The organism is Enterococcus sp. DIV2467a, from assembly GCF_050532945.1.
Lineage (GTDB): Bacteria > Bacillota > Bacilli > Lactobacillales > Enterococcaceae > Enterococcus > Enterococcus faecalis.
The window spans coordinates 592501-649950 of sequence record NZ_CP172896.1 but is presented as its reverse complement, the minus strand read 5'-3'; the positions used below and the strand labels follow the sequence as shown (position 1 = coordinate 649950).

62 protein-coding genes, 2 tRNA genes, 1 rRNA gene and 2 riboswitches (1 of these 67 only partly in view) are annotated in these 57450 nt (G+C 38.2%); of the genes, 9 read left to right on the top strand and 56 right to left on the bottom strand.

Annotated features, from left to right (window positions below; genetic code table 11):
* Together IGL80_RS03080 and IGL80_RS03075 are read right to left on the bottom strand one after the other, a co-directional pair.
* On the bottom strand, positions 1 to 895 hold the 5' portion of the coding sequence (locus IGL80_RS03080; protein ID WP_002356358.1) for an ABC transporter ATP-binding protein. The gene continues 464 nt to the left of window position 1, outside the view; only the first 895 of its 1359 coding nucleotides appear in the window; its start codon is at positions 893 to 895; its stop codon lies beyond the left edge, outside the window.
* A complete protein-coding gene (locus IGL80_RS03075; RefSeq protein ID WP_002359429.1) occupies positions 892 to 1455 on the bottom strand; it encodes an ECF transporter S component in 564 nt (187 codons plus the stop codon). Before IGL80_RS03075 ends, IGL80_RS03080 begins: the two co-directional genes overlap by 4 nt.
* Positions 1456 to 1559: 104 nt before the next feature.
* Positions 1560 to 1650, bottom strand: a riboswitch (TPP riboswitch).
* Positions 1651 to 1828: 178 nt separating this feature from the next.
* On the opposite strand from IGL80_RS03075, the gene IGL80_RS03070 reads away from it, so the two are divergent.
* Positions 1829 to 2614 carry a TraX family protein gene (locus IGL80_RS03070; RefSeq protein WP_002356353.1) on the top strand — a complete coding sequence of 262 codons (786 nt, stop codon included), beginning with the start codon at positions 1829 to 1831 and terminating at the stop codon, positions 2612 to 2614.
* Between the two features lie 163 nt (positions 2615 to 2777).
* Positions 2778 to 4139, top strand: coding sequence for an MFS transporter (locus IGL80_RS03065; protein WP_002359427.1), 1362 nt, complete (start codon positions 2778 to 2780; stop codon positions 4137 to 4139).
* Between the two features lie 50 nt (positions 4140 to 4189).
* Here IGL80_RS03065 and IGL80_RS03060 read toward each other — a convergent pair whose 3' ends face one another.
* On the bottom strand, positions 4190 to 5380 hold the full coding sequence (locus IGL80_RS03060) for an MFS transporter (RefSeq protein ID WP_002359426.1): 1191 nt from the start codon (positions 5378 to 5380) through the stop codon (positions 4190 to 4192).
* 144 nt (positions 5381 to 5524) lie between these two features.
* Between IGL80_RS03060 and IGL80_RS03055 the strand changes: the two genes are divergently transcribed.
* Complete coding sequence (locus IGL80_RS03055; RefSeq protein WP_002356348.1) at positions 5525 to 5881, top strand: winged helix-turn-helix transcriptional regulator; 357 nt, start codon at positions 5525 to 5527, stop codon at positions 5879 to 5881.
* Positions 5882 to 5974: 93 nt separating this feature from the next.
* On the opposite strand, the gene thiD is transcribed toward IGL80_RS03055, so the two are convergent.
* The 8 genes from thiD to galE all read right to left on the bottom strand — a co-directional run bounded on the left by thiD (position 5975) and on the right by galE (position 13491).
* Positions 5975 to 6805, bottom strand: coding sequence for a bifunctional hydroxymethylpyrimidine kinase/phosphomethylpyrimidine kinase (thiD, locus tag IGL80_RS03050; protein ID WP_002362487.1), 831 nt, complete (start codon positions 6803 to 6805; stop codon positions 5975 to 5977).
* Positions 6802 to 7437: a thiamine phosphate synthase gene (gene thiE, locus IGL80_RS03045; protein WP_002359423.1), complete on the bottom strand. Its 636-nt coding sequence runs from the start codon at positions 7435 to 7437 to the stop codon at positions 6802 to 6804. Before thiE ends, thiD begins: the two co-directional genes overlap by 4 nt.
* A complete protein-coding gene (locus tag IGL80_RS03040; protein ID WP_002359422.1) occupies positions 7434 to 8252 on the bottom strand; it encodes a hydroxyethylthiazole kinase in 819 nt (272 codons plus the stop codon). Before IGL80_RS03040 ends, thiE begins: the two co-directional genes overlap by 4 nt.
* Positions 8236 to 8724, bottom strand: a complete 489-nt coding sequence (gene thiW, locus IGL80_RS03035) for an energy coupling factor transporter S component ThiW (RefSeq protein WP_002356342.1) — start codon at positions 8722 to 8724, stop codon at positions 8236 to 8238. The genes IGL80_RS03040 and thiW overlap by 17 nt, the downstream gene beginning before the upstream one ends.
* Before the next feature lie 140 nt (positions 8725 to 8864).
* Positions 8865 to 8953: riboswitch (TPP riboswitch) on the bottom strand.
* 147 nt (positions 8954 to 9100) lie between these two features.
* Positions 9101 to 9415, bottom strand: coding sequence for a YbaB/EbfC family nucleoid-associated protein (locus IGL80_RS03030; RefSeq protein ID WP_085366650.1), 315 nt, complete (start codon positions 9413 to 9415; stop codon positions 9101 to 9103).
* A 20-nt stretch (positions 9416 to 9435) separates the two neighbouring features.
* A complete protein-coding gene (gene dnaX, locus IGL80_RS03025) occupies positions 9436 to 11196 on the bottom strand; it encodes a DNA polymerase III subunit gamma/tau (protein ID WP_002359419.1) in 1761 nt (586 codons plus the stop codon).
* Positions 11197 to 11267: 71 nt separating this feature from the next.
* On the bottom strand, positions 11268 to 12518 hold the full coding sequence (locus tag IGL80_RS03020; protein WP_002380784.1) for a UDP-glucose--hexose-1-phosphate uridylyltransferase: 1251 nt from the start codon (positions 12516 to 12518) through the stop codon (positions 11268 to 11270).
* Positions 12499 to 13491, bottom strand: coding sequence for a UDP-glucose 4-epimerase GalE (galE, locus tag IGL80_RS03015; protein ID WP_010708028.1), 993 nt, complete (start codon positions 13489 to 13491; stop codon positions 12499 to 12501). Before galE ends, IGL80_RS03020 begins: the two co-directional genes overlap by 20 nt.
* Before the next feature lie 267 nt (positions 13492 to 13758).
* On the opposite strand from galE, the gene IGL80_RS03010 reads away from it, so the two are divergent.
* Positions 13759 to 13926: a DUF3042 family protein gene (locus IGL80_RS03010; RefSeq protein WP_002356337.1), complete on the top strand. Its 168-nt coding sequence runs from the start codon at positions 13759 to 13761 to the stop codon at positions 13924 to 13926.
* 162 nt (positions 13927 to 14088) lie between these two features.
* Here IGL80_RS03010 and IGL80_RS03005 read toward each other — a convergent pair whose 3' ends face one another.
* The 8 genes from IGL80_RS03005 to IGL80_RS02970 form a co-directional block, all read right to left on the bottom strand.
* Positions 14089 to 15927: an FAD/NAD(P)-binding protein gene (locus tag IGL80_RS03005; RefSeq protein WP_002359415.1), complete on the bottom strand. Its 1839-nt coding sequence runs from the start codon at positions 15925 to 15927 to the stop codon at positions 14089 to 14091.
* A 13-nt stretch (positions 15928 to 15940) separates the two neighbouring features.
* On the bottom strand, positions 15941 to 16291 hold the full coding sequence (locus tag IGL80_RS03000; protein WP_002359411.1) for a DUF488 domain-containing protein: 351 nt from the start codon (positions 16289 to 16291) through the stop codon (positions 15941 to 15943).
* A 121-nt stretch (positions 16292 to 16412) separates the two neighbouring features.
* The gene (locus IGL80_RS02995; protein WP_002356334.1) at positions 16413 to 16811 is read right to left on the bottom strand and encodes a rhodanese-like domain-containing protein; all 399 of its coding nucleotides are present in this window, start codon (positions 16809 to 16811) and stop codon (positions 16413 to 16415) included.
* A 15-nt stretch (positions 16812 to 16826) separates the two neighbouring features.
* On the bottom strand, positions 16827 to 17798 hold the full coding sequence (locus IGL80_RS02990) for an ROK family glucokinase (protein ID WP_002356333.1): 972 nt from the start codon (positions 17796 to 17798) through the stop codon (positions 16827 to 16829).
* Positions 17799 to 18017 (bottom strand): YqgQ family protein, encoded by a 219-nt coding sequence (locus IGL80_RS02985; protein ID WP_002356332.1) that lies wholly within the window; start codon positions 18015 to 18017, stop codon positions 17799 to 17801.
* A 17-nt stretch (positions 18018 to 18034) separates the two neighbouring features.
* A complete protein-coding gene (locus IGL80_RS02980; RefSeq protein WP_002367232.1) occupies positions 18035 to 18745 on the bottom strand; it encodes a rhomboid family intramembrane serine protease in 711 nt (236 codons plus the stop codon).
* Positions 18746 to 18755: 10 nt separating this feature from the next.
* Positions 18756 to 19298 (bottom strand): 5-formyltetrahydrofolate cyclo-ligase, encoded by a 543-nt coding sequence (locus IGL80_RS02975; RefSeq protein WP_002404589.1) that lies wholly within the window; start codon positions 19296 to 19298, stop codon positions 18756 to 18758.
* An 87-nt stretch (positions 19299 to 19385) separates the two neighbouring features.
* Positions 19386 to 20156 carry an alpha/beta fold hydrolase gene (locus IGL80_RS02970; protein WP_002356329.1) on the bottom strand — a complete coding sequence of 257 codons (771 nt, stop codon included), beginning with the start codon at positions 20154 to 20156 and terminating at the stop codon, positions 19386 to 19388.
* Positions 20157 to 20321: 165 nt separating this feature from the next.
* Here IGL80_RS02970 and IGL80_RS02965 point away from each other — a divergent pair, with 165 nt between their 5' ends.
* The 3 genes from IGL80_RS02965 (at position 20322) to IGL80_RS02955 (ending at position 23638) form a co-directional block, all read left to right on the top strand.
* The gene (locus IGL80_RS02965) at positions 20322 to 20897 is read left to right on the top strand and encodes a DUF805 domain-containing protein (RefSeq protein WP_002356327.1); all 576 of its coding nucleotides are present in this window, start codon (positions 20322 to 20324) and stop codon (positions 20895 to 20897) included.
* A 90-nt stretch (positions 20898 to 20987) separates the two neighbouring features.
* Positions 20988 to 22553: a membrane protein gene (locus IGL80_RS02960; protein WP_002404588.1), complete on the top strand. Its 1566-nt coding sequence runs from the start codon at positions 20988 to 20990 to the stop codon at positions 22551 to 22553.
* Between the two features lie 353 nt (positions 22554 to 22906).
* Positions 22907 to 23638: a DUF4950 domain-containing protein gene (locus IGL80_RS02955; protein WP_411158702.1), complete on the top strand. Its 732-nt coding sequence runs from the start codon at positions 22907 to 22909 to the stop codon at positions 23636 to 23638.
* Positions 23639 to 23897: 259 nt separating this feature from the next.
* Here the strand turns inward: IGL80_RS02955 and IGL80_RS02950 are convergent, their stop codons facing one another.
* From IGL80_RS02950 to IGL80_RS02910, 9 genes are all read right to left on the bottom strand, one after another.
* Positions 23898 to 24962, bottom strand: coding sequence for an FUSC family protein (locus IGL80_RS02950; protein ID WP_002359404.1), 1065 nt, complete (start codon positions 24960 to 24962; stop codon positions 23898 to 23900).
* A 255-nt stretch (positions 24963 to 25217) separates the two neighbouring features.
* Positions 25218 to 25469: a hypothetical protein gene (locus IGL80_RS02945; RefSeq protein ID WP_002382470.1), complete on the bottom strand. Its 252-nt coding sequence runs from the start codon at positions 25467 to 25469 to the stop codon at positions 25218 to 25220.
* An 89-nt stretch (positions 25470 to 25558) separates the two neighbouring features.
* Positions 25559 to 25648 (bottom strand) — tRNA-Ser (locus tag IGL80_RS02940).
* Between the two features lie 95 nt (positions 25649 to 25743).
* Positions 25744 to 25893, bottom strand: coding sequence for a 50S ribosomal protein L33 (gene rpmG / locus IGL80_RS02935; protein ID WP_002356321.1), 150 nt, complete (start codon positions 25891 to 25893; stop codon positions 25744 to 25746).
* A 125-nt stretch (positions 25894 to 26018) separates the two neighbouring features.
* A complete protein-coding gene (locus IGL80_RS02930; RefSeq protein WP_002359399.1) occupies positions 26019 to 28154 on the bottom strand; it encodes a peptidoglycan D,D-transpeptidase FtsI family protein in 2136 nt (711 codons plus the stop codon).
* Between the two features lie 164 nt (positions 28155 to 28318).
* The gene (thrS, locus tag IGL80_RS02925; RefSeq protein ID WP_002359397.1) at positions 28319 to 30256 is read right to left on the bottom strand and encodes a threonine--tRNA ligase; all 1938 of its coding nucleotides are present in this window, start codon (positions 30254 to 30256) and stop codon (positions 28319 to 28321) included.
* Positions 30257 to 30652: 396 nt separating this feature from the next.
* Positions 30653 to 30832, bottom strand: a complete 180-nt coding sequence (locus IGL80_RS02920; protein ID WP_002356318.1) for a 2-hydroxymuconate tautomerase — start codon at positions 30830 to 30832, stop codon at positions 30653 to 30655.
* A gap of 165 nt (positions 30833 to 30997) precedes the next feature.
* Positions 30998 to 32443: a L,D-transpeptidase family protein gene (locus IGL80_RS02915; protein WP_002359395.1), complete on the bottom strand. Its 1446-nt coding sequence runs from the start codon at positions 32441 to 32443 to the stop codon at positions 30998 to 31000.
* A 146-nt stretch (positions 32444 to 32589) separates the two neighbouring features.
* Positions 32590 to 33453: an aminoglycoside 6-adenylyltransferase gene (locus tag IGL80_RS02910; protein WP_002359393.1), complete on the bottom strand. Its 864-nt coding sequence runs from the start codon at positions 33451 to 33453 to the stop codon at positions 32590 to 32592.
* Positions 33454 to 33574: 121 nt separating this feature from the next.
* On the opposite strand from IGL80_RS02910, the gene IGL80_RS02905 reads away from it, so the two are divergent.
* Entirely contained in the window at positions 33575 to 34156 is a 582-nt protein-coding gene (locus IGL80_RS02905) for a YdcF family protein (protein WP_002359392.1), read from the top strand.
* A 157-nt stretch (positions 34157 to 34313) separates the two neighbouring features.
* Positions 34314 to 35258 carry an endo-beta-N-acetylglucosaminidase gene (locus IGL80_RS02900; protein WP_002382461.1) on the top strand — a complete coding sequence of 315 codons (945 nt, stop codon included), beginning with the start codon at positions 34314 to 34316 and terminating at the stop codon, positions 35256 to 35258.
* Between the two features lie 278 nt (positions 35259 to 35536).
* Here IGL80_RS02900 and IGL80_RS02895 read toward each other — a convergent pair whose 3' ends face one another.
* The 28 genes from IGL80_RS02895 to rrf form a co-directional block, all read right to left on the bottom strand.
* Positions 35537 to 36367, bottom strand: coding sequence for a DUF6287 domain-containing protein (locus IGL80_RS02895; protein WP_002359390.1), 831 nt, complete (start codon positions 36365 to 36367; stop codon positions 35537 to 35539).
* Between the two features lie 234 nt (positions 36368 to 36601).
* Positions 36602 to 37321: a YebC/PmpR family DNA-binding transcriptional regulator gene (locus tag IGL80_RS02890; RefSeq protein WP_002356305.1), complete on the bottom strand. Its 720-nt coding sequence runs from the start codon at positions 37319 to 37321 to the stop codon at positions 36602 to 36604.
* Positions 37322 to 37407: 86 nt separating this feature from the next.
* Positions 37408 to 38595, bottom strand: coding sequence for a nucleotidyltransferase (locus IGL80_RS02885; protein WP_002359389.1), 1188 nt, complete (start codon positions 38593 to 38595; stop codon positions 37408 to 37410).
* A gap of 80 nt (positions 38596 to 38675) precedes the next feature.
* Positions 38676 to 39416, bottom strand: a complete 741-nt coding sequence (locus tag IGL80_RS02880; RefSeq protein WP_002356302.1) for a class I SAM-dependent DNA methyltransferase — start codon at positions 39414 to 39416, stop codon at positions 38676 to 38678.
* 1 nt (position 39417) lies between these two features.
* Positions 39418 to 39756, bottom strand: coding sequence for a ribosome silencing factor (gene rsfS / locus IGL80_RS02875; protein WP_033072556.1), 339 nt, complete (start codon positions 39754 to 39756; stop codon positions 39418 to 39420).
* 46 nt (positions 39757 to 39802) lie between these two features.
* Entirely contained in the window at positions 39803 to 40393 is a 591-nt protein-coding gene (yqeK, locus tag IGL80_RS02870; protein WP_002359388.1) for a bis(5'-nucleosyl)-tetraphosphatase (symmetrical) YqeK, read from the bottom strand.
* Positions 40371 to 41030, bottom strand: coding sequence for a nicotinate-nucleotide adenylyltransferase (locus IGL80_RS02865; RefSeq protein WP_002359387.1), 660 nt, complete (start codon positions 41028 to 41030; stop codon positions 40371 to 40373). The genes yqeK and IGL80_RS02865 overlap by 23 nt, the downstream gene beginning before the upstream one ends.
* A 17-nt stretch (positions 41031 to 41047) precedes the next feature.
* A complete protein-coding gene (gene yhbY / locus IGL80_RS02860) occupies positions 41048 to 41359 on the bottom strand; it encodes a ribosome assembly RNA-binding protein YhbY (RefSeq protein WP_002356298.1) in 312 nt (103 codons plus the stop codon).
* A gap of 23 nt (positions 41360 to 41382) precedes the next feature.
* On the bottom strand, positions 41383 to 42492 hold the full coding sequence (yqeH, locus tag IGL80_RS02855) for a ribosome biogenesis GTPase YqeH (protein ID WP_002381381.1): 1110 nt from the start codon (positions 42490 to 42492) through the stop codon (positions 41383 to 41385).
* Positions 42489 to 43016, bottom strand: a complete 528-nt coding sequence (locus tag IGL80_RS02850) for a YqeG family HAD IIIA-type phosphatase (protein WP_002356296.1) — start codon at positions 43014 to 43016, stop codon at positions 42489 to 42491. The genes yqeH and IGL80_RS02850 overlap by 4 nt, the downstream gene beginning before the upstream one ends.
* Before the next feature lie 221 nt (positions 43017 to 43237).
* The gene (locus IGL80_RS02845) at positions 43238 to 44026 is read right to left on the bottom strand and encodes an acetyl-CoA carboxylase carboxyl transferase subunit alpha (protein ID WP_002359386.1); all 789 of its coding nucleotides are present in this window, start codon (positions 44024 to 44026) and stop codon (positions 43238 to 43240) included.
* Between the two features lies 1 nt (position 44027).
* Positions 44028 to 44894 (bottom strand): acetyl-CoA carboxylase, carboxyltransferase subunit beta, encoded by an 867-nt coding sequence (gene accD / locus IGL80_RS02840; protein ID WP_002356293.1) that lies wholly within the window; start codon positions 44892 to 44894, stop codon positions 44028 to 44030.
* A gap of 94 nt (positions 44895 to 44988) precedes the next feature.
* Entirely contained in the window at positions 44989 to 46359 is a 1371-nt protein-coding gene (locus tag IGL80_RS02835; protein ID WP_002359385.1) for an acetyl-CoA carboxylase biotin carboxylase subunit, read from the bottom strand.
* Between the two features lie 7 nt (positions 46360 to 46366).
* A complete protein-coding gene (gene fabZ, locus IGL80_RS02830) occupies positions 46367 to 46792 on the bottom strand; it encodes a 3-hydroxyacyl-ACP dehydratase FabZ (RefSeq protein ID WP_002356286.1) in 426 nt (141 codons plus the stop codon).
* Between the two features lie 3 nt (positions 46793 to 46795).
* Complete coding sequence (gene accB, locus IGL80_RS02825; RefSeq protein WP_002359384.1) at positions 46796 to 47284, bottom strand: acetyl-CoA carboxylase biotin carboxyl carrier protein; 489 nt, start codon at positions 47282 to 47284, stop codon at positions 46796 to 46798.
* 1 nt (position 47285) lies between these two features.
* Entirely contained in the window at positions 47286 to 48521 is a 1236-nt protein-coding gene (gene fabF / locus IGL80_RS02820; protein ID WP_002359383.1) for a beta-ketoacyl-ACP synthase II, read from the bottom strand.
* 18 nt (positions 48522 to 48539) lie between these two features.
* Positions 48540 to 49277 carry a 3-oxoacyl-[acyl-carrier-protein] reductase gene (gene fabG / locus IGL80_RS02815; protein WP_002359381.1) on the bottom strand — a complete coding sequence of 246 codons (738 nt, stop codon included), beginning with the start codon at positions 49275 to 49277 and terminating at the stop codon, positions 48540 to 48542.
* 3 nt (positions 49278 to 49280) lie between these two features.
* Positions 49281 to 50210: an ACP S-malonyltransferase gene (gene fabD, locus IGL80_RS02810; RefSeq protein WP_002359380.1), complete on the bottom strand. Its 930-nt coding sequence runs from the start codon at positions 50208 to 50210 to the stop codon at positions 49281 to 49283.
* Positions 50211 to 50242: 32 nt separating this feature from the next.
* Positions 50243 to 51199, bottom strand: coding sequence for an enoyl-[acyl-carrier-protein] reductase FabK (gene fabK, locus IGL80_RS02805; protein ID WP_002359379.1), 957 nt, complete (start codon positions 51197 to 51199; stop codon positions 50243 to 50245).
* 136 nt (positions 51200 to 51335) lie between these two features.
* Complete coding sequence (locus IGL80_RS02800) at positions 51336 to 51563, bottom strand: acyl carrier protein (protein ID WP_002356278.1); 228 nt, start codon at positions 51561 to 51563, stop codon at positions 51336 to 51338.
* A 52-nt stretch (positions 51564 to 51615) separates the two neighbouring features.
* Positions 51616 to 52581, bottom strand: coding sequence for a beta-ketoacyl-ACP synthase III (locus tag IGL80_RS02795; RefSeq protein ID WP_002359378.1), 966 nt, complete (start codon positions 52579 to 52581; stop codon positions 51616 to 51618).
* Between the two features lie 15 nt (positions 52582 to 52596).
* Positions 52597 to 53037: a fatty acid biosynthesis transcriptional regulator FabT gene (gene fabT / locus IGL80_RS02790; RefSeq protein ID WP_002362455.1), complete on the bottom strand. Its 441-nt coding sequence runs from the start codon at positions 53035 to 53037 to the stop codon at positions 52597 to 52599.
* Positions 53038 to 53426: 389 nt separating this feature from the next.
* Positions 53427 to 53657 carry a YkuJ family protein gene (locus tag IGL80_RS02785; protein WP_002379802.1) on the bottom strand — a complete coding sequence of 77 codons (231 nt, stop codon included), beginning with the start codon at positions 53655 to 53657 and terminating at the stop codon, positions 53427 to 53429.
* A gap of 100 nt (positions 53658 to 53757) precedes the next feature.
* Entirely contained in the window at positions 53758 to 54648 is an 891-nt protein-coding gene (locus IGL80_RS02780) for an NAD(P)-dependent oxidoreductase (protein ID WP_002359377.1), read from the bottom strand.
* A 72-nt stretch (positions 54649 to 54720) separates the two neighbouring features.
* Positions 54721 to 55944, bottom strand: coding sequence for a cell wall glycolipid biosynthesis glucosyltransferase BgsB (gene bgsB, locus IGL80_RS02775; RefSeq protein ID WP_010707991.1), 1224 nt, complete (start codon positions 55942 to 55944; stop codon positions 54721 to 54723).
* 46 nt (positions 55945 to 55990) lie between these two features.
* Entirely contained in the window at positions 55991 to 56995 is a 1005-nt protein-coding gene (gene bgsA / locus IGL80_RS02770) for a cell wall glycolipid biosynthesis glucosyltransferase BgsA (RefSeq protein WP_002359375.1), read from the bottom strand.
* A gap of 192 nt (positions 56996 to 57187) precedes the next feature.
* Positions 57188 to 57261 (bottom strand) — tRNA-Asn (locus tag IGL80_RS02765).
* Positions 57262 to 57267: 6 nt separating this feature from the next.
* Positions 57268 to 57383 (bottom strand): 5S ribosomal RNA (rrf, locus tag IGL80_RS02760).
* Between the last annotated feature and the right edge of the window lie 67 nt (positions 57384 to 57450).

Below are 57450 nucleotides of genomic sequence, written 5' to 3'. Positions count from 1 at the left end.
CTGCCAAGAACATTTTCCCTTGATATTTTTGTCTCTGAACGATGGCTTTTAATAAGGTGGATTTTCCCGCCCCATTTGGCCCCGTCAACGTGGTAATTCCTTTAAACAAAAGCGCTTCTTTTTCTTCAAGTAGCACTCGTTTTCCCTGAGACAAACGAAAATTTTTCAATTGGAGCATTGGTTGTTTTACCACAGAAGTTGTAAGCTGAAATGTCTGCGGTTTTGTTTTGATAAACGTCAACGGTTGTTTTTCAAACTGGCCGTTTTTCAACGTGACGACTTGGTCCACAACATCAGCGTAATCGTTGAAATCGTGGTCGCACACCAAAATCGTTTTGCCTGCTTGATGGAGTCTTGCTAAAATTTGAATAAATTGTTTTCGAGAGGTTGGATCAATACTTGCAAAAGGTTCATCTAATAAAAGAATATCTGGGTTCATTGCTAGCAGAACTGTCAACGCCGCTTTTTGTTTTTCACCACCAGATAACGTCGCTAATTCTCGTGTGAATAAGGTTTGAGTCTGAACAAGTTGAAGCGCTGTTTGGATTTTTCGGTTCATTTCTTCAGGCGAGATTCCTAAATTTTCTAAAGCAAAAATCAGTTCTCGTTCCAAGGTTTTCATTGTAAATTGTTGACTGGGGTTTTGAAACAGCATGCCAATTTTTTGCGCCTTTTCACGAGTTGATAATTGTCGACGTTCCATTCCTTCAATCAAAATTTCTCCTTGGTAATCAAGCGGAGCAAATCCGGCAATCAATCGTAAGAGCGTTGATTTTCCACTACCACTATCGCCAATTAATAAGGAAAACGTTCCTTGAGGAATTGCTAAATTTGTCTTTTCAAACAAGGGTTGTTCTCGTGAAAAGGACACAGCTTTTAATTGGATACTATTCATTTTGCCTTCACAGCTAACCCTTGCGCAGACTGATACATTCGTAAAATAACTTTCGTTAAGAAAATACCAAAGAAACAAATGGAAACGAACCGAACGCTAATTAAAGCAATGTTCATCCCCAGACCGTAATTGCCATAACCAAACTTAAAGTATTCATACACATAACTAAAAATAGTCGTCCCAATCGCACTATAAAATAACGTTAGTGTATCGTACCGTTTGTAGCGTGTCACAAAAAAGCCACTTTCACTACCTAGGCCTTGAATCACACCAGAAATTAATACACTAGGTCCGAAATACGAACCATAAAGCATTTCTGCCAAAGCGGCTAAAACTTCCGCCAAAACAGCACTTCCCGCTCGTGGAATCAGCATCGCTGCAATTGGTGCCACCATAGTCCACATTCCAAATAAAAGCTCATTGGCAAAGGGACTCAGTCCTAATGGTAACAGCGCAGCATTCAATAACGCATAGAGGAACCCTGCCCCCATAAAAACACCGCCAAACAAAAAGGCTAAAAAAGCGAGTAAGACGACTTGTTGCAATGACCATTTTTTCAATAAAAAAACTCCTTTCTCTTAACAAAAAGCAAAAGGAGTGACTTAAATAAACCCTGATAAAAGAAAACACACTCATCCTAGGACAGAATGAGTGCGTGAAAAATCAAAGTAAATCGGCATTTCCCTGCGACAGTACTAACTGCATCAGGTTCAATGGGTATCATCTCAGCCATAACAGCACCCCAAATGTTTTTTATTAAAATGTACTTTTACTATAGCATAGAATAATTATAAAAACTAGTCTTGGCACTTTTTTCTTTCATCAAAAGCTGAAGAAATCAAACAATTTTGTAAGATAACTGTTAGGCAAATAAATGGTTGGTTTTTATGAACTTTGTTATATTGTTCTTTATGAAAGAGAGGCGTTTATACTATGGGTAAAACATTAACTGGCTTTCATTTGAAAGTCATTGGGGTTATTTCAATGGTCTTTGACCATCTATTGCAATTTTTTAGTTTTTTAGGCGTGCCTGGTTGGTTCGGATGGATTGGACGAATTGCTGCACCTATTTTCTTATTTGAAAGTTCTGAAGGCTTCATTCACACAAGCAATCGGCGAAAATACATGTTCCGGTTATTGTTAGGCTTCTGGATTATGGGGATTCTGAACGGCATTTTAAATGCGTATTTTTCAACAGGTGGCTTAATTATCAATAATATTTTTGGGACGTTATTTTTAGGTACGGTCTACATGCAGTCTATGGACTATTTTAAACAAAAACAAATTGGTAAAGGGCTTCTTTGGTTTATTGTGCCTTTATTAATCAGTGCCCTACCTCTCGTTGTTTTTAGTTCTCCAGACATATTAAGCAACCCTGCTATCTTAATTGGTTTCCAAATTTTCAATCTGATTGTGCCATCACTAATGATGACAGAAGGTGGGTTTTTATTTGTTCTCTTGGCCGTAGCTTTTTATTTATTCCATGGCAAAAAGTGGTTACAAATTTCAGCAATTGGCGTTGTTGCGTTGATTTCAGCAGCCAGCTATAATTTCCAAGAACTATTCGGGGTGAACCACCAATGGATGATGATTTTAGCAGCGATTCCAATTGTTCTTTATAATGGTGAAAAAGGCCGTGGCATGCGGAATTTCTTTTATATTTTCTATCCAGCTCACATTGCTATTTTTGCAATTATTAGTTTCTTCATGCAACGTTAATTATTTTCTGCTTGACGATTGCCTAAAAACTGTTTACAATGCAACATGTAAACAAATCGTACAGATAACACGCAAGTTGCGTGTCGAGAGAGAGGCGGTTTCTATTCTTATAGAAACTGCTTCTATTTTTTTACGAAAAAATGAAAACTATAGAGGTGATTAAATGGAACAAAAAAACGTACGATTATTCCCTGCCGTTTTAGCGACAGGAATTATGTCTTTTGCTGGCGTATTAATTGAAACAGCAATGAATGTAACCTTTCCGACATTAACAAAGGAATTTGGTGTTTCCACTGGTACCGTGCAGTGGGTGACAACGATTTATTTATTAGTTATTTCTATCATGGTGCCCTTATCCAATTATTTATTAAAAACCTATTCGTTAAGACGCTTATTTATTGTTGCGAATCTTTTCTTTTTGATTGGTTTAGCGATTGATGTCTATTCGCCATCTTTCAGTATCTTGTTATTAGGCCGACTCTTCCAAGGGGCTAGCACTGGGATTGCTTTGCCACTGATGTTTCATATTATTTTGAACTTTACCCCGCTGGAAAAACGAGGAACGATGATGGGGGTAGGCACATTGACCACTTCAATTGCTCCAGCCATTGGTCCAACGTATGGTGGAATCTTAACATCTTCCCTGTCTTGGCACGCCATCTTTTTATTCTTAATTCCTATTTTACTACTTTCTTTGTTTATGGGCTTATCTGCTATTCCAGAAATACCTGTTAAAAAAACCACCACTCTTGATTTGGTTAGTTTAATTGGTATTGCCCTGTTATTTAGTGGTTTGTTGATGTTTTTAAGTAAAATTGGCACATTGTTTGGCTGGCTTTCACTTCTGGCAGCCGTTATTGGCTTTGTTATTTTTTATAAACGAGCAACGACCGCTGAACAGCCACTAGTACGTTTGACAATTTTAAAAAATCCCTCCTTCGTTTTATTTTTATGTGGCTTTTTAGTTTGTCAATTCTTATTGTTAGGTATTTCCTTTGTCTTACCAAACTTTGTTCAAATCGTCCTTGGAAAAAATGCGTTTGTAGCTGGGCTAGTCATGCTGCCAGGTGCTACAGTTGGGGCCATTTTGGCACCACTTTCTGGACGAGTGTTGGATCAATACGGCGCTAAAAAACCTATATTATTTGGCTTAAGTTTGGCGACAATCGGTTGGCTAGCTTTAACAATTTTACTAGAGATGCCTGTTTTATTAGGATTCGTCGCTGGACATGTTACCTATATGATTGGTCTAGGTTTTGCATACAGTAATATGATGACGACTGGTATGAGCTTGTTAGAGGAGAAAGATTTTGGCGACGGCAATACGTTATTTAATACACTTCAACAATTTTCTGGCGCTATTGCGACGGCCATTGTAGCGACGATTATTAATATCGCTCAAGACCACGCAGATAATTTTGCTCAGGGGACAACGATGGGCTCCCTCATTTCTCTGATTTTCTTGTTAACCTTATTAGTAATTGTTTTAATTGCTTGCTGGAATTATTTCCGCAAAAAAGCTTAAAAAAAAGCAGCTGGTCAGTTCCATAGTAACCAGCTGCTTTTTTTAGTTTTCTAAAGATAGTTGTTTTTTTGTTCTTCTTGCTTCCGAATATAAAGTACGAACAAGACAGCAATTAGTACGATAAAACCACCAAAAATCGGTGTATATGTTACTGATAAATGATCTGTGACCACCCCACCTGTCATTGAGCCAACGGTAATCCCAATATTAAAGGCTGCAATATTAAAAGCTGAGGCCAAAGTGATATCTTCTGGAACATACTTTTCCGCTAATTCTACAACATATAGTTGTAAACCAGGTACATTCATAAAGGCAAATAGACCCAACATCAAACTTGCTAATAAGCCTAGAAGACTGTTATCCATTAAAACAGTAATGAATAAAAAGACTAAGGACAGAATTAATAAGCTAAACATTTTTACTAACGAATCTAAAGGTTTTTTATTTGCCCAGTGACCACCTACTGTATTGCCAATTGCGACCATTACGCCATAAACAACTAAAATAATCACTACCGCGTTGGCTGAAAAGCCTAAATTTTCCAATAACGGTGACAAGTACGTATATGCAGCAAACGTTCCACCATAACCAAAAGCAGTAATTAGAAAAGAGAAAACGAGGGGTTTGTTCGTAAAAATCCGCGTGATTCCTTTTAAGTCAACCTTCCCTGGTATCGGTAAATTTTTGGGAACTAAAAAATAACTAGCAATCAGTCCCACCAAGCCAATACTGGCTATAAAAAGAAAGGACATATGCCAAGCTGTTTGTTGCCCAATAAACGTCCCTAAAGGTACACCAGTCACTGTTGCAACCGTTAAGCCCGTAAACATAATAGCAATGGCGCTGGCACGACGTGATGGCGGCACAACATCTGCGGCGATGACAGTCGAAACAGACATGAAAATGCCATGCGCCAATGCAGAAAGTATCCGCCCTACCAATAAAATAATAAACGTTGGCGCAAACGCAGCAATTAAATTCCCACTAATGAAAAGAAGCATAATCCCCAGCATTAATGAGCGACGATTCCATTTTCCTGTCAAAATTGTTAATAATGGCGCCCCAATCGTCACACCTAAAGCGTATAAAGAAACAGTCAAACCAGCTTGGGAAAGACTAATATGAAAACTTTTAACAATCATTGGTAATAAACCCACACTAATAAATTCTGTTGAACCGATTGCGAAAGCATTGATAGCTAATGCAAAGAGCGTTAAATTTGGTGAAATTTTCTTTTCCATTCTCTTCCTCCTAAAAAACATTTGAATTTCAACAAAAATTACTATATACTAAGATTGAAATTTTGATAAGTACCTACTTTTTTGTATCATAGGTACCTTTTAGTAACTTTTGTTTATTATCAATCTATTAAGGAGGAATGTTTTTTGGAAACTCGTACATATGCGATTGGTGTCGAAGCAACGATGGATGTTATTGGCGGCAAATGGAAACCAATTATTCTGTGTAATTTACGGCACGGCGCCATGCGCCCCAGCGATTTAAAACGCGGCATTACTGGCATTAGTCAAAAAATGCTGACACAACAATTACGGGAACTCGAAGAAGACAACATTATCGAGCGAAAAGTTTACAACCAAGTTCCACCAAAAGTCGAATATTATTTAAGCGATTATGGTCAAAGCCTCTCTGCTGTCTTAGATAACTTATGTAATTGGGGAGAATCCCACGTGGCTCATTTGCAAGAACAAGGCCAAGAAATTTATTTAAAATGTGAAGATTAGTGAATAAAACGTTTATAAACTATATCAAAAAAGAGCTTTAAGCTATTTAAGAGCCTGGGGAAAAATCTAAAATGATTTTTCCCCAGGCTCTTCTTATGCTTTAATAACTTGAATATCTTGCGTTAATTGGGCCCAATGATTAGTAGGTCCGTGACCATGTCCAACAGAAATTGCTTGGCTAATGGCCCCTTGTATAAACTGTTTGCCAATCACAATCGCCGCTTCTAACGGCGTACCTTTTGCTAATTCGGCTGCGATACACGCTGAAAAAGTATCTCCTGTTCCATGAGTATTTTTCGTTACAATTCGTGGTGCACTTAGCCAAAAGCTCGAACCGTCTTCCATTAACACATAATCAGCCGCTTGTTGATTTGTGCTATGTCCGCCTTTCATAATAATATTTTTTGTGCCCAATTGTTGTAATTTTTTTGCTGCGGTCTGCATTTCTTGCTCTGTCTTGATGGTCGTCTCTAGTAAAACTTCCGCTTCTGGTAAATTAGGTGTCACGACCGTTGCTAGTGGCAACAGTTGCTCTTTAATTGTTTGAACTGCCTCGGCTTCTAACAAATGATGTCCACCTTTAGCCACCATTACAGGATCGACAATCAACGGACCAAAATCAACTTTCTGTAAATTACGAACGACAGCTTCGACACGCTCACTATCTGCTAACATCCCCGTTTTCGCTGCCCCAATTTTAAAATCAGCCGCCAGTGATTGAAATTGTGCATCAATAAATGAACTAGGAATCGGTAAGCTATCTTGTACGCCATACGTATTTTGTGCCGTCAATGCAATGACAATATTTAAGCCAAATGCCTGCCGTGCTTGAAATGTTTTTAAATCTGCTTGCATGCCAGCTCCCCCACCAGAATCAGAACCAGCAATCGTGACTACTTGTGGTGTCAAATTATATTCGGTCATTTTCTCGCCTCCAACATTCGCTCCGTTACACGCATCAACCCTTGAACTTTCTCGGTTATCTGTTCAGCCAGCATAATTTCACTGACCAGTGAAACACCAGCCACTCCCGTTCCCATAAGTTGTTCTATATTTTCTTCTTTGATTCCACCAATCGCTACAACAGGAATCGTGACTGCTGCGGCAATTTCAGAAAGTGTCTGCAAAGAAGTTAACGGACTGTCCTTAGTCGTTGTGGGGAAAATTGCGCCCACGCCTAAATAATCGGCGCCCTCGTTTTCCGCTTCAACTCCTCGTGCCACCGTTTTGGCTGAAACACCTACGATTTTTGTGGACCCAACCAGTTTTCGCACAAGAGCAACCGGTAATTCATCATCCCCTATATGCACACCTGCTGCATCCACTGCCAAGCAAATATCGACACGATCATTAATAATCAACGGAATCTGATACGCATCTGTTACCGCTTTAACTTTCACTGCTAATTCGTAAAAGCGCCGTGTTGACACTTCCTTTTCGCGCAATTGGACCAATGTTACTCCACTGCGACAAGCAGTTTCAATTCGGTTTAAAAATTTAGTATCACTAAAATCATACCGGCCTGTCACCAAATAAACTTTCAATTGCTCTCTCATAGCACTCGTCCTTTCACCGCCTCAAACCAATCCTTCTCCTTCATTAAAAGAGATAACTGATTTAACGTATTTTGGCGAAAATCGGCCAGCCCTTGGCTCTTAGTCTTGGCTTTTTCTCCGCAAAGATTAAAATAGCTCACTGCGGCTACTGCCGCAGTCATTGGCGCGTTGCCTTCACCTAATAAAGCGGCAACTAATGCGCCGACTAAATCGCCCGTGCCAGTGAAACAATCCAACTCAGGAACGCCATTTTGTAAGACAATCACTTGCTCTTGGCTAACCAAAACATCTTGAATCCCTGTTGCTAAAAATACCGTCTGGGGAAACTTTTGTGTTTGTTGACGTAAAGCTTGAATCAGCTCCTCAATTGCTTCTTCACTTTGATCCAAAGGGCTGCCATCTACTCCTCGACCATGACTCACCAACTGGCAAAAAGTCCGCATTTCTGAAAGATTCCCTTTCACAACGGTTGGCTGATTGTGCACCAGCTTTTCCCCGACTTCACTCCGAATATCACTGGCGCCATAACCGACTAAATCGACTACGGTCGGTTTATTCACTTGCCGAGCATAATCACTAGCTGCTAACAAGCTTTGCTCTCGTTCTTGTGATAAATGGCCTAAATTCAAAACCAAAGCACTGGTTTGCTGGAACAACTGCGGAAATTCCCGGGGATCATCCGCCATAATGGGCTTAGCATCAATATAAAGTAATGCATTCGCCATAGACTCACACGTAATTTCATTCGTAATGCACTGAATTAATGGTGCCGTTGTCAGTGGAAAAATCGTTTCAAACTTAACGCTTGTTTTCATAAAAGTACCCTCCTAAAAATAATTCCTGTGTTTGTTTAAATACCCGAGTTTCTTTCAGTTTTACTAAGACAAGCCAAGCAATCACTGAACCAATCAGTGTGGCACCAATAAATCGTGGTGTATAAATGAACCAATAAAAATTCTGCTTACTGCCAGTAAACCAAACCATTACAGGATAGGACAATAACGAGCCAATGATGCCTGTCCCAAAAATTTCCCCTAGCATCGACCAGCCTAATTTTTGTCCCCATTGATAAAATAAACCAGCAAAAAACGCGCCAAAGACGGCACCTGTTAACGCTAATGGCGGAATACCTAAGAATGTCATACGGATTAAGCCGCAGACAAGTGCCATGAGCGTTCCGTAAAGAGGACCTAATAAAACTCCGGCAATAATGTTCATGACACTGGACATAGGGGCCATTCCCTCAATTCGCATTAACGGCGATAATACGACGTCCATCGCAATCATTAAAGCTAGTAACGTAACTCTGTGGATTCGATTTTTTTCCACGTAAAAAAACTCCTTTCTGCGAGAAGCAAAAGGAGGCGCGACTGAAAAAGACAGAAAAACCCAACCACAAATAAACGTAGTTGGGTGCAATAATCGGTCAAAATTTCAAGACATTTCCCTGCGCCAGTCCTAACTGTTTCAGGTTCCATGGGTATAATCTCAGCTAATAGCACCCCAAATGTTTCTCTTCAATTGGCTTTAGTATAGCATAGTTTTTTGGAAGCGACTACTAAAATTGCCAAAGAGTTTTCCCACAAAAACAGAAAAAACATCATGCCCAAAAAGTTCGATTTTTTGGGCATGACGTTTTTCATACTTTCGTTGGTCTTATTATTTAGAATCCTGGCATTCCTTTGGTGTATTTACCTAAAGTTGCTTCGGTTTCTTTTTCAATTTTTACTAACGCATCGTTGACGGCCATAATGACTAAATCTTGTAACATATCAACGTCTTCAGGATCAACCACGTCTTCTTTAATGGTCAAATCTTTCATTGTGCGATCACCAGTAAAGATCGCTGTCACAAGTTGATTGGTGGCTTCACCGATAAATTCTTTTTCATTTAGCGCTTCTTGCGCTTTGGCCATTTCTTTTTGCATTTTTTGTACTTGTTTCATCATGCCTTGCATGTTGCCCATTCCTCGCATCATAATTCCTCTACTCCTTCGTATTAATCATCTAGTACTTCGACAAGCTCTTCACCAAACATAGCGATTGCTTCATCTACTACTGGATTTTCTTGTGAATGTTCATTTGTTACAGGCGGTTCGTCCGCTAGACGAGCCATTTCATTTTCAGGTTCAGAATGATTCAAACTGCCCTGATTTTGGTTAATAAAACTTTGTCTTAGTTTTGGCCAGCTTTCTCTAGTAATGCAGACCATCTCTGGTGTATAGTCCATCAAACGGCTTAAATTATTATTGAAAGCTAACTGCATCTCTTCATCGTCTGTTGCACGAGCACAAACAATCTCATAGTCAAATGCCACCACGATGCCCTTAGGACTCGCTGCGACAGGTTCACTAGCTTTGAGCATCGCTCGTTGAGTCACAGATAATGTTTGCAGTAAGTCTTCCCAGACATTTTTCACATTCATTAAATGTGTTCTAGTCGCTTCGTTTAAGACTTGATATACCCGTTCTGTGGGTACACGGAACGAACTTTTTGTCGCTTGTGGTCGTGCTTGTTGACGTGGCGCATCTGCTTCTTTGGCAGCTACACCGTGTTTCTTTAATTCAGCCAGTTCTTTCTTCAGTTGCCCGATTTGATTTTGTAAATCTGCTAATTCTGGATTTCCCTCTGCACTACCATCTTGATTAGTTGTTTCTGGCGTGTTGTGTTTATTGGGTTGCACCGTTTTAGCTAATTTGACAGTGGCTACTTCCAGATAGATATTCGCATTGTTGGTAAAGCGGATCTCATTTTGTGTGTCACTTAAAATTTGGATTAGTTGGTAGATTTTTTCAGCAGGCGTTTGTGTAGCTAGTTCCTTAAATGCTTCTGTCAAAGTGCCTGCTTTTTCTGCTAATAACTTCGGTGCTTGCTGATACATCAGTAAATTTCGACAATATAATAACAAATCTTCTAAGAAACGGCGCGCTTCTTTGCCTTCGCCTAAAATACTTTCCAAACCTTCTAATGCTCGTTCAACATCACCGGCGACACAACACTGAATATAATGATCCATCATTTCATAGGTTAGGCTGCCTGTCACTTGCATTGCATCTTCCAGTGTTACTTTTTCATCACTAAAGGAAATCGTTTGATCCAAGATACTCAAGGCATCTCGCATCCCACCTTCCGCAGCACGCCCAATCACATAAAGGGCTTGTTCCTCATAATCGAGAGCCATTTCCTGCATGATATGGGCCATATGATCGACGATATCTTGCGTACTAATTCGCTTAAAATCAAAGCGTTGCGTCCGTGAGATAATCGTTAACGGAATCTTGTGTGGTTCAGTCGTTGCTAAGATAAAAATAACATTTTGTGGCGGTTCTTCCAAGGTTTTTAAAAGTGCATTGAACGCGCCTGTTGATAGCATATGAACTTCATCAATAATATAAACTTTGTACTCGGCTTGTGTCGGTGCATACTTTGCTTTATCACGAATATCACGGATTTCTTCCACGCCATTATTACTCGCCGCATCAATTTCAATGACATCATTTAAACGACCTTCCGTAATGGCTACACAGGTTTCACAAACATTACAAGGTTCACCATCTTGACTATGTTTACAGTTAATCGCTTTAGCGAAAATTTTTGCGGCACTGGTTTTACCTGTACCACGAGGGCCAGTAAATAAATAGGCATGAGATGTTTTCTTTTGCACTATCGCATTTTTCAGTGTCTGAGTAATTGCTTTTTGTCCTACTACGTCATCGAAACGTTGTGAACGCCAGACCCGATAAAGTGCTTGATAAGCCATTTTTTACCCTCCCTTATTTTTCATTCTTATCTATTATACGTGATTTTTAGTCATTCGGCATCTTTTTTCTTTTAATGAGTCACTGGCGCAACCATTGCTAAAAAAGCCGCTTTTCCTTCACTTGTTTCTGCAAACGCACTGGCTTCTTTTAATCGCTGTTGATACGCTGAAGCGACAGTTTCAAGTGCCTGCGTTTTCTGGTTGTTCCAAGTCGTTAAACCTTGGACTTCTGCTAACGTTAACGAAGGCTTTGCTTGAGGTCGACTAAAAATTAAGTCCATGACATATAAAAGTTCTTTTCGTCGGGCAACGATTTGTATCTCATCCGTTGGCAGTTTTAGCATTTGCCATTGCTCAAAAATATCATTTGCGGCTTGGGCAACTTCTGACGCATTCGGTCCCTCTAGGCGAAATGTCGCAACTGGCCAATTCACCATTCCTGCGTTGATTAAAGGATAGTTAGCTAACTCAACATATTCTGAAATGCTCGCTTCGGCTAATGGAAATTGTTGCAAACCCGTTTGATAATAGACATGCTCATTTTGTTCAAAGTCAGCATCAATCCCAGCAAAATAATGAGGAAAGACCTCAACAATTTTCAACAATTGCTGAAAAGTCTTAATTGAACGTTTCGCTGACTGATGTTTTTCAAACGCAATCACACCTTGTTGCTGATATTGTGCCTGTTTTACAAAGGAAAACCCCCAGCTTTCGCCATCTAAGTTCATTCGAATCACTCGATGGTTCGTAGTCGCAGGAAATTGCTGACTTCCCTGGTAGCCTTCTGTTGCCATGCACCATTCACAGCGGGGATAGCTTTGTGCAGAGAGCGTTGCTTTTGACGCCTCACTGTGGACCTTATTTGCTAAAAAATCTCCATAGACTGTTGAAAAAACAACAGGTTCTTCCTGTTCAATGACCGTACCGTTTTTTTGACAAAGTTGGTAAAAATACTCGGTAGCCTCTTGTGGCTCTTTGGCATAATGTTGTGCAAAAAAAGCATTAACCACAGAAGGTGGCGGTGTTAACAAATCCATCAATTGCACCATGAACTGTTCTTTTTGTTGCTCTGTTTTTACAAGTTGGTTGGCACTCGCAACTTGACACAATTGTTCCGCCAAATCAGCGGCGGGTGTTGCCACAGGCCGTATGTCTACTTCGCCTAATTCTTGTTCACCAATCATTGATAATAAACGGTTCTGAAGATATAAGCGATCCAATTCCATCCAACCACCTGCTTGAATAGCAAGTGTGGTAAAATCGGCAATCATTTGACTCGTGGTCATCGATTCATTCCTCCTATTACTTTTCTTGATATCCATGTGGATGAGCTTGATGCCATTGCCAAGCGGTGGCGATAATATCCTTGACCTCAGTTACTTCTGGTTGCCAGCCTAAAACTCGTTTGGCTTTTTCACTAGAAGCAATTAACGTACTAGGATCCCCTGCTCGGCGTGGGGCGATTGTTGCAGGAATTTCTTGGCCTGTCACTTCGCGAGCAGCATCTAACATTTCTTTAACAGAATAGCCGTTGTTGCTACCCAGGTTAAAGACGTCACTTTCGCTGCCATTTTTCAAGTATTCTAAAGCCAAAATATGTGCTGCAATCAAGTCTTCAATGTAAACATAATCTCGAATGCACGTGCCATCTGGTGTATCATAATCATCCCCAAAAATGCTTAGCTCTGCTCGTTGGCCCAATGCCACTTGTAAAATAATTGGCACAATATGCGTTTCTGGCGTGTGATCCTCACCAATTGAGGCATCTTTTTTTGCTCCCGCAACATTAAAATAACGCAAAGCAACATATTTCATTCCATAAGCGTTGTCGCACCATTTCATGATTTTTTCCATCATTAATTTACTTTCCCCATACGGATTTTTAGGATTCGTTGGGGTTTCTTCTGTAATAGGCATTGCTTTTGGTTCGCCATAAGTGGCCGCTGTGGAAGAAAAAACAATATGTTTCACTCCGAATTCTTGCATGACTTCCAAGGCAATTTGAGTGCCGTGAACATTGTTATTGAAATACATTAACGGTTTCTCCACGGATTCTCCTACTAAAGAATTGGCCGCAAAGTGCAACACACCTTCAATTGATTCTTTTTCAAAGACGCTACGTAAAAAAGCTTTATCACGAATATCGCCTTCATAGAAAGTCGCTTGTTCATGAACTGCTGAACGATGACCCGTTAATAAATTATCAACAACAATAACGGCATATCCTTTTGAAATTAATTGATCGACGGCATGTGAGCCAATGTAGCCTGCGCCACCTAATACTAAAATAGACATAAATACGCTCCTTTTACTCCCTAATTTCTTTTTCTATTGTACCATTAAATAAGGTCTACTTCTGAATTATTTCATTTTGTAAACAGGATTTAATTTGGCCATTTCTCCTTATTCATTTTTCCTATAAAAATACAGAAAAGACTTGGTAAATTTTAACAAATCTCTAAATTAGTCGTAGAGTTTATGAAAAATCATTGTAACTATTGGATTTTTTTGCTTTTTTCCGTCATAATAGAAACAAATACAATTTGAAAGAAGGAATGAACGATGAAAAAATTTGTATCAGGTATGTTAGTCGGTACTGCTATCACAGTTGCTGCTTTAGCCGGTGTGGCTACAACTATTAAAAAAACAGTCATTGATCCAATTGAAGAAAAAGAAGATATGATTGAAGAAAACCGTAAAAAAGCGATGCGTAAGCGTATTGCACGTTAAAAAATAGCTGTGACGTTGAGATAAAAAATCTAACGCCAAGAAATCAACAGAAGCGCTTCTGGCTCTGTTGATTCTCTTAAGCATAACAAGTGGTCATCCATCGCTTTGATGGATGACCACTTGTTATGCTTTCTTTTTTACCAAAGGAGCTGACTATTTTTCTTAACTATTAAAAATAGTGGCAGCAATCCGATCCATATCGCGCATATTCCAAGGATCCACACCAGGACGAGCTGCAGCGGCTGTTAACCAATGAATACCTTCTGTTGGAATACCACAACTAAAAAGGCCTGTCGCCACCTGTCCATCTTTTGTCATGACTTGATTCGTGGCAGGCACAATCAAGAGTGCACCTGTTTTGACTATTTGACCATCGGCTAATGCCAGTTGATGGAGCGTAGCTAGCTTATCGGCTAACAACTGCCTCGTTAAAGGATTCAAACTTTTTTCATTATTGACTTTGGGAATGCGCGCTTCAATTAAAAAGTGACTATTATACCGATTTTCCGGAAACAAATTAGCATAAGTAATAAATTGACCCGCTTTCATTTCGACACGCATTTCTGGCCCCAGAATCGTGACTAATCCCAGTTCAACTAACGCCTGTAGCTCTTCTGTTCTTTCAACAGAAGGTCCCACTGACAAAAAGGTATTCAACGGGGTAAACCAATGCCACAACCACTTTTGACTCTCGTCATTCGTTAATAATCCTTCATCCAAAACAAAGCGAATCTGATCTCTTAAATCTTTTAAACTGTCTAAAGCAGTGGTCAAAGGACCGCTAAGATTGCCTTTCTCTGCTTCTTGAATATCCCATTTTAAATACTCTAGTAAAAACGAACGAAAACTTTCATGAGTAGTTTTCTTTGTTTCAGGATGTTCTAACGCTTGCCAATCAAACCAATCTTGTTTTTCAAAGTGGGCTAGGCTTTCCGGCGCTCCCTTGGTTTGAATAAACAGCTGTTGAAAGGCCTCTTTAGAAAGATGCGGATATTTTTCTTCGATTAAGCAAGTGTAATACACATATTCCACTTCTTTTTTTAAATACCCAAAAAACTCTGCGCCTGTAACCTGTCCTTTTTTACGACATTCAGCTAAATACGTTTCGGTTAAAAAAACAGGCTGATAGGTTTCCCCGTAGCCTTTTTGATTAATCCCTCGAGGATGAGAAGGAAAACCGCGACCAGAACCAGCAATAATAATAGGCTCTCTTCCAGAAGGTTCATAACGTAAGCGGCCATTTTGACGAGAAAAAACACCCCCGCGGCCAATCGTCAAGGCAGATAAATAGTCAAAAAATGCCAAACCTAAGCCTTTTAACACAACGGGTTGTTTTGCAGGTATATTGGCAAGTGCCAATAAAGCATCCGCCGCATTTTTAGGAGAAGAATAAAACAAACGATGCTCCTTGGCGTAGTCCGCAAGCTCTTGTTCAACAGTCGTTAATTCATTTTCTTGGTGACCCAAAGCTAAAATTACTTTGTCTGCCGTAAACTCAATGGATTGAGTATACACATAATAGTTATCCTCTCCTGCCCGCACAGCAGTTACTGGCTCTTTAAAAAACGTCAGCGATGTTTGTTCGTTACACCTCGTGGCTAAATACGTATAAAACCATTTTTGGTACATGCCATAAAAAGCCCTCGAGCAGTGATCATTCGGTCCAAGGCGATGACATTCTTTCAACAACTCAAGATAATTATAGGGTTGTTGCTGTTGAATGTACTGCGCAGCTTCTGTTTGGGTCCATTCATAGAGAGTGGGGCCCTTGACAATTGGTCCTTCGCCACTAAAAGATTCATCTGTAAATAAAGTGACTTGACTAATCACGGTGTTCATTAATAAATAATTAGGTTGCTCTGCTCGCCAAATTTTCCCACCTGGACCGTATGGATCAAACAACGTGAGCTGAACATTTATTTCCGTTTTACGAGCCCATTCAATGACTCGTTCTGCAGCTGATAAGCCTCTGGGTCCAGCACCTACAATTGCAATTTTCATCCAATCACCTACTCTATTTTTCTAATAATTCTTTTAAGACAACCGCTTGATTATGCACTGTATCTTTCGCCCCATAGACCAGCGTGACTACTGGCTGATTTTTTACAATCGTCTGTAACTGCTTAAACGCTGTGGCAGTTGGCTCATGTTTCAATTCTTCTTGGTATTTTTGTTTAAACTCGGGATATTTATTTGCTTCATGATTAAACCATTTCCGTAGCTCTGTACTTGGGGCCACTTCTTTGAGCCATTCATCTAACTTTTCAGATTCCTTAGATTTTCCTCGTGGCCAAATACGGTCAACTAAAACACGGTAGCCATCTTGCTCTGTCGGTGCTTCATATGCTCGCTTGATTTGAATCATCTGCCTTCACCTCTTCTCTTTATTGTAGCTCAAAAAGTGAGGACTGACAAAAAGCAACATCTCTATTAAGCTTTCCTATACAAAAAGAGTTGGTCTCAATGAAGACCAACTCTTTTTGTTATTAACTATTTCTCTTTTTCACTTTCCCAGTCCAGCCATCATAGCCGCCTTTTAAAATATAAATATCAGTATAGCCATTTTTGCGTAATAAATTAGCTGCTCGGATACTTAAAGCTTTCTTCTGATCATAAAGATAAACAGGTTGATCCTTACGAAGAGAACCAATTGTTGTTTTTAACATGCTGTATGGCATGCTGCGCGCCCCTAAAATATGCCCAGCATCAAATGTATCTTTCTCACGAACATCAATCACTTGTGCTTTACGCATTGTTTCTTTAAATTCTTCTTCCGTCAGCATTTTTGCTGAACGTTTCACCATAATTTTCAAATATAATTCATTGAATACCATCGCTAGTACAATAACTAGCAAAATGCCATTGATTACCCATAAAATACTCATTCTAAAAAGCCCTCTCTATTTCTCTTTTGAAAATTGTAATGCTAGTGAAGCGGCACCAATGACGCCGGCCTCATTACCTAGCTCTGCTAATTTGATTTTTGTACTATTTCGAACTTGTGGGAAAGTAAATTCTTGGAAATATTTTTCGACACGACTACGTAAAAATTCTCCTGCTGCAGAAACACCTCCACCGATAACCACGCTATCTGGATTTAACGTGTTACCTAAGTTTCCTGTGGCTAAGCCTAAATAGAAACAAACACGATCCACAACCATTAAAGCAAAATGATCGCCTTTTTCGGCAAATTCAAAAACGTCTTTACTTGAAACATCCTGTCCATCATCAATCGCTTGTTTCAGTTCAGAGTCACCTGCAAACTCTTCTGATAAATGACGTGCAACACGAACGACACCAGTGGCACTAGAAACAGTTTCTAAACAGCCACGTTTCCCACAGGTACAGTCAAAGCCGTTAGGATCAACCGTCACATGCCCAACTTCACCAGCGCAGCCAGCAACACCGTGGAGCAATTCTCCCGCTGCAACAATGCCTCCGCCGACACCTGTTCCTAAAGTAATAAAAATCACGTCGGGATTGTTTTCCCCCGCGCCTTTCCAACGCTCACCTAAAGCGGCAACATTGGCATCATTATCTAAGGCAAACGGAATTCCTAAAGCAGATTCGATTTGTTCTTTGACAGGCTGTACAGTCGTCCAGTTTAAATTATAGGCACCTACAACAGTTCCTTTTTCAATGTCGACACTTCCTGGTGTTCCCATACCAATTCCCACAAAATCTTCTTTTTTCATATTATAAAGATCTATACGGTGACGAATACTTTCAATAATTGAAGGCACAATGTGCTTGCCATCTTCTAAAATATTCGTTTCAATACTCCATTTTTGTTGAACAACGCCATCGGTTGTTAAAATAGCAAATTTGATGGTCGTTCCACCTAAATCAATCCCAATAATCTTCTTATCCATTTAGTCGATTCCTTTCTGTTTCCCTCTAGATTCTTCTATTCGATGCTCTCTTTGCAAAATATGCCGGGCCTGTAAATACGTATCTCGGTCTACCAATTGACCTTCATACAATTTTTTTAATTCAATCATCATTAACTCAATATCATAAATCCGTGCACCGACATAAATATACATCCCAAACTGTTTAAAAAGTTGTTGTACATCATATAACGTTTCCATACGAAAACACTTCCTTATTATACAGGTAAACCGTATTTTTTAAAACCCAATAACAGACAAATTACGACAAGAAAAATAAAAATTAACGTGGCCATAATTCGCTCGTGCTTATTAAATGCTTCTTGACGATTTGGAACAGCAAAAGCCGTCGCGACTAATAGTCCACCGATTAGACCGCCAACATGACCCATCATATCTACAGAGCTACTAAACAAGTTAAATAACAAATTAATCACAATAAACATTGAATAGCGTTGCACCATATACATAATCGCTGGATTGTCTCTAAAATGGCGTCCTAAAATAACAAATGCGCCGAACAAACCAAAAAGCGCTGTACTAGCACCCGCTGAGACACTGTTGGGTGTCCCAAAGGCAAAACTGGCGATATTTCCAGCAATCCCACTCAATAAATAAATTCCCAAATAGCGCCAATGCCCATAAATTGCCTCAACCTGTGCGCCGATATAATAAAGAGTAACCATATTCAAAATAATATGCATAAACCCAATGTGAAGAAACATTGGCGTGATAAACCGCCAGTATTCATGATTTTGAGCTACCAGTGGACGAACCATTGCTCCCCAATTAACTAAGTTTAAAATATTTTCTGATCCTCCAGTTAATTCCAATCCAAGGAAAACAATGATTGAAATACCTAAAAGGGCATACGTAATGAACGGCTGATTTTTTAGCCGTTTCAATTTCATTTCTGTTTGATAATTCATTCCATTCCTCCTATTGTATAAATAATTGTTCGATTGGCTGATCAAACGCTTCTGGTTGCCATTGCTCATGGAGTTGTTCACTAAAAACTAAACTACATGAATGGCCCGAAAAATGTTCCAAATAACGATCATAAAAACCACCGCCGAAGCCTATTCGATAGCCAGCCCGATTGAAAACAATCCCTGGCACAATCAATAAATCAATCACTGTAGCTGTTATTTCTGCCGCTGTTAACGGAGGTTCTTCCACGCCAAATGCACTGGTGTCATAAACCGTCTCTGGAAAGACTTGATAAAAGTGCATTTTGCCTCCTTTAAATGTTCGCGGCACCGCCACTTGCTTGCTCTCTTGCATGGCCCGCTCGAAAATTGGCTGTGTTGATAATTCTAGCGGTAACGACCGAATCATTCCGATTGTTTGTGCTTGTTGCCATTGCTGACTAGCAAACAACTGTTCATAGAGACTTGATTCTTTATGTTGTTTAATTTCTGGATGTTGTTTTAGCCATTCTAGGGCAGTTAAGCCCACTTTTCTCAACTTGTTTTTCTCCATGTACACCTTCAACCCCTTTTCTGTTAAGTTTATAGAAAGTGTTCTTAAAAAACAAGCTGATTCCCCTTTTCTCTTTGAAAAATCCCGTTATTTTTCTAACGTTTTTGACGCTTCTTTAAAAAAGTCAACAACCAAATCCATTGTTTCTCCTTTCACTAAATGCCGCTCACCGATTTCCGTTATAAATTGCGTATTTCTCGCATACGTTTTCCCAGACACTAATTGTTCAAAATCAGCCATGTCTTCATAGGGAATTTTTTCATCTTCCGTTCCATGCCAAAACAGCATCGGTCGTTCTTGTAGTCTTTCTGGCGTTTGTGATAAATCGTATTGATGCACCCAACTTAGCAACAGTGGCAAGTCTTTAGGTACAAAAATAGCAAATTCTTTCGCCCGTTGAATCACTCGCTGAATATAGCGCGCCGGATAGGGTGTTCCCATTAAGCAAGCAGCAGCTTGAATCTCAGGATGTTGGGTCATAAGAGCGCTGGTAGTAATACCGCCCATGGATACACCACCCACGCCAATCCAATTTTCTTTAATCAACCCTAATTTATGAAAATGATGGATAATTACTGGAAATTCAATTAAATTATATTGAATGCTACTCCAAAATGTAATCGAAGGAATCGTGGAAATAGGTCCTGTTTTTCTTTCTCCATGGTTCATGGCATCTGGTAAAATGACCCGAAACCCCTCGTGTGCTAATTTTCTTGCTTGTGTTAAAGATAATTCTTTAGCTGATTGCCAACCATGATAGTAAACAATTAAAGGTAATGCTTCGTTTTTTTGCTCTTCTGTTGTCACTTCTAATGCTGGAATTTTTGCTATGTAGCGATGTCTAATACTGATTTTCATTCATGATTCCTCCATTATAAAATATCTTCTCTTATTTTACCGTTTTTTGATAAAACCTGCTCTTTATATGATTTATCAAAAAAATCACAAAATATGCGAATTCGCATTTTCCTATTTTATTACTTTCCGTTATAATCATTTTATTAAATACAAAGGGGTGTTTTTATGGTTAAAATTGAGGAAAAAGGTAAAGTAACATTTGGACAAGCTTTTAAAGATTATTTTCGTGGATATGTTGATTTTAAAGGTCGGACCACACGTGCTGGTTATTGGTGGATGACATTGGTATTAAGCATTTTAGCACTTATTTTTTATATTGCCATTGTCGGCAAAGCCGTGTCAGCAATTTTAGCAGCTGAATATTTTGAAACCTATGATTTTGGAAACTTATTACCGTTAATGCTTTTTGCACTTGTTTTATGGTTAGCTTTATTATTACCAACGTGGGCAATGTGTGTACGTCGTTATCGTGATGCTGGGATGACAGGTTGGGGCGTGCTTGTTTTATATCTACTTTCTATTGCCTGTAGCTATACACAAGTTTTCTCTGTTATGTCAACACTGAAATATGATGTTCAAACAGATACTGTGATAACCGGTGGCAGTCCCGTCTTCTTATTTTTCACTCTTGTGATTAGTCTGTTTTTCTTCTTACTAACAGTCTTACCGACAGATAAACTAACAACAACTAGCCAAAATAGCGTCTTACGCTTCTTCTTCCGTTACAAAGAAGTGAAGTAAGGAAAAGTTTTAAGCCTTTCTTTTAAAAGAAGGGCTTTTTTCTTATTTTAAAATCTTTATGATAAAATAAGAACTAGTCTAGCTAAAAAAATGGAAGGAGAAAATATGGCTACTTTTAAACGGATTCTGAATCTAGAAAATTATATTTTTACTTTTTTTATTTTATTTGTCTTTTACGGCGCAATTAACTCTCCCTATTCTCTGGTAAAAATTCTTTGGGAAAAGCCTAAGCACTTGCTTGTTTTACTTCCTCTATTAATTATTCTATTGTTGATTATTTATAAAAACAAAAAATTTCTTTACACTAAGATTCAAGCGCTCTGGCACTTAATAAAAACCCATGATCGTGTGGTTATTATTGGTAGTTTGGTCAGTTTATTTTTACTACAACTTTTACTCCTGACGCAGATTACTGTGCCGATTGGCTGGGATGTTTTTGACAACTTTCATAGTATTACCACTGAAAATAGGGATTATTCAAAAATCGTACTTTCTTTAAACCCCAATAACGAATTTTTCTTTTTCATGATGTATTACCTGAATAAATTTTTGCGTTTCATTGATGTGACAGGGAGCTGGAGCAATACTTGGTTTAGTTGGCAAGTGGTTAATTGCTTGTTTATTAATAGCAGTTTATTTCTCTTTTATCATGCCTCTAAACGTGTCTTTAATCCATTAACGGCCTTCGTTGCTTATAGTTTATTTTTTCTTTCTTTCGGATTGTCTCCATGGTTACTAACGCCTTATACAGATACGGCCGTCTTATTGTTCATCAACCTAGTTTTTTTTGCATATAGCCTTTTTGACCAAGTTTCCCATCCCTTCGTAAAATATTGTTTATTACTGTTTATTGGAATTGGCCTAGCTTGGTGTTTTTTAATGAAACCTTCGTCTATTATCTTTTTTATTGCATTTAGTTGTATCAAAGTGCTGCAACTTCTTTTAGTAAATCGGAACAAACAGTCTATCGTAAAATTAACCGTGGTTGCTCTCTTTTTACTGACTGGTTTCGCCAGCGCATATTATAGTTTTCAATTTTTTGTGGAAAAACAAACGATTACGGAAATCGATAAAGAACAAGCCAAACCTTGGACACTTTTTGTAATGATGGGTTTGACTGGAACTGGCGGTTACAATGATGCAGATACACAAGCAGTAAATCAGTTGCCTACACAAGAAGCCAAAAAAGCTTATACCATAAAAATGATTCAAGACCGTTTAAAAAATAAAGGATTCTTCGGTTATCTTCGTTTTCTGGCTCAAAAAAATCGTCATAATACTGCCAATGGTGATTTTGACTGGGGTTGGGATGGCGGTGATTTAATCCCAGAAACGCCTTCTAAAAATCGTTGGCAAGAACACTTGCGGTCACTGTATTATCCGCAAAATCAAAAAAGTAACTATCTACGAATTTATATGCATTTTTTCTATTTACTCACATTACTAGGTCTATTGTTCAGTATCCCTCTAAAAGATTCAAAAAATAACTACGCGATTTTAAAATTAGCTTTCATTGGAGCTATTCTGTATTTATTGCTCTTTGAAGGCGGCCGCTCTCGCTATTTAATCCAGTTTATGCCGTTTTGGTACTTGTTATCAGCGAGTGGTTGGCTGGGATTGAGAGAGATTCGAAGATACAAAAAAATAGTAAAATAGAAAAGAGGATTGAGTTAAAAATGAAAAAAAGTTTACTGGGGTTGATTGTTTTTTTATCCTTACTGACCCTTACTTCTTGCAGAAATAAAGTGACCACAAAAGAGCTAATGGCAAACGAGTGGGCCGTAAACTCCAACGTTGATGAAGTAGTAATGATTGTATCATTCAGCGAAGATACCGCTACTTTCAAAATCAATACAGATGAACACACATCAACTGCAAAAAATGATTTGGAAAAAGCAGGCGAAGAATTAGGTAAACAAATTGCAAATAAAATAGAATACAAAGTCAAATACCATCTAAAAAACAATCAAATTCGTTGGGAAAATGAAGGAAAAGAAGTAGCTTACAAGATAAAAAAAGAAAAGCAAAATCTACTTTTCACTCCTACTAAGACAAACAATTCTGATAACCAAACAAAACTAGTTTTGAAACCTTACACAAAGAAAAGTATTGATTCTTCCACTCAAAAAGATAAAACGGAAGAAACCAGCTCTAATTATCAAAACGTCTCATCTGAAACAAACCAATCTACCTCTTCATCTACTACTAAAGAACCGCTACCACAAGTTAGCTTAGCTGATTTTATAGGCGGTTGGGGTATTCCTCAAAGTGATAACTTATTTTTTATAAATGCTGACGGAACACTCACTAGCATAACTCAATCGAATGTTCCTCTTCAAAATGTAAGTTTTTCTGTGGATGAGAATGGTAATCAAATAATGACGTTTCTTTTGAATAATACGCCCCGAACAGTAACGAAAAATAATGATGGTACTTTAACTGTTAATGGACAAATATACACTTATCTAGGTAATATTACGTTGGAACAATTAATTGAAAGAAATAATCAAACTCAACAAGTTTTTGAACAATCTGAGCAGCAACCACCACAAAACTCTGATTCTAGTGAACAAATACAAAATTCTAAATCAGACCAACCTATATACGATACGGTACGAAGTGGTGAAGGTGGGCGACAGTTAGCCGAAAGAAATGGTTTAACCTTGGAAGAATTATTAGCATTAAATCCACGCATTGAAACTTCTGTTTTTTATCCTGGTCAGTCATTACGAATTAAATAGAAATTTAGGTATACTAATAGATAATAGTCTATGAAAGTAGAACTGGACCATCTACCATTTACTTTGGGATACCAGTTGATGGCAATAGGTTTGACGAAGTGGAACTAGACCTTGTACCTACTGGCTCAGCAAAAATTGCGACATTTGATATAGCAGTTGGGCATTGATTAACAGCATGCATATAATTTGATAATATGAAATATAAACAAAAATGTCTAAGGAGCCTAACATTCTTTCAAGAAAGAATGTTAGGCTCCTTTTATTCAGACAATTTCAGCCACTCTTTGCGATTGCAATAGGACATAGTTTTTACAAAGACAAAATGATAAAGCAAACCGTAAGCTAGCCCCAACATATTTAACAAAATTCTTAAGTAAAGACTTGTTTCTAGCCCAAATATCATAGAAGCTGCCATGATAGCACCAACACAATTAAAAATCGTTTTACTTTTATAAGATGTGCATAAGCCTAAACAAAGTCCTCCTAAAATACCAAGTAGGTTCGTTGGTATATAAAATAACAAGATAGCCGATACTAGAGAGCCAATAACGACCCCTATTATTCGTTCTTTGGCTCGTTCAGACAATTTAAACGTCTCATACCCAGAAAATAATGACGAACTAGCAAATGTTGCCCACATAAAGCGGTCAATCTGAAGGTGCGTTCCTATAAAAAGTAATAAGCTAATGCCTAAAGCGTAATAACCAAACCAAATATTTCTTTGATTAAAAAAACCATTTTCTGTAACCATCTGTATAAAAGTAATCTCTTGATCCAATTTTTTATGTTTCACATGATAAACAAAAGCTAAAAGTAGATAAGCAAACACTAATACAAAGAAAGTTTGTTCTAATTGCTGAAACGATTGATAGTGAACCGTGCCAACTAAATATAAGTAGGAGAACGTATACAAGCCTGGATTACCCATTTTAGGGTTTTTACCAGTTAAGAAAAACAATACCAGCAAGCAGATAAAATGAAGACCCCATTGTAAAAATGATACAGAAATCAGTGAAATTAGTGGACTAACACCTAGAATTGTTAACACGATTCCTAAACTAAGCAAGGCCTGTTTTTCCCTGTAGCCATATGAGACGAAACGGATACTCAACAGCAAACAAAATAATACAATTGAAAAAGGCGCTACAGCTTTTCCAAAGAAAAAAGTAATCGTCGACACCCATAAAATCGCAAACGAAACTAATAAAATATCCCTTATTAACAAGGCGCGCCAAAAATATCTCCGCTGTTTTTTAGTGTCCGCTTGATGAATTTTTTGTTTCAAAATAAATGGATCTAACTGCAATAATTGATAAAAAGTCACCTAAAATCATCTCCTAAAAATCGACTCTTCTCAATTCATTATTCCAACTTTTCCTTCTATAAAATCATAAGAAAAGTAGTTGTGACGAACATTTTACTACAACTTTTTTTCTGAATCAATACATGCTTTATTTCTTAATTCAATACCTCTCCCGATACGATTTGCTTACTTCATAAAAAATAAGCCTAGAAAAAATCAAAACGATTAATTCTAGACTCAAAATTAAATAACTGTTGAACAAAAGCTAGCGCTTTTTTACATAAACTTTTCCAACAGATCCATTTCTTTTTCTAATTCTTTTTCATCATACTTGTCATACTTACCAGCTTCGTGTGCAATTTTTTTAATCTCATGAATGGCTTTTTTTTCAACAATCCATTTCTTCATACTATGTTTTTTTGTATCCTCATCTAGCGAGCCCAACTCTTCTAAACTTGCATCCAATTTGTTCAAAACGTCGGCAATTTTTGCTAATGCTTGCGCTTCTTTTTCTTCATAGTTTGACATAATAGACACCTCTTCTTAAGTATTTTTCTACTTTAAGTGTACGTCTCTGTGGTTTTATTTGCAACTAATAACTCAACTGCTTCTCGGTACGGAGGATAAGGGATTCGAACCCTTGCACGATGTTACTCGCCTAACGGTTTTCGAGACCGTCCCCTTCAGCCAAACTTGGGTAATCCTCCCTCTACATTCCATCTACAAATGAACATGTAATGAATCTATAGATAAAAAGCCTAGACCCTTACACAACAAGGATTCTAGGCTCTATCTAACTAAATTATTTAGTTTCACGGTGTAAAGTAACTTTTCTTTCACGTGGGCAATATTTTTGTTTTTCTAAACGATCAGGATTGTTACGTTTATTTTTATTTGTTAAGTAGTTACGTTCTTTACAAGAAGTACACTCTAAAGTGATGTTTACGCGCATGTTTTCCCCTCCTACTAATAATTGATCTTTCCAAGAGATTTCTTAGACTTGAATATCATACCATTTTTTTTGTCATTTGACTACCCTTTTGGGCAAATTTGTAAAGTAGAACTACTTTACAAATTTTATTTTTTGTACATTTCCATATACGCTTCTAAAACTTCTTTGGCAATCGTTTGATTTGGTTTGGAAGATTCATCATTTAAGTGTGGTAAAACAACGCTAATTGCAATTTCAGGATTTTCGTACGGCGCATAAGCCACCAAGTTACTATTAACCGTTGTATGGTTTACTCCATTAGCATCTGTTGCTTGCGTTTCGGCGGTCCCTGTTTTAGCAGCAATCGAAAACTTGTCTGATTTTAAACCACGTGCAGTTGTAAAAGGACTAGTTCCATTTACCACATTATAGAAACCTTGTTGAAGAATTCCTATCTGGTCTTCAGAAATATTCACCTTATTCAAAACTTTTGGTTCAATTTCTTTTAAAATTTTTCCTAAAGCTCCATTTTCATCATTGCCATAGATTCCTTCTACCACATGGGGTTGTACGCGGATGCCATTATTTGCGACAGTGGAAACGTACTGTGCTAATTGTAACGCGCTATAGGTATCATATTGCCCAAAAGATAGGTCAAGAAGATTACCGCCTTGTGGCGCAGATGACGAATCCTTAAAGTCCTTGTTTTGAATTCCTGTTGTTTCTCCTGGTATATCAATTCCAGTTTTCGTTCCCATACCATATTCTGCAAAAGCTTTTCTTAATTCTTTAAAGACAGTGTCATCTCCTACTTCATAAGGGAAAATCATATTGGGATAATAATTCACACCCATCATTTTAAAGACTAATTTCATCATATAGGCATTCGAAGAATATTCTAACGCTTGCTCCGCAGTTAATTGCATGGTTGTTCCGCCAGAAGCATTCCACCAAGAAGCTTTTGGATTACTACCTGCTAGTAAAATAGCTTCATCTGTTAAAACATCATTGCCTTTAATGACGCCTGTTTCATAACCCGCTGTTAAAGTACCTGCTTTCACAACTGATCCAGGAACTTCAGAATTCAAAATAGGTGCTAAAGGATTAGGTGTGACTTCTCCAGTTGCTAAATCATGATGAAATCCTGACATCGCTAAAATAGCTCCTGTTTGAGGGTTCATAGCAACGACATACGCATTTTCTGAGTATGGTCCAATGGTTTTGACTATTTGTGAATAGTTTCGTTGTAAAATTTCATCAACTTTGTTTTGGAAATTTGAATCAATCGTTAATTTTAAGTTGGAGCCTTTTTCCCCTTTGGAAATTGGGGTTTGTGAAACAATCTTTCCATTATTGTCTAAAACGACTTCTGATTTTGCTTTTTTACCTTGTAGAACGTCTTCATATTGTTTTTCTAAATAGCTAGTTCCAACACGGTCATTTCGTGCATAGCCTTTTTTCAAATATTCATCGACTTCTTCGGCTGGCAATCCTTGTTTTTCAGTTGAAACGGTGCCCAACAGGCTACGTAATGCGCCACTTTGAGAATAATCACGCGTCCAATCAGTCCCTGTTGAAACACCAGATATTTCCGCTGTGTGTTCACCAATTGTCGCAATTTCACCTTCTGTTACCCCTTCATTCTTGATGAAGACCGTGTTCATTTGTGACGCTGCATTCATTCGTTTAAAAATCGTTACTGCTTGTAAGGTTCGGTCATCAAACGCAATTTCTTCAGGGGTGACTTTTTCAACTGCTTTGGCATATAATGTGCCTTCGTCCGTAATTTTGTTGCCTTTTTCATCTTCTTTATCTTGATCGGTTAAACGGGCTTGGGCTGCTTTTAAATTTTCAGGATTCGCTAACCAATAATCTTTTTTATCACGATCCGTTAAGTTTGGATCAACTGGAACGTTAATAAGTTCGTTGACTTTATTCGCAATAGGTAAAATATCTTTTCCTTCAATATTTTTTCCTCGTGTGTAAGTGATTGCTAAATTGGCTTTGTTAGAAACCAAGACTTTTCCTTGTGAATCATAAATTTGTCCTCGAGGGGATGGTGTCGTGATTTGTAGTGAAGAATTGGCAGTGATTTTTTTGTTAAACTCTTCTCCTTCTACAATCTGTAAATACCCTAAACGGACAATTAATGAAACAAATAAAGTGAATATCACAAAAAATAATAAGTTCAATCGAAAAGGAATATGTGGCTTTCTACCTCGTTGACTCTTTGCTGCGGCATCTGTTTTTTTTATTTTATCTATAAATGAGTTTTTCTTCATACCTCTAGTCCCTTCACTAAAAAGTTTCGCATTCTCATTGTAACAAAAAATAGTCAAAAAATCAGGATTATTCCTAGCTCTAAGGAAATATTTAATTATTTTGTTGTTGAAAAAAGTCAAAAGGACTTCTGAATTCAGAAGTCCTTTTGACTTTTTCTCTTTTTTTAACGGCTGTAATTGTGAACTTCAGCAGCCATGCTGTCAATGAAAATTGATAAATCTTCGACAGACGTTTCTTTGCTTCCATAACGACGGACGTTCACCGTTGCGTCTTCCATTTCTTTGTCCCCGACCACTAATTGATAAGGTACTTTTTGTGTTTGAGAGGCCCGAATTTTGTAGCCCATTTTTTCGTTACGATCATCGACTTCAACACGTAAGCCTTGTGCTTGTAAACGTTCTTTGATTTCATAAGCATACTCAGAATGCGCTTCTACAGAAACTGGGATAATAGTTGCTTGAATTGGTGCTAACCAAGTAGGGAAAGCGCCTTTGTAAACTTCTGTTAAGTAAGCCACAAATCGTTCCATTGTTGAGACAATACCACGGTGGATAACAACTGGGCGATGTGTATTTTCACCATCTTCGCCAACATAAGTTAAGTCAAAACGTTCTGGTAATAAGAAGTCTAATTGGATGGTTGATAATGTTTCTTCCATTCCTAAAGCTGTTTTTACTTGAACATCTAACTTCGGACCGTAAAAGGCAGCTTCGCCTTCTGCTTCAAAGTAATCTAATTCTAATTCATCCATGGCAGCTTTTAACATCGCTTGTGCTTTTTCCCACATCGCATCATCATCAAAATATTTGTCTGTATTATTTGGATCACGATAGCTTAAGCGGAAACGATAATCCGTAATGTTAAAGTCAGCATAGACTGCCACCATTAACTCCAAAGTACGTTTAAATTCGTCTTTAATTTGGTCAGGACGAACAAAAGTATGGCCATCGTTTAAAGTCATTTCACGAACACGTTGTAACCCTGATAATGCGCCAGATTTTTCATAGCGGTGCATCATCCCTAATTCAGCGATTCGAATTGGCAATTCGCGGTAACTATGAATGTCATTTTTATAAACCATCATATGGTGTGGACAGTTCATTGGACGTAATACCAGCATTTCGCCATCGCCCATATCCATTGGTGGGAACATATCTTCATGGTAATGATCCCAGTGACCAGATGTTTTGTATAATTCCACATCTGCCATAATTGGTGTATACACATGTTGGTAACCTAAGCTAATTTCTTTGTCCACAATATAACGTTCAATTGTACGACGAATGGTTGCGCCTTTTGGTAACCAGAAAGGTAACCCTGAACCAACTTCTTGTGAAACCATAAATAAATCTAATTCTTTTCCTAATTTACGGTGGTCACGTTCTTTGGCTTCCTCGCGCATTTTGATAAATTCTTTTAAATCTTTTTTATCGAAAAAGGCAGTGCCATAAATCCGTTGCATCATGTGATTGTCAGAGTTTCCGCGCCAATAAGCACCAGCTACTGAAAGTAATTTAAAGACTTGAATCCGTCCTGTTGAAGGGACGTGAACACCACGACATAAATCAACAAAATCGCCTTGATCATAGACAGTGATGATTTCATCTTCTGGCAAATCTGTAATTAATTCAACTTTGTAAGGATCATCAGCAAATAATTCTAACGCTTCTGCACGTGAGATTTCTTTACGAACGATTGGGTTATTTTCCTTCACAATTTTCATCATTTCGGCTTCAATTGCAGGTAAATCTTCCGCTGTCACAGGGGATTCTCCATTATCTGTATCATAATAGAACCCAGAATCAATCGCAGGACCTACGCCAAATTTAATGTTAGGGAAAAGACGGCGTAAGGCATTAGCCATTAAATGAGCTGATGAATGACGTAAAATTCCTAAAGCATCTTCATGATCAGGTGTCACGATTTCAAGCGAACCATCTTCTACGATAGGACGATCTAAATCGATTAAAACACCATTGAATTTACCAGCTAAAGCTTTTTTGGCTAAACTGTTGCTAATGCTTTTAGCAACATCAAATGTTGTAACCCCAGAATCAAACGGTTTAACAGCGCCATCTGGAAAAGTAATGTGAATAGACATAATAAAATTCTCTCCTTTTAATTTTTTTGATTTGAAGCGTTTCATTGTGTTCCTGTTTTTCACAATGAAACGAAACAGCCACCTGTTCCCCTTGTTAAAAAACAAAAAGTCCTAGTATTCTAACGAATACTAGGACGAAAATATCGTGGTTCCACCTAATTTTGAACACAAATAATCTGTGTTCCTCTAGCGTGTTAACGGTGCGACCGCCTTTGTTTCAACAAAGGTTTCGAAAGTGGTCATCCCTTGTGCCAATCTGGAAAATTTTCAGCCAAGATTTTCCTCTCTAATAGATCGCGGGCAAGTTCAGTTGTCTTTCTCATCAATCATTTATGCACTTATTTAACCACTTATTTTCAGAAAAAGCAAGTGATTCAACAGAAATTCTCTGAAAACTTATTTTTTCCATTCGCCGCCTTGTGCATAGCGATCTTTTTTCAATTCATTGACAATCACATGGATATTCTCTTTTGGTGCACCAGCGTTTTTTGACACAGCTTCTGTAATATCTTTGACCATATTAGTTAACTGTTCTTCTGTGCGGCCTTCAATTAATTCTACATGTACAAATGGCATCTTCGTTCCCCCAATTTAAATTGCTTGTTCTGTTTGTATCATAGAGCGGGTTATGACGCTTGTCAATAAAAAATTGGAGACGTCAGTCGTTACGGTTGACGTCTCCAATTTTTACTTTTCAGATACATCGCTGGACCAAAGTGCGGTCTTGCCTAATAGCTATTTTTATACTTCTTCTCCGTAATCTACAGGTTTATCAAATTCACCTGGTGCATCATCATAGATATGTCCATAAATAATTACCGGCATTCCGTCATAGGATACATCAAAGATTTTTGAAACTTCTGTTCCTGGCGTATTGATACAGCCATTACTACCAGCATCGGTTTTAAAGGCTTCTTTATCGCCATACTTATCCAATTTATGGTCGGAGTCATGAATCCCGATTTGTGTGACAACGCCACCTTGACTTAATAACGGCATCCAATATTTTACTGGCACACTGTATCGAGAACCATCAAGCATTTGACCTTCTAAATTCACATCGGTTGTCCGATATAAAATTGTATGGAATCCTGGTACTGTTGCGGTTCCTTTGTTATATCTGCCAGTAATGACATCTGTGGTGACTATTTTTTTGCCATCAATGAAACAATACATTTTTTGATCTTTTAAATCAATTTCAATGTAATTATTGGCAATTTTACTATTTTCTTTGGTATCGCCAACCAACGGAGCAGTGATTGCATTCGTTTGTTCTTGGCTATTCAGCGCGTTTACTAGTAGTTCTTGCGTTTTGGCCCCATCAATCGACCAGCCATAACTTCCATTGTTTTTAAAACGACGTGTCGTACCGTGAACATCTGTAAATAAAACTGGTTGATTAGCAGAACCATATGTTGTTTCTAATTGTGTCACCCAAGTAGTTAGTTTTTCTTTGTTGATTGTGCCATCATCATTCAGCACGTTTTGAATTTGTGTTTTATCAAAGGCTACTTTTTCACCATTAATATCAACTGTAATTGTTTTATTTAACTTGTTATTGAGCGTTGTCAATGTTGCCTTTAACGTTTGATCCTCTTTTGTAATTTCAGGGGCTTTATAAAAATCTTTGGCATTGTATTGATAGTTGCCTTTTCCCGCTTCAACATCCGCAATAATTTGCTGGTTTAAGCGCTGTGTGTCCACTACTGTGCCTTGTTCTTCGGGAACAATTTCAAAAGTGCCAATGCCTCGACGGATACTCGCATTTTTGCTTGGTTTCCCCTCTGGAAAACTTAAAGTCGCTAATTTGGCTTCTAGTTCTTTTTTGAATGCCTCGTTTAACGGTAGCTTCACCTTGCTACTGTGTAAATGGTCTTTTAAAAATTTTTGATCCAATTGGTATTTTTTAGGAAGTTGAATTTTTTCTTCTTTTGTCCCAGTTTGAACCACAACTTCTTCGGTTTGATTAACTTGCGCTAATTTTTCTTCTGCAGCATTTACATTTAACCAGCCTACAGAAACTCCATTTACTTTTGTGGTTGGTAAAAAGTGACTTTGAAAATAAACATAGCTGCCCCCAGCAACTAGAGCTAGTCCAACCAAAGAAGTAATAATTACTTTCTTTTTATTATTTTTTCCTGATTTTTGACGACGTGTATTACGCATTTGCACTTCTTCTTTTTTCATTTGTTCATCCTTTATATCAATAATTTTAGGTTTATTTCTTAGAGACTAGGCAACAAACAACTGCGGTGATCTACAATCAAAAAAGGTTCCCTTTCTCTCGCAGATTAATTTTTTCAATTATACACTATTTTTACGTTGTTTTCAGCTTATTTTCCTTGTAAATCCTTTAATCTTAAAGAATTTGTATACTCTGTGACTTTTTTTGCTTCTTGTAAATGATACGTAAACTGGGCCATTTTAGCAAAATCCTGAGCGACGACGTCAAAAAAGGCTTGTGTCTTTATTAAGCTGTTCCAACAAGCTTCTTTACTAGAAAAATCCAGCAATGATGCTAATTGATCCATCGTGTCAGGAGTGACATAATTTTTCAGATACTTAAATTGTTTCCCAACAGAAATTGGCTCCGGTTCCTGCCAAGCCGCTTGCCAAGAAAGCAAGCGCAACAGTTCCTGCTGACAATATTCATAGAGATGTGTGACAGCGTAAAATAGTTCATTCCGACAAAGCCCCTTAACTACATACGTACTAACCCACCAAAATTCATTGCAACAATCGTTAAATTGCTGCTGATCCGGAACTGTTACTGTATAATTTTTATCAGATGCTACAGGTAAAGGTGGTAAATTTTCATCTTTGTCTAACAAGATAATTGCTAAAGAATCGCCTTCATTCCAATTGTCTTTTTCTGCGAGAGGACACAATGTTAAATCGATACGTTGGCCATCTTCAAATAACATTAAAAATGTTTCCCGCGTCTTCGGTTCTGTGGGAAATAAGGTCATTTCCTTGGGACGTTGCATAATTAATGGTTGTCCAAATTTTGCTATCCACGTTGCTGTTTCAAAAAACTCAGCACATGGTTCTACAATATAAACAATGTCGAAATCTTGAAAACTATCTTTTGGCGCTTTCACATTCGTGCGAGACCCCACCATTCCCACAGCTCGAATGTGTTCTTCTTGTTTTGCTACATCCATAATAAGTTGAAACATTTCTTCTTCTGTACGCATGCATTCGCTCCCTCTCTTCAAAAGTTTCTATTAAAACATAGATTTTTTTATAAGTCTTTTGTTTTCTATCGCTTTTTCTATGGTACTTCGTATACACTAACATTACAAGGAGGGATGTTTCATGCATTGGTTAAAAATAACAAGTTTATCCATTGTCAGTTTTGGCTTTTGTATTCTTTTGATTTTAGGTCTACTTATTTTTACTGGCAAAAATACGCAACCCACCGATAAACCAGATGCTATTTTAATTTTAGGGGCCCGTGTTTTAGGGACGTCTAAAGAAACCGCACTGCCCAGCCGTGTTTTGCAAGCTCGGTTAGATGTGGCTATCCCCTATATTAAACAACACCCCGAGACACCCGTTATTGTTAGCGGAGGGCAAGGAGCAGATGAGCCGGCTACGGAAGCGGCGGTTATGAAACAATACTTGCTAAATAAAGGTGTTCCAGAAAAACAGATTCTCTTAGAAAATCGTGCCACACGCACCAAAGAAAATATTGTCAATTCACAAAAACTCCTTTCTTTTAAACGGCTAGTGATTGTTACTAGTGACTTTCACATGTATCGCTCGCAACTTTTAGCCAAGCGAGCAGGCATCTCAAATGTTTCAGGCATCACTGCGGCTTCTTCTTTTCCAAAAGATATCAAAAATTTTGGTCGAGAGCTGCTTTCTTTAGGCTATGCCTTACTCTTTGATTGGTAAAAGAGAGTCCTTCGCAAGACCATTTTGCGAAGGACGCTTTTATATTCTGTGGATTTGCTCACTTTTGTTCTCTTCTTCTTGTGTTTAAATTATAAAAATGATAACATATCTTTGTTAGCGCTTACAAATAATATTTATTTTATAGGAGGAGAAAGTTATGGGGCATCAATTGAGCACTCATTTTTTTAACAAGAAAACAGGGATTATTTCAACTTTTTTAAGTTTGATACTTTTAGTCGGTGGGTTACTGTTTGCACTACCTGCATTTGAAGTACAAGCAGCATCAACTGTTACACCTAAAACAGTCATGTATGTAGAAGTAAATAACCACGATTTTAACAATGTGGGAAAATATACTTTAGCTGGAACCAATCAACCTGCTTTTGATATGGGGATTATTTTTGCAGCCAATATTAATTATGACACGGTCAATAAAAAACCTTACTTATATCTAAATGAACGGGTCCAACAAACTTTAAACGAAGCTGAAACACAAATTCGTCCAGTTCAAGCACGCGGCACTAAAGTCCTATTGTCTATTTTAGGCAACCATGAAGGCGCTGGCTTTGCTAACTTCCCAACTTACGAAAGTGCGGATGCCTTTGCAGCTCAATTAGAACAAGTCGTTAATACGTATCATTTAGATGGTATTGATTTTGATGATGAGTATGCTGAATACGGAAAAAATGGAACGCCTCAACCAAATAATTCTTCGTTCATTTGGTTACTTCAAGCCTTAAGAAATCGCTTAGGCAATGATAAATTAATTACTTTTTATAATATTGGACCAGCGGCTGCGAACTCTTCTGCTAATCCTCAAATGAGTTCTTTAATTGATTATGCTTGGAACCCTTATTATAGTACCTGGAATCCGCCACAAATTGCGGGGATGCCTGCTTCTCGTTTAGGTGCTTCTGCCGTTGAAGTTGGTGTCAATCAAAATCTAGCTGCACAATATGCTAAACGTACAAAAGCGGAGCAATATGGTATTTATCTAATGTATAACCTCCCAGGAAAAGATTCATCTGCGTATATCTCGGCGGCGACACAAGAACTTTATGGTCGAAAAACGAACTATTCACCAACTGTTCCAACACCTTAATATTATCTCGTGTCTACAAGCGCCAACATGTAAAGAGTTAAAAGCCAGCTTACTACAAGCTGGCTTTTTGGTATCTTGAGCGAATAGTTTTACACAAAAAAAGACCCGCCCTTTGGGTAAGGACGGGAAAGGAGTTAAAAATGAAAAAGTGTTTTGTGTTGTTAAGGTTGTTTGTTGATATGCTTATATCTTACAAACTAAATGTGAAGATTTTGTGATCATTTCATTCTTATTTTGCTACTTTTATAGGAATTAAATAGATTGCCACGAGACTATCTTTAGTTGCCTCGTGCATCCGTTATTCTGACTGCTCCTTGTGGTGATACTCTGTAAAAACCGACAGTCCCTGTCCCTCCATTTGCAACCATCTGTTTCGATTGGGCTCTAAAAAAGAAGTCATTTCCATTCATACCCAAAAATCCAAGGTTCGTATCATTATTTTCTGCATCGGTCAGTGTCTTTCTAATATATATCTCTGCTTTTTCTTGTGTATCGATGATTTTTGCCTCTTCATTTTGGTCTTGATTTTCCTCTTCAGAAGAACGATAGTAATACTCTTCCGCAGGATAATTTCCACTATCTTGAGTAATTAACAATCGTGGTTTCGTCTTATCCGATTGGTCGCCGTTAGGATTTTCAACACCAATTTTATATAATAATAACGCAGCACCAGTAGGCCCCCACCTAATACTTAAGCTTGTAATTGGTCGCGACTCATCAGTAGGTGAATCCTTCGTAATCATTCCTCCAGTATTTGTGCTACCATCAGGATGAATGATCAAACTCTCTCCTTTACCATTTTTCCATGTTCCAACTAAAGTAGTAAAATCGCCAGCATTAATCGCTGTAGTATCTAAATCAGCTACAGTTAGCTGACTATTGTTTCCATCAGCTGTCGGCTCTTCATTTTTCACTGATTCGTTAGACTCGACACTGTGGCTCGCTTGTTCGTTTGTCTTATCAATTGTTTCACTGGTTTTTTCATTCGTCTCTTCAACTTTAGAGGATGCCTCCGTTGAAGCGGTTACTTTCTTTTCTTTTGGTTCCCGACAAGCAGTTAATGATAAAACCGCTAGCCCGACAAAAAACGCGAACATTCCCTTTTTCACGCCTATTCACCCCGTTCAATGATCTATCTTACTAGACTATTGTACTATTAATTCAACTGTTTAGACAAATATTTATGGAACAGACAAAAGTTGAACCTGTCATTGAATGCTTTGTGTCACATGGACCTATCAATCAACTTTCTTTTTTCTATGTATTATATGAAAAAAAGTGAGCCATCAGTCAAAATGACCGATGGCTCACTTTCTAAATCTTAAAACAAACGAACAAATGGATTATTCAGGTAAATCTACATTATGATGAACTTTTTGAACATCTTCTAAATCTTCTAAAACGTCTAACATTTTTTCAAAGTTCGCTAAATCGTCGCCTTCTAATGTTACTTCGTTTTGTGGAACCATTTCTAACTCAGTAACCGTGAATTCTTCAATGCCTTTTTCTTTTAACGCTTCTTGTGCATGGTGGAAATCTTCTGGTTCTGTGTAAACGATAATTTGACCGTCTTCTTCAACAACATCGCGAACATCAATGTCTTTTTCCATTAAGTATTCTAAAATTTCATCCGCATCGTCACCAGCAAAGCCAATGATACCTGTATTATCAAACATGTAGGAAACAGCACCGCTGACACCCATGTTTCCGCCGTTTTTACCAAATGCGGCCCGCACATCTGCTGCTGTTCGGTTCACGTTGTTTGTTAAAGCATCAACAATGACCATTGAACCATTTGGCCCAAATCCTTCATAGCGTAATTCAGAATATTGTTCATCTGCTGAACCTTTTGCTTTTTCAATAGCGCGATCAATAATATGTTTTGGTACATTGTATGTTTTGGCGCGTTCGATTACAAACCGTAATTTTTGGTTTGCATGAGGATCAGGGTCTCCTGACTTCGCTGCTACGTAAATTTCAATCCCGAATTTTGCATAAACACGGCTATTGTTTGCGTCTTTGGCAGCTTTTTTCTCTTTAATATTTGCCCATTTACGGCCCATATTCTCACTTCGCTTTCTCTGATTTGTTGTTAGTATCTTATCCCTTGTTTATTATACTGGGGAAACTGATTTTTGTTAAGTATTTTTTAGGTATCTGGCGAAAATCGTAAGGGAAACCGACCAAAATTTTGTTCTTTTAAAGAAGAATCTCCCATCTGGTATAGTTGATTGGCGCGAATATCTAACGAAAGCATTGCGCGGTTTTCTTTAGATACTTTGGAAATTACCGGCAATTGAATCTGTGCTTTGGTTTCTTTTAGATAAGCTTGTCCCTTTGGCGTAAATCCTAGCACATGGAGATAACTGTTTTGCCAAACAGTTTCAACTTCTTCTTTGGTCATATTTAACAATATATAAGTTGCTAATCGTTGCAATCTTGTCCAAGTATAACGCTTCGTTTTCATACGTTCCATTAATTCGTGAAAAGAACCTGCTGCTTGGATTTGATCTTTTAGTCGATATTCAAGTCCTTCCGTCATTTGGTAAATGGCTTGTAACTCTTCTAACGAGGATTGAACAATTTTATACTTTAGGAAGGGCCAGTAGTTTTCCCATGAAATCATTGCCTGTGTTTGTAAATGTTGTGCGGTTATAGAAGGCACCGTTGGCAGTACTTGCGTTATTTCTTGTTGAAAAACACTTTGCCTAATCGCCGTGGCGCTAGCAACTTTCCCAGAAATCGTTGCATCATGAAAGCCCGCTTGTTTTCTAGCAATTGGGTAGAGCGTCATCGGGGTTGGATACGTGGCATTTTCCTTTGCATAACTCATCCCCAAAATATGATTAGGCGAAGAAAAATCGAACCTGCTTTCAGGATATACTTGACGAAAAACAGCAGTCATTTTTTGTGGATAACTCAATTGTTTGTCTGTCAATGTGTGAAACGTTTGATCAATTAAGGATTGGTTTTCTTGGACAAACTGGCCGAAAGCCGCATAATCAATTGCGCTTGTACTATCTGTTCCAAAACATAAGCTCTCACATTGCAACGCCTGCAATAACTTTATACCGCCTTTGGCAAAGTAATCCGCAGACTGTACCGACCAAGCTGTCGGCAATTCAATGACTAAATCCACACCATTTTGCAAAGCTTCTTCTGCTCTGGCCCACTTATCTAGTAAGGCTGGTTCTCCTCTTTGTAAAAAATTTCCACTCATTATAGCAATCACTACTTCAGCTCCGCTTTGTTGGCGAGCTTGTTGGGCATGATAGCGATGTCCATTATGAAAGGGATTATATTCCACGATAATGCCACAGGCTTTCACTCTAGCCACCTCCGTTATAAAAAAATGGACTTATCAGCAAAGAGACAAACGTTTTTAAGCGCTGTCCCAAGCTCATAAGCCAAATCTTATTAATCTCTTTGACAAACAAAGAACCAGCGTTCACTTGTTTCAGTTGGTGCTTCATCTGTAAAGTCTGCATAAACTTTGACGTTCATGAAACCAGCACTTTCTAACATTCGTAAATAGTTATCTAACGAATAGGTTCGTTCTTGATGCAATTCATCATACCGAACAAAGTGCTCATCTGTTTCCTGTTCTTTCACAAAAAATGTTAAGAAATGTTCGATGCTGTGTTCTTTTTCACCAGCGTAACTATCCCATAGAAAAGCAAATTCTTCTGTTTGATAATGATAGCTATATTCTGGAAAAACTGAATCAATTTTGTAAGTAGAATGAACATCAAAAATGAACGTTCCTTCCTCTTCTAACGCTTGATAAACTTCATCGAACACTTGTTGTACTTCTTGGCGATTAGCCATATAGCACAGTGAATCAGAAAAACAAGTGATGGCTTGGTATTGTCCCACTTCAGATAAATCTAGCATATTTCCCTGAACAAATTGAACTGGCACTTCTTCTTCAAAGGCTCGTTCACTAGCAATCATCAACATTTCTTCTGATAAGTCTAAGGCCGTCACATCATAACCACTTTTCGCAAAATCAACTGCTAAAGCGCCTGTACCACAAGCCATTTCAAGAATTTGTTGGGTTCCTTGTGGGAGATGACGATTGGAAAAATCCAACCATTTTTGGTATAGGCTTTCGTCCATCACTTCGTCATAGACGAAAGCAAACGTTTCATAGGCCATTTTAGTCGACCCAAGCGCTTAGATCAACCATTGGGGCATCTGACCATAATTTTTCTAAGTTGTAAAAGGCACGTTCTGAAGATTGGAATACATGGACAATAACATCGCCTAAATCGATTAAAATCCATTTTCCGCCTTCTTTACCTTCCACACGTTTGACTTCTACTTGATTTTTGGCTTCTTGTTCGTTAATTTCATCAACAATCGCATTGATTTGACGTTCACTATTGGCTTGGCAAATTAAAAAATAATCTGCTAATAATGAAATCTCTCTTACGTCTAATGCGACAATTTCTTCTGCTCGTTTTGAATCTGCTGCTTTGACAGCAATTTCTAAAATTTTCTGGCTATCTATGATAGTTCCCTCCTAGTAATTCTTTCTTCTTTTATTTTTGATTAACGACCCATTGATTGTAGGTCTCTAACGTTTTTGGATAAATTTTATGTTCTTGTTCAATCAAATGTAACAAGGTATGTTTCGTTTCATAAGCAACCGCTGCATCTAAGTCAACAAGGGCAATTTCACGGGCTTCTTTCACACCTGGAAAATCACGTCCTGGTTCAATGTAATCTGCGACATAAATAATTTTATCTAGCAAGCTCATCTTAGCAGCCCCAGTTGTATGCACACGAATTGCCTGCAAGATTTCTTCGTCATCAATGGCTAATTCCCGTTGAACAATATCCGCCCCAACTAAGCCATGCCAAATTTCATTGCCATAGTTTAATAAAGCCAAATCAAAACCATCTAGGCGAATAATCAACTCGAATTCATCGTTTGGACGTTCTTTGGCGTAATCATGCGTCAAAGCAGCAATACTGGCTTTCGCTTCATCGGCACCATATTTCGCTGCCAAGGCCACAGCTGTTTCCTCGACTCCTAACACATGGCGAAAGCGACGTTCACTCATTTGCATTTGAACTTTTTGCATTAATAATTCACGTTGTGCAGCATCATAATTTGTTATCCAGCTCATCTTGATACAGTCCCTTCTCTTGAATATAGTTTATCACATTCTCTGGAAGAAGATAGCGTATTGAGCAACCACTTTTGACTTTTTGTCTAATCAAAGTGGAACTAATCGCCATCTGCGGAACATCGACCCAAATAATTGGATAGGTAGATTCCGTTGGATAATTAGGACGCCGAATGCCGACAAATTGAACTAAATGGAGTAAGTCATCAATCCGATGCCATTTGGGCAAGTATTCCACCATATCTCCACCAATTATAAAATAATAATCAGTATCTGGATTGGCTTCTTTTAAAGCTTTCATCGTATCATACGTGTAACTTTTGCCTTTGCGAATTAACTCAATTGGCTCAATATCTAAGCAGGGATTATCAGCCACTGCTAGTTCTAACATCGCTAACCGATGTTCACTGCTAATTGTTTTCTTTTCGTCTACATGTGGTGGTAAGTACGTAGGCATTAAGTAAACTTTGTCCAAACCTAGTTGATTTTGAACTTGATCGGCCATGACAAGATGTGCTAAATGAACGGGATTAAAATTACCACCTAACAAGCCGACTTGCTTTCTTGTTTGAAAACGTAACGGTTCCTCTTGCAAGAGAACGTCCGCTCCTTGACGCGCTTGTCTTTTTTCTCCCATTGTTCATCCCTCCAATATTAAATCTCTTTGACTGCTGCTGAAATTTTTTGATATTTTTCTTTACTTGATGGCTTGAATAAGACCAACACGCGACCAATAATTTGTACCACATCGCAATGAATGGCTGCTGTTAGTTCTTCTGCAACCTCTTCTGCTACTTCATCTGTATTTTGTAATAACGTGATTTTAATCAATTCACGTTTTTCCAACGCTTCATCAATTTGTGTAATCATTGCGTCATTCAAACCACCTTTGCCTACTTGAAAAATAGGTTGTAAATGGTGTGCCTGACTACGTAAATAACGTTTTTGTTTTCCTCTAAGTTTCAAATTGTTTGCCTTCTCTCTAAAATTTAAATTAATGCTTTTCTACGTAAAACATCGACACCTTTAGGCGCCCAACCAGCGACTACACCAGGTTCTGTGACAGTAATCCAACCTAGACCAGCAAACACAATATCCGTTTTTTCTTTCACGGAAAATTCAAAGCGCACTAATTCAGGAAACTCAGCGACTTCATCGGCACGTGGAGGCTGCAATAAGCCACCAACATGTTTTTCATAAAAAGCATCGGCGGTTGCTGTTTTTGTTCGGTGTAAATTTAAGTCATTGGAAACGTAGGCAATGAAGGAACTTTTAGCACCTTGGACATAATCAAAGCGAGCCAAGCCACCTAAAAACAAGGTTTGTTCAGCATTTAATTGGTAAACTTTCGGTTTGATTTCTTTTTGCGGTGCAATAATTTTCAAGTCTTTTTTACCTAGATAATGTGCCATTTGATGACGGTGAATAATTCCGGGCGTATCGATTAAGAAGTGGCCATCGTCTAATGGAATTTCAATTTTATCTAGCGTTGTTCCAGGAAATTGTGATGTCGTAATCACATCTTGAACACCCACTGTTTGTTGAATGATTTGATTGATTAATGTTGATTTTCCAACATTGGTCACACCTACGACATAAACGTCTCGGCCTTCACGATATTTTTCGATTGTATCTAATAACTCTTGCATTTCTTGTGGTTTCTTGCCACTTGTTAGTAAAACATCAACAGGGCGTAATCCTGCTTCATGGGCCCGTTCTCTCATCCATTGAACCATTTTAGGTTTTTTTAATGATTTAGGCAAAATATCCACTTTATTACCAACTAACAACACAGGATTATCTCCGATAAAACGATGTAGTCCTGGAATAAGAGAGCCATTAAAGTCAAAAATATCCACTACGTTCACAATCAGTGCATCTTCTGTTCCTAAACCATTCAATAAACGTAAAAAGTCATCATCTGTTAATTGGACATCTTGAATGTCATTATAATGTCTTAAGCGAAAACAACGTTGGCAATAAACTTCCCCTGTTTCCATTCCTTTTTCGAAAGCTGTTTTTGGTGTATAGCCTAATTCATGAGGATTTTCCGTTTGGATAATCGCACCACAGCCAATACAATGAATTGCCTCTGTCATTCTAATCCGCCTCTCCATGTCATTTCTGGATGTTTTTTTGATAAGTATTTCATAATTTTCCGTTCAAAGAACCGATTGATTCTAGTATTCCAGCCATCTGTATCGACAATCGGTTGAACTAAAACATTGCGTATACCCGCTGCGTTAGCTCCCCGAATATCTGTCATAATCTGATCGCCGACCATTAACATTTCAGATGGCTTCAAGCCTAATTTTTTTTCTGCTAATTTGAAGCCACGTGCGGTTGGTTTCAAGGCACGTGCTACATAATCTAAGTCAAACTTTTCAACAACGCGTTTAATCCGGCTGTCTTTGTTGTTTGAAACAACGAGGACAGTAATTCCTGCATTTTTCATTTCTAATAACCAAGTTTTTAATTCTTCTGTTCCATCGGGATTATTCCAAGCAATTAACGTATTATCTAAGTCAGTTAGTACTGCCTTAATCCCTAGTTTTTTTAATTGTGCGGGGGTAATTTTATAAATCGCATCAATCATCCATGTCGGTTTATATTTTGAAAACATCGTGACTCCTCTCACTGACACTATGTAGTTTCTTCGATTTTAAGAGACTGAAACATAACTAAACAATTATGCTTCAGTCTCTACCTATTGTATTATACTGCATTTTACTGAAAATTTCTATAAAGGACGGTCGTTCCTTGTAAAAGAACAAGTAAAATAAAAGAAAAAATAAAAAAAGCCACCCATCAACCCCTGAAAAGTTCGTTGATGAGTAGTAACTTCTAATATTTGCGAAAACGTTGGTATCTTTTTTCTAGTAACGTTTCCGTATCTAATTTAGCTAATTCAGTTAATTTTGAAATGAACGCTTTTTGTATCATGCGATTAATTTTTGCTTGTTCCAGAGGCTGACCGTTCATAACTTCTGGAATTACTTTATCTACAATAGCTAATTCCTTCAGCTCTGTCGCTGTGATTTTCATCAATTCTGCTGCTTCTTTCGCACGACTGCCATCTTTCCACAAAATAGAGGCGAAACCTTCTGGCGAAAGAACCGCATAAATCGTGTGTTCCAACATCCAAACTTCATCTGCGACTGCTAAAGCTAAAGCACCGCCACTGCCGCCCTCACCAATGATGACTGAGATGATTGGCACTTTCAAATCAGACATTTCTAACAAGTTTTGCGCAATGGCTTCCCCTTCTCCTCGCTCTTCGGCACCAATTCCACAATAGGCACCAGCAGTGTTCACAAAGGTAATGACTGGGCGGTTAAATTTTTCCGCTTGTTTCATTAAACGTAACGCTTTGCGATACCCTTCAGGATTAGGTGAACCAAAATTACGTTCAATATTTTCTGGTAGATTTCGACCCTTTTGGATACCTACCACTGTAACTGGTTTACCTTGCAAAGTAGCAACACCACCGACTACAGCTAAATCATCGGCAAAGTAACGATCCCCATGAAATTCTAAAAAGTCCTCAAAAATTGCTTCTATATATTCTAAAGTTGTCAAACGATCTTGGGCTCTTGCCAAGGTAACAACATCATTGGCTGTTTTCTTTTCCATGTTAGCGCCACCCTTCCAAAGAATGTAAACGTAACAAGTCGCTCAATCGTTGACGCAAAAGATTTCTTGGCACAATCTGATCTACAAAACCATGTTCTAAAAGAAACTCGGCCTTTTGAAAATCATCTGGCAACTCTTGACGAATCGTTTGTTCAATTACACGGCGGCCAGCAAAACCGATTAAACTCTGAGGCTCTGCCAAAATAATATCGCCATCCATCGCAAAACTTGCGGTAACACCGCCAGTCGTTGGATCAGTCAATACCGTAAGATACAGCAAGCCTGCTTTGTTATGCCGTTGCAAAGCGGCCGAAATTTTCGCCATTTGCATCAATGAAAAAATTCCTTCTTGCATACGGGCACCACCAGATGCAGTGAAAATCACTACTGGTAAATGCTTTTCTGTCGCCCGCTCAAACAAGCGTGTGATTTTTTCACCAACAATCGTTCCCATACTGCCCATGATAAAATTAGCGTCCATGATTCCAATTGCAACAGCTTGTCCTTCAATTGTTGCTTCTCCCGTTAAGACAGCTTCATCTAGCCCAGTTTTTTCTTGCATTTTTTCAATTTTTTCAAGATAACCAGGAAAATTTAGTGGATCTTTTGTCACTAATTCACTGTCCCAATTGTGGAAACTTTTTTCATCAACGGTTATCGCTAATCGTTCCCATGCACCAATCCGAAAACTATAGCCACAATGCGGACAGATTTTTTCTGCACCCATTTCTTTTGTATACAGTGTTCGCTTACAAGAAGGGCATTTTGCCCACATATTATCTGGAACAGAAGGCTTCTTTGATGCATCATTTGCATCAGCACGATTTGGATTAATGCGAATGTAATTTTTCTTTTTAAATAATGCCATTTGCTTACTCCTCGTATTTTAGCGGCAAGAGCTCAGCTCCTTTCAAAAGATCACTGATCTTTCCAAGCAAGAGAGCTCTTGCGGCGTTCTTTCTTTAATGATTGCTTTCTGGCTCCCAATTTGGTAGAAATGTTTCTTGTAAAAAGCTTGTGTCATAGTCACCTGTCAAAACATTATCATGTGTAATTAAATCCAATTGGAATTCGGCATTCGTAATAATACCTTCTGTTACAATTTCATTTAAAGCCCTTTGCATTTTCATCAAGGCATCAAAACGATTTTCACCATGTACGATGACTTTTGCAATCATTGAATCATAATAAGGTGGAATTGAATACCCTGAATACATAGCACTGTCTACACGCAAGCCCATTCCACCACTAGGCAACAAGAGATTTTGAATTTTACCTGGTGAAGGAGCAAAATTAAAGGCAGGATTTTCAGCGTTAATTCGGCACTCAATCGCATGCCCAGTCATGATAACATCCTCTTGGGTATAGCCTAAAGGTTCACCTGAAGCAATTTCTAATTGTGCTTTGACTAAATCAATCCCTGTTACCATTTCCGTAACTGGATGTTCGACTTGGATGCGGGTATTCATTTCCATGAAATAAAAGTCGCCAGCTGGATCCATCAAAAATTCAATGGTTCCGGCATTTTCATAATGCACAGCTTGTGCCGCTCGAACGGCCGTTTCGCCTAACATCTGACGCTTTTCTTCAGAAATAGCAATCGATGGTGATTCTTCTAACACTTTTTGATTATTTCTTTGTAGTGAGCAATCACGTTCCCCTAAGTGAATCACATGCCCATATTGATCACCTAGAATTTGCACTTCGATATGACGTGCTGGATAAATAATTTTTTCTAAATACATATCATCATTACCAAATGCGGCTTTGGCTTCTTGCTGCGCTGAAGTAAAGTGTTTCGGTAACTCTTCTTTTGAAAGAACTTTTCGGATTCCTTTTCCGCCACCACCAGCAGCTGCCTTTAACATCACTGGGTAACCAATTTCTTCAGCAATCGTCAACGCTTCTTCGACAGAATCAATGACGCCATCACTCCCAGGAATAACAGGTACCTTGGCTTTTTGCATCAGTTGACGTGCGTTTATTTTATTGCCCATTGCATCAATCGTTTCTGCTTTAGGACCGATAAAAGTAATGTTACATTCTTCGCACATTGAAGCAAATTGACTATTTTCAGATAAGAAACCAAACCCTGGATGAATCGCTTCAGCATTGGTAACAATCGCTGCACTTAAAACAGCTTGAACATTTAAATAAGAATCAGTTGCTTTCGCCGGTCCAATACAAATGGCTTCATCTGCTAACTGTGTGTGTAACGCTTCTTGATCCGCTTCAGAGTAAACAGCAACTGTTTGAACGCCTAATTCGCGACAGGCACGAATAATACGAACAGCGATTTCTCCGCGGTTTGCGATTAATACTTTCGAAAACATTTTTCACCTATCCAATCATAAAGGTTAATTCAGCCTCGGCAACTTTTTTTCCATTAACTTTTGCCACACCTTTACCCATTCCAGCAGAAGCGCGGACTTTTAAAAGTTCAACCTCTAAAATTAATGTGTCGCCTGGTGTTACCTTTTGTCTAAATTTTGCTTTATCTAATCCACCAAAGTATGCCGTTTTCCCTTTGAATTCAGGCATTGAAAGTAATGCCACGGCGCCTGCTTGAGCCAACGATTCAATAATTAAAACTCCTGGCAAAACAGGATTCCCAGGAAAATGACCTTGAAAAACTTGCTCATTAACCGTTACATTCTTTTTCGCTACAACGCGTTCCCCGGGAATGACTTCTTCAACACTATCTAATAATAAAAAGGGATAGCGATGTGGTAAAATTTCTTGAATTTCTGTAATTGTTAATTTCATGTTTTATTCTCCTTTAGCAACTCGGAATAGCGGCTGACCAAATTCAACCACATCTTCATTGTTGACTAATATTTCAGTAATCACACCGTCAACTGTCGCCGTAATTTCATTCATTAATTTCATCGCTTCAACGATACACACAACGTCACCCGTTTTAACAGTGTCTCCTACTTTGACAAAGTTCTCTTTATCTGGTGCTGGTTGTAAATAAACGATTCCTACAATGGGTGACGTAATTTCTTCTGTCTTTTCATTGGCTGTCGGTGTATTGGTTGGCGTTTCTTCAGCTACAGAAACTGTTTCAACAGGCACTGACACACCACTAGCGGCTACTGGTGTTTCTTGTGGTTGCGCCACTGGTTCTACGGCACTTCGTCCAGAAACTGTATTTTTATTCATATATAATTCAAACGAGCCTTCTCGTAAATCGAATTCGGTTAAAGTTGATTGATCAAATTGTGTTAATAATGCTTTTACTTCTTCTAACTGCATGTTAATCCTCCCAGCGTTTTAAGCAAATAACTGCATTGTGGCCACCAAAGCCTAGCGAGTTACTTAAAGCATAATCAAATTTATGCTCTTTGCTTGCGTTTAAAACAACGTTCACCGTAATTGCTTCATCTTGATTTTCCACATTAATGGTTGGCGGAATAAATTGATGTTGTAAAGCATTTAGGGTAGCAATTCCTTCAATTCCACCAGCGGCGCCTAAGAGATGTCCCGTCATACTCTTTGTACTACTTACATACGCCGTTTTTGCGGCATCACCTAAAGCCAATTCAATTGCTTTAGATTCTGCACTGTCATTGGCTTGTGTGCTTGTTCCATGGGCGTTAATATAGCCAATTTTTTCTGGAGAAATCCCAGCTTCTTCCATTGCTAGTACCATGGCTTTCGCTGCGCCGCTCCCATCTGGTGTTGGTGATGTCATATGATAGGCATCGCAATTAGCACCATAGCCAACCACTTCACCTAAAATAGTTGCGCCTCGTTCTAGAGCATGATCTAATGATTCTAAAATAAAGACACCCGCACCTTCTCCCATCACAAATCCACTACGTTCTTTATCAAAGGGAATTGAGGCTTTTTCTGGGTCAGTCGCCTTTGTTAAAGCGGTCAAGGAAGCAAATCCTGAAATACCGATTTCTGTAATAGGCGCTTCTGCTCCACCAGCAATAATGACATCGGAGTAGCCATGTTTGATATTGCGGAACGCTTCCCCAATTGAATGAGTTGCACTAGCACAAGCTGTCACTGTTGAAGTACAAATTCCTTTGGCACCAACACGTAAAGCAATATTTCCCGCCACCATGTTTCCAATCGCCATTGGAATAAATAACGGTGCCACACGTTCAGGTCCTTTGTCGTGCATCCGAATTACTTGATTTTGAATTGTTTCCAAACCACCAATTCCGGAACCCACCATAACGCCAAACCGATCCACATCTAGTTGACTGGTATCCAAGCCACTCATAGCCATTGCTTCTAAGGCCGCATAAATGCCAAATAACGAAAACTTATCCATGCGTTTGCCATCTTTTTTAACAAAATATTTTTCCATTGGAAAGTCTTTCACTTCAGCTGCTAAGGTGACACCTGTTTCACTAACATCAAATTTACTAATCGGTCCGATACCATTTTTCCCTGTTTTCAAACTTTCTAAAAAAGTCTCAGGTTCATTGCCAATCGGCGAGGTGACACCGTAACCGGTAATAACTACTCGATTCATCCTTTTGACTCCTTTCGTTTATCCGTGCATGACTAAGCCGCCATCAACATTCACGACTTGCCCAGTAATATAGGGACTTTTAGCTAAGAAAATCGCTGTAGCTGCGACATCTTCGACTTGCCCAAACGTTTGTAAGGGAATTTGCGCATTCATTTGTGTTTTAACTTTTTCCGATAAAACATCCGTCATTTCTGTTTGGATAAACCCTGGTGCAATCGCATTGCAGGTAATACCGCGCGGCGCAACTTCTCGTGCCACCGATTTAGTAAAACCAACGACACCCGCTTTACTCGCAGCGTAGTTTGCTTGACCAACATTTCCCATTAAACCAGAAACGCTAGCCATATTAATAATCCGACCACTTCGTTGTTTCATCATACGTTTAACCGCTTGTTGGGTCATGTTAAAAGTTCCTACCAAGTTAATATCTAAACAGGCATTAAAATCCTCTTTTGTCATTCGTAATAATAATTTATCATTCGTAATCCCAGCGTTATTCACCAGAATATCAATCGAGCCTAATTGGTCAACGGTTGCTTGAATCATCTCACCCGCTGCATCAAAATCGGAAATATCTCCAGAAAGGCCAATACATTTTACCCCAAAGGCTTCAATTTCTTGTCGTTGTTCTGGCGTAATCTCACTCCGACCGTTTAAAACAATATTGGCGCCCTCTTTCGCAAAAGCCAACGCAACTGCTTTGCCAATCCCACGAGTGCTTCCAGTAATAAATACGTTTTTTTCTGTTAATTCCATTTTTTACCTCCCAGTAAGTGCTGTTAACGTTTCTGTTAATGTTGCAACATCTTCCACACGGTGCATTTCAATCGTTTTGTCAATTTTTTTAACAAAACCAGTTAATGTTTTCCCTGGACCAACTTCAATCATCGTTCCTACGTTCATAGCCTTCATCGTTTCGATACTGTCTTCAAAACGTACCGCAGACATGACTTGCTTTTCCAATAACGCTTGAATTGCCTCTTGGGGCATAATTTCGGCAGTCGTATTACTAATGACAGGAATTTGCATCGTTTGAAAGTTCAATTTTGCTAAATCCTGAGCCAATTTTTTTGATGCTGGTTGTAACAGTGCCGTATGGAAAGGGCCACTCACATTTAACGGAATTATTCGCTTCACACCAGCTTCTTTGAGAAGTGTCATCGCTTGATCAACAGCAGCAACCTCACCACCAATCACGATTTGTTGTGGTGTATTATAATTTGCTGGAGCCACAATTCCGAAAGCACTGGCTTCTTGACAGGCTTTTTCAATTACTTCACGCTCAGCATTCATGACAGCAACCATTTTGCCAGTTCCTTGTGGTGCTGCTTCTGTCATGTACTGACCGCGCTTTTGGACCAAGGCCACTGCTTCTGAAAAGCGCAAAGCCCCGCTGGCAACCAAAGCACTGTATTCCCCTAAGCTTAAACCCGCTACGACATCAGGCGTTAGTCCTTTTTGTTGCAAAAGACGGTAAAATGCGACACTGACTGTTAAAATAGCAGGTTGCGTATATTCTGTTTCATTTAAACGTTCATTTTCAGTAAAACAAAGTTCTGCCATCTCATAACCTAAGATATGACTTGCTTCATCGAAAGTTTCCCGAACAATCGCTTCTTGGTGATATAATTCTTCACCCATCCCTTGATACTGGGCTCCTTGTCCACTAAATAAAATCGCTGTTTTCATACGACACCTCATTTTTTGTTAAAATTATTCACTTAGCCCCAACGCTGATTCATCTTATGTACAATCGCTTTGCATTCAGACATGAGTGAATCAATGATTTCTTGGGCTGTTTCTTCTTTTTTTATTAACCCGTCAATTTGTCCCGCCATGACGGAACCGTAATCCATATCCCCGTCAACGACAGCTTTGCGCAAAGCGCCTTGACCAATCTTTTCAAACATTTCTAAATCAGGTACTTCTTTTTGAAGTTCTTGCTTTTCTAATTGATTATATTGAGCAGTTAATTTATTTTTTAAAGTACGCACTGGATGGCCAAAATGTTGACAGGTAATTACTGCATCTAAATCACGTGCCTTTAAAACTTTCTGTTTATAATCTGGATGAACGTTGCATTCTTTGGCAATTAAAAAACGTGTGCCTAACTGGACTGCTTCAGCACCTAACATAAAGGCCGCAGCCATACCACGACCATCACCAATCCCACCTGCTGCAATCACAGGAATTGACACAGCGTCAACGATTTGCGGTAAGCCACTCATAGTGGTTAACTTGCCAATATGTCCACCAGCTTCCATTCCTTCAAAAATGACAGCATCGGCACCAATTTTTTCCATTCTTTTTGCTAAAGCAACTGAAGGAACTACTGGGATTACTTTAATGTTATGTTCTTTAAAACGAGCCATGTATTTGGCTGGATTGCCTGCACCTGTCGTTACGACAGGAACCTGTTCTTCACAAACCAAATCGACAATTTCATCGGCAAAAGGTGAAAGTAACATAATATTGACACCAAAGGGTTGCTCCGTTAATTCTTTAACTTTTTTAATTTCTTTTTTTACGACTTCTTTTGGGGCATTGCCGCCAGCAATAATCCCTAATCCACCAGCGTTTGACACAGCACTTGCTAATGAAGCATCGGCTACCCAAGCCATACCGCCTTGAAAAATGGGATAATTGATTCCAAGCAACTCACATAACTGTTGATTCATTGATTTTATACGTCCTTTAGTTCTAAGATAAGTACACTTTATTCAAGTAAAAAAGGATTTTTCCGGCTTATTTACTTGTTTTTTTAGGGACTGGGTCATTTAGCAATTAAATGTCCCAGCCCCCTATTTTCATGTATTAGTTTGCTTGTTGTTTTTCTACATATGTTACTAAATCTTGAACGGTTTGGATGCCATCTTCTGTTTCGATTTTCACATCAAATTCATCTTCGATTTCGTTAATGATTTGGAATAAATCTAAGCTATCCGCATCTAATTCTTCTTGAATGTTTGTAGTTAATTGTACCTCTTCAGCATCTTTTCCTAATTCTTCTACGATAATTGCTTGAATTTTTTCAAATACCATGTGTATATTCCTCCAAAATAGTCATTTTCTTCATTTATATGTGAACAGTTTTTTACAGCGTTAGGAGCAGTGAGCCCCATGTTAAGCCGCCGCCAAATCCTGTTAGCACCACGCGTTGTTGGGAACCTAAAATTAAGGTCCCATTTTCAACTGCTTCATCCAACAAAATAGGAATACTAGCAGCTGAGGTATTGCCATATTTATCCATATTCGTTAAAAACTTCTCGCGGGAAATCTTCGTCTTACGTGCAATTTTATCGATAATGCGCACATTTGCTTGATGTAGTAGAAGATAATCCACGGTTTCGTCCGTCACGAGTGATAAAATATTTTGTGAAACATCTTTAATCGCAAAATCAAAAATACTACGTCCTTCCATCTGTAGCGTCTTACTAGCCTGCTCATGCCCCTGATAAAAAGGACTTTCGTTGATCGTGTAGCCTGACGTTAAAGCCGCCCACCGTTGTCCATCTGCTTGTAATTTTTCATTTAGAAAATGCGGTGTCTCAGCCGCTTCAATCAAGACGCCGGCAGCCCCATCACCGAAAAGCACCGCTGTGGAGCGATCGGTCCAATCCAACATTTTGGAAAATGTTTCGCCACCAATTACTAGACCTGTTTGATAACGACCACTTAAGACTAGTTTTTCTGCCATGCTTAAGGCATAGACAAAACCAGAACACGCTGCACTGATGTCAAAAGCAAAAGCCTCAGTAGCGCCAATTGCGCCTTGCACTTGGCAAGCAACAGAAGGCATATTGAAATCTGGTGTCACTGTTGCAACTAAAATAAAGTCAATCTCACTTGCTTGCTTTCCAGATTTTTCCAATAACTGTTTTGCGACTTGATGACATAAATCAGACGTATTTTCTTGCGTAACGATGCGACGTTCACTAATGCCTGTTCGCGAATGTATCCATTCATCAGAGGTATCCATCATTTCACTCAGTTGGTGATTCGTGACACAATTCTCTGGAACATAACGGCTTGTACAACTAATTCGTGCATAATTCTTCATGGGGATCCTCACTTTTTATTTGTATTCTTGCAAGAAATCATGAAGATTTTTTAGTGCTCTTAACAGCGCTTGTTCTTCTTCTTGCTCCATGCCTTTCAAAATGTTTTTAACCATTTCACGATGAAAATGCTGATGGACTCTAAAAAGTAATTTTCCTTTTTTAGTTAAGCCAAGCTTTACTACACGTCGATCATCTTCACTACGCAAACGTTCAACATAGCCTTTTTTAACTAAGTTGTTAATCGCTACAGTAAGTGTTCCGACGGTAATTGACAGTTCCTTGGCTACTTCTGAAGACGTTTTTTTCTTGTACATACCAATTGCTTCGATTGTGTGCATCTCCGTAATGGATAAATCATTAAATTGTGATTTTTTCAATTCAGATTCTTCAATCGTTAAGATGTCATTAAAGACACTGACTAAGTAATCGTTGACTGTTTCTAAATTAGGTTCCATTCTGTGCACCATCCATATACTTTGATTATCAAAACATTTGATGTTCAAACTATATCGTAAATAAGCAAAGAATGCAAGAGAATTTTCTATATTTTTAATGAAATATTCTTCAAATATTTCAAAAAAGGCGCATTTTCAAGGGACGAGGCTTTTAAAAAAAGGATCAATTACTTTGATACCCAAACTATTTTCACAGAAAAAGGAAAGAAGTGCAACTAAAAAGCATCACTGGCACTCCCCTGATTGAGAAGTGCCAGTGATTTTTGTTATATAATTCTTAAACTCCCACTAAGCTATTGCTACAACTTGACTGGATAATACGAGAAGAGAGTGAACCAGAAGCTTTAGTGCTTCTACTCCACTCCCTTATTAAAATGTAAGACGATTAATTATTGAATTAAGTCGTAAATTTCCATTGCTACAATATCGATGTTATCGAATTGATAGCTTTGGTGCGTATCAGATTCTGTTAATTCAAATGTTTCTGTTGATTTATCAAAACTTACAATACATTTCTCTACGCCTTCACGTTCAAAGCGGCGTACTTGTACTTCATTATCTGCTGCTTCGATCATTGCTTCCAGTCTCTTAATAATCGCCACAAGTTGTGAATGTTTCATCAGTGGGCCTCCTTTTGCAAACTAGTTCTGTACCATTGTAACAAAACATTGCCTAACTTGCATGATTTTTCGTCATTTTTTTTGATTTTTTTGTTGTTCTTTAATTTTTATTCGTTGGTTGCTTGCCATCTGTCCACCAAAGCTTAATTAAGGCCTGTGTGCCATCATTTTCAAACCCTTTATCTGCAAGGCTTTCATATAATTCTGTCGCTTTTTGCGTCGCTGGCAATGGAAGGTCAAGTTTTTTTGCTTCATCTAACGCAATCTTTAAATCTTTGATAAAATGTTTAACAAAAAAGCCTGGCGTATAATCTTCTTTTAAAATACGTGGTCCATAATTACTTAATGACCAGTTTGCAGCACTGCCACCACCGACTGTTTCCAGAACTTTTTCTAAAGTTAATCCTGTCGCATTTGCGTAAACGAGCATTTCAGTCAAACCGGTCATTGTGCCTGCAATCATTAACTGATTCGCCATCTTAGTGTGTTGCCCTTTTCCAGCTGAGCCGTGTAGCATAAACGTTTTACCAAATGTTTTGAAAATTGGTAAGACGGTCTCATAACTTTCTTGATCGCCACCAACCATAATTGTTAAAGTACCATTTTTAGCACCTAAGTCACCACCAGAAACTGGCGCATCCAACGCATGAGCACCCACTTCTGCTGCTTTTTTGGCAATCTTTTCAGCCAAGGTCGGCGTACTTGTGGTTAAATCTACTACTATTTTACCTGTAAGATCTGCTTGAAAAATCCCTGTTTCATTAAAATACACGCCTTCAACATCTGAAGGAAAGCCAACCATTGTAAAAATGATATCACTCGCTTCCGCAATTGCTTTTGGCGTATCATACCAAACTGCTCCTTCAGCAACTAAATCATCTGTTTTACTTTTTGTTCGATTGTAAACATTGACAGATAAATTGTTTTTCATCATGTTACGAATAATTGATTTCCCCATGACACCCGTTCCAATAAAGCCGATTTTAGACATAGTAGCTTCCTCCGTTCTTAAAATAAAAAACTTTCCTCCTTCAGTATAAACGAAGGAGGAAAGTTTTGCAGTTTATTTTCTTAAAGATGTAAATTTTACTTTAATTTTTTTAATTGAGTCCGCATTTTCTTTTTCCATTTGAAGTTGATCAAAGTAAATCAATGTGTCTTGATAAAATTCAATCATTTTGTTGCCAAAGTTTGTAGAAGAAATTTCAAATAATTTTTCATCTAAAATAGTTTGGTCCATTTTAATATTTGCTTGTATATAGTCAATCAATGTTGAGGCAAAATCACTGTCTGTCTTAAAAGTTTTGCCTAAGCTTTCATGATCAAATAAATTATTTAAATAGGCGTTCCCTTCTGCAACACATTGAACGCCAGCAGCCATCGCTTCTGTATAAGTTAAGCCTTGTGTTTCTGACGTTGAGGCGCTGACAAAATAGTCAGCAGCTTTATAATAAATGGCGACTTCTTCATTTGGCACTTCACCCGTAAATTGAACGTATTCACTAACTTCTAGTTCTTCTGCTAATTCTTTTAAATCCTCTAGATAGGGACCATTTCCAACTATTACTAAACGAGTTTGTGGTAATTTTTCAATAATTTGTGGTAACCCTTGAATAATTGCTTGAATATTTTTTTCATAAGAAATTCGACTTAACGATAACAACATAATCTGTTGCTCTTCAATACCTAGTTGTTGACGCATTCCAGCGATCATTTCTTCAGTAATATCGGGACGTAAAAACTTATCAATTTCGATCCCTGTTGGAATAATTCTCATTGGTGCGGTCACTCCATAATCCCGTAATTTTTCAATTACACGTTCACTGGGACAAACAACACCTGTCGTATGATTTGTAAACACTCTTGAAAAGAATTTAACATGTGATGGACGGACAACTTTTCCTTTAGCAATATAATGTAAGTAATCTTCATACATTGTATGATACGTATGGATGACAGGGATTTTCATTTTTTTCCCAACCATTTTCCCTAAAATACCCGCACCAAATTCAGTATGTGTATGAATTAAATCTAATTCCAATTCTTTGGCAATTAAATAGGCGTACCACATGCCGCGAACCACTACTCGGCGATCTTTAAAAGATACGAATGGCACACTAGGCATTCGTATGACATCTTCTTCAAAATCCGTCGCGTTAGGATCGGTTGTCGTAAAAATATACACTTCATGGCCGTGCTTTTCTAATTCATCTTTTAAGGTCTTAATAGAAGTCGCTACCCCACTCACTTGCGGGAAATACGTATCAGTAAAAAAACCAATTTTCACTCTCATTACCTCCATTTCATCTAACAATAACTGCCTTCAATATTTGTTAAGATAAGACTGTTTCGTAGACTTCTTTTAACTCGTAACCAATTTGCTTGATACTTCTTTGCTCTGCTACTTGATAGCCTGCTTCTCTAGTGCTAGGTATTTTCCCTTCTAATAAGCCTTCAATATATTTTTTAAATTCTTCAATAGAATGACCCATATAACAATTTTCATTAGCTACTAGCCAGCCTTGATAAACTGGAATATCACGCACTAAAACTTGTTGCTGACTAGCTAATGCTTCTAAAACAACAATTCCTTCCGTTTCTTCACGAGAAGGGAAAAAGAAGAGATTCGCTGCCGCATAGGCCCCTTCGATGACATCTCCTTTAATATAACCTGGGAAAATAACATTTTCTGGATGATCTTCTTTAACTAATTGTCGGATATTTTTTGGGATAGAATACATTGGTGTATCACCAAACCAAATAAATTGATACTCTGGTAACTGTCGCGCAACTTCAATAAAATCAGTGATTCCTTTGCGTTCAAAAAATAATCCCACACAAATAATTACTTTTTTCTCTTCATCTATTTTAAAATATTCTCGGAATTTTTGTTCCTTTTCTTCTGAAGGATAAAAGCGTGATAAATCAATACCATTTGAGATAGCCGAAATAGGCACTTTAATGCCATATCCTTCTAGCAATGTTTTAGAATACGGTGTTGGTGTAATTAAATGATCCGCTTTGGAATACAAACTGATAAGATATTTTTTTACTAATGGTGCCAGTTGATTAGACCCAATAAAAGAATTACGAAAATCTTCTTCTGTCGAATGGGCATGATAAATAACTTTTTTTCCTAGTTTACGTGCTTTTCTGACCATACGATGGCTATTTACGCCATATGTATTAATATGCAATATATCATAGTCACTGCAATCAGCATCTAATGTATATTCTATTCCAACTTCAGAGAGCGCTCGTTTCTGGTGATCTAATGCTCGACCAATACCTGATTTGGCTAAGATTTTCTCACCTTCAAAATATAACAATATTTTCAAACCCGCTCCTCCTTTTCTGCTTTACTAACTATAATAAACACATTATACCATAGCTAAAATTTGATGTATTCATTCTTCGGTAGGATCCTTTTAATCTTATAAATGTTTTTAAAGTCCCTTCTTCAAGCTTATCAAAAAATAGTGAATAAAACAAAAAAAGCAAAAACCAAGTTGGTTTTTGCTTTTGCTCAACTCCGGCAGTAGGACTCGAACCTACGACATCATGATTAACAGTCATGCGCTACTACCAACTGAGCTATGCCGGAATAATCGCGTGGCGACGTCCTACTCTCACAAAGGGAAACCCTTCACTACAATCGGCGCTAAGAAGCTTAACTTCTGTGTTCGGCATGGGAACAGGTGTATCCTTCTCGCTATCGCCACCACACTGGGTGTTGTTTCTTATTGAGTTGAATCTTCATTCACTCAAAACTGGATTGAAGTTTGAATCAAAA

What these genes read in the sequence shown, in the direction of transcription:
- IGL80_RS03070 (WP_002356353.1), top strand. Translation starts at nt 1,829, where the DNA reads ATGGGTAAAACATTAACTGGCTTTCATTTGAAAGTCATTGGGGTTATT.
- IGL80_RS03065 (WP_002359427.1), top strand. Translation starts at nt 2,778, where the DNA reads ATGGAACAAAAAAACGTACGATTATTCCCTGCCGTTTTAGCGACAGGA.
- IGL80_RS03060 (WP_002359426.1), bottom strand. Translation starts at nt 5,380, where the DNA reads ATGGAAAAGAAAATTTCACCAAATTTAACGCTCTTTGCATTAGCTATC.
- thiD (WP_002362487.1), bottom strand. Translation starts at nt 6,805, where the DNA reads ATGACCGAATATAATTTGACACCACAAGTAGTCACGATTGCTGGTTCT.
- thiE (WP_002359423.1), bottom strand. Translation starts at nt 7,437, where the DNA reads ATGAGAGAGCAATTGAAAGTTTATTTGGTGACAGGCCGGTATGATTTT.
- IGL80_RS03040 (WP_002359422.1), bottom strand. Translation starts at nt 8,252, where the DNA reads ATGAAAACAAGCGTTAAGTTTGAAACGATTTTTCCACTGACAACGGCA.
- thiW (WP_002356342.1), bottom strand. Translation starts at nt 8,724, where the DNA reads ATGATTGCGATGGACGTCGTATTATCGCCGTTAATGCGAATTGAGGGA.
- IGL80_RS03030 (WP_085366650.1), bottom strand. Translation starts at nt 9,415, where the DNA reads ATGATGCGAGGAATGGGCAACATGCAAGGCATGATGAAACAAGTACAA.
- dnaX (WP_002359419.1), bottom strand. Translation starts at nt 11,196, where the DNA reads ATGGCTTATCAAGCACTTTATCGGGTCTGGCGTTCACAACGTTTCGAT.
- IGL80_RS03020 (WP_002380784.1), bottom strand. Translation starts at nt 12,518, where the DNA reads ATGGATATCAAGAAAAGTAATAGGAGGAATGAATCGATGACCACGAGT.
- galE (WP_010708028.1), bottom strand. Translation starts at nt 13,491, where the DNA reads ATGTCTATTTTAGTATTAGGTGGCGCAGGCTACATTGGCTCACATGCC.
- IGL80_RS03010 (WP_002356337.1), top strand. Translation starts at nt 13,759, where the DNA reads ATGAAAAAATTTGTATCAGGTATGTTAGTCGGTACTGCTATCACAGTT.
- IGL80_RS03005 (WP_002359415.1), bottom strand. Translation starts at nt 15,927, where the DNA reads ATGAAAATTGCAATTGTAGGTGCTGGACCCAGAGGCTTATCAGCTGCA.
- IGL80_RS03000 (WP_002359411.1), bottom strand. Translation starts at nt 16,291, where the DNA reads ATGATTCAAATCAAGCGAGCATATGAAGCACCGACAGAGCAAGATGGC.
- IGL80_RS02995 (WP_002356334.1), bottom strand. Translation starts at nt 16,811, where the DNA reads ATGAGTATTTTATGGGTAATCAATGGCATTTTGCTAGTTATTGTACTA.
- IGL80_RS02990 (WP_002356333.1), bottom strand. Translation starts at nt 17,798, where the DNA reads ATGGATAAGAAGATTATTGGGATTGATTTAGGTGGAACGACCATCAAA.
- IGL80_RS02985 (WP_002356332.1), bottom strand. Translation starts at nt 18,017, where the DNA reads ATGGAAACGTTATATGATGTACAACAACTTTTTAAACAGTTTGGGATG.
- IGL80_RS02980 (WP_002367232.1), bottom strand. Translation starts at nt 18,745, where the DNA reads ATGAATTATCAAACAGAAATGAAATTGAAACGGCTAAAAAATCAGCCG.
- IGL80_RS02975 (WP_002404589.1), bottom strand. Translation starts at nt 19,298, where the DNA reads ATGGAGAAAAACAAGTTGAGAAAAGTGGGCTTAACTGCCCTAGAATGG.
- IGL80_RS02970 (WP_002356329.1), bottom strand. Translation starts at nt 20,156, where the DNA reads ATGAAAATCAGTATTAGACATCGCTACATAGCAAAAATTCCAGCATTA.
- IGL80_RS02965 (WP_002356327.1), top strand. Translation starts at nt 20,322, where the DNA reads ATGGTTAAAATTGAGGAAAAAGGTAAAGTAACATTTGGACAAGCTTTT.
- IGL80_RS02960 (WP_002404588.1), top strand. Translation starts at nt 20,988, where the DNA reads ATGGAAGGAGAAAATATGGCTACTTTTAAACGGATTCTGAATCTAGAA.
- IGL80_RS02945 (WP_002382470.1), bottom strand. Translation starts at nt 25,469, where the DNA reads ATGTCAAACTATGAAGAAAAAGAAGCGCAAGCATTAGCAAAAATTGCC.
- rpmG (WP_002356321.1), bottom strand. Translation starts at nt 25,893, where the DNA reads ATGCGCGTAAACATCACTTTAGAGTGTACTTCTTGTAAAGAACGTAAC.
- IGL80_RS02930 (WP_002359399.1), bottom strand. Translation starts at nt 28,154, where the DNA reads ATGAAGAAAAACTCATTTATAGATAAAATAAAAAAAACAGATGCCGCA.
- thrS (WP_002359397.1), bottom strand. Translation starts at nt 30,256, where the DNA reads ATGTCTATTCACATTACTTTTCCAGATGGCGCTGTTAAACCGTTTGAT.
- IGL80_RS02920 (WP_002356318.1), bottom strand. Translation starts at nt 30,832, where the DNA reads ATGCCATTTGTACATGTAGAATTAATTGAAGGCCGCACAGAAGAACAG.
- IGL80_RS02915 (WP_002359395.1), bottom strand. Translation starts at nt 32,443, where the DNA reads ATGAAAAAAGAAGAAGTGCAAATGCGTAATACACGTCGTCAAAAATCA.
- IGL80_RS02910 (WP_002359393.1), bottom strand. Translation starts at nt 33,453, where the DNA reads ATGCGTACAGAAGAAGAAATGTTTCAACTTATTATGGATGTAGCAAAA.
- IGL80_RS02905 (WP_002359392.1), top strand. Translation starts at nt 33,575, where the DNA reads ATGCATTGGTTAAAAATAACAAGTTTATCCATTGTCAGTTTTGGCTTT.
- IGL80_RS02900 (WP_002382461.1), top strand. Translation starts at nt 34,314, where the DNA reads ATGGGGCATCAATTGAGCACTCATTTTTTTAACAAGAAAACAGGGATT.
- IGL80_RS02890 (WP_002356305.1), bottom strand. Translation starts at nt 37,321, where the DNA reads ATGGGCCGTAAATGGGCAAATATTAAAGAGAAAAAAGCTGCCAAAGAC.
- IGL80_RS02880 (WP_002356302.1), bottom strand. Translation starts at nt 39,416, where the DNA reads ATGGCCTATGAAACGTTTGCTTTCGTCTATGACGAAGTGATGGACGAA.
- yqeK (WP_002359388.1), bottom strand. Translation starts at nt 40,393, where the DNA reads ATGAGCTGGATAACAAATTATGATGCTGCACAACGTGAATTATTAATG.
- IGL80_RS02865 (WP_002359387.1), bottom strand. Translation starts at nt 41,030, where the DNA reads ATGGGAGAAAAAAGACAAGCGCGTCAAGGAGCGGACGTTCTCTTGCAA.
- yqeH (WP_002381381.1), bottom strand. Translation starts at nt 42,492, where the DNA reads ATGACAGAGGCAATTCATTGTATTGGCTGTGGTGCGATTATCCAAACG.
- IGL80_RS02850 (WP_002356296.1), bottom strand. Translation starts at nt 43,016, where the DNA reads ATGTTTTCAAAATATAAACCGACATGGATGATTGATGCGATTTATAAA.
- IGL80_RS02845 (WP_002359386.1), bottom strand. Translation starts at nt 44,026, where the DNA reads ATGGAAAAGAAAACAGCCAATGATGTTGTTACCTTGGCAAGAGCCCAA.
- accD (WP_002356293.1), bottom strand. Translation starts at nt 44,894, where the DNA reads ATGGCATTATTTAAAAAGAAAAATTACATTCGCATTAATCCAAATCGT.
- IGL80_RS02835 (WP_002359385.1), bottom strand. Translation starts at nt 46,359, where the DNA reads ATGTTTTCGAAAGTATTAATCGCAAACCGCGGAGAAATCGCTGTTCGT.
- fabZ (WP_002356286.1), bottom strand. Translation starts at nt 46,792, where the DNA reads ATGAAATTAACAATTACAGAAATTCAAGAAATTTTACCACATCGCTAT.
- accB (WP_002359384.1), bottom strand. Translation starts at nt 47,284, where the DNA reads ATGCAGTTAGAAGAAGTAAAAGCATTATTAACACAATTTGATCAATCA.
- fabF (WP_002359383.1), bottom strand. Translation starts at nt 48,521, where the DNA reads ATGAATCGAGTAGTTATTACCGGTTACGGTGTCACCTCGCCGATTGGC.
- fabG (WP_002359381.1), bottom strand. Translation starts at nt 49,277, where the DNA reads ATGGAATTAACAGAAAAAAACGTATTTATTACTGGAAGCACTCGTGGG.
- fabD (WP_002359380.1), bottom strand. Translation starts at nt 50,210, where the DNA reads ATGAAAACAGCGATTTTATTTAGTGGACAAGGAGCCCAGTATCAAGGG.
- fabK (WP_002359379.1), bottom strand. Translation starts at nt 51,199, where the DNA reads ATGAATCAACAGTTATGTGAGTTGCTTGGAATCAATTATCCCATTTTT.
- IGL80_RS02800 (WP_002356278.1), bottom strand. Translation starts at nt 51,563, where the DNA reads ATGGTATTTGAAAAAATTCAAGCAATTATCGTAGAAGAATTAGGAAAA.
- IGL80_RS02795 (WP_002359378.1), bottom strand. Translation starts at nt 52,581, where the DNA reads ATGAAGAATTATGCACGAATTAGTTGTACAAGCCGTTATGTTCCAGAG.
- fabT (WP_002362455.1), bottom strand. Translation starts at nt 53,037, where the DNA reads ATGGAACCTAATTTAGAAACAGTCAACGATTACTTAGTCAGTGTCTTT.
- IGL80_RS02785 (WP_002379802.1), bottom strand. Translation starts at nt 53,657, where the DNA reads ATGAAACATTCACAACTTGTGGCGATTATTAAGAGACTGGAAGCAATG.
- IGL80_RS02780 (WP_002359377.1), bottom strand. Translation starts at nt 54,648, where the DNA reads ATGTCTAAAATCGGCTTTATTGGAACGGGTGTCATGGGGAAATCAATT.